Raw genomic sequence first — 56,307 nt, forward strand, 5'->3', positions numbered from 1 at the left:
GGGTGGGTCAATTTTCCATCAGCGCCAACACTGGAGGCACAGCTCGGCACAAATCACACGTTGCGCAACGTACTGCGCAGCATCACTCAGCGAGTCCGGGACCAAATCCCAGGATTTCCGCTGGCACGAATAGCCATTGCCGTCAGGCGTGCAGCAAACCCGATCAATCCTGACGTCTACACGGCTGAGCGAATTCAACGCAGCAGCCAACTGATTCACGCCCTGCAGCAGGGTCTGAAACTGGATATCGATGCGCTCAGCACGGATGAGCGCATTGGTCTGCTACTAATGAGTGCGGCCTACAACGGCGGATTGCTCGATGTGGCTCAGCTGAATGCCATGCTCAGTACGACGCCAGACAGCATCGAGTGGGTAGCGGGAATTCCCGAGATACGTCTGCCGCTATCGATCCGCGGCAATGCCGTCGCTGAATTTCGGCAGTGGTTCCCTGATCCGGCAACGCTGGCTCTGTTGATACGCTGCGTGGATGATGTTCAAAAAAGCACCGGCAAACTAAAGCGTAGAAATTGGCACATGCGCTGTGTCTGTGCATTCCTGAAGAAGGTTGAGGTACCTGAACAGTATCATCCAGAGAATCCCAGCGACCTGTTTGATTTTCTAAGGATGCAAATGCAGTTGCGGCTGCCGCAGGTGCTGGTGAATTTTGCATGCCGCAAGGGTTTTGTCTCGCAGTCACTGCGCCCCTCATCTTGGGGCAATATTCTCCGCCTAGATGATCTCGAGGACCCTGCGGGGACTTATGACGATGAATCTGTTTCGGATGTAACTGAGGATAACCCTGACCCACCCGCATGGCTGGAGGAACTGCGCGATCGGATCCGGGACAACCTGCCCATAGAGAGCCCTTTGCAAGCGGAGTCTCATGGAGAACTTCCCGGCCTAATCCAGAGTTGGCTTGCCTACATGCTGGGTGGCGCCTCCGCATACGGCCACAGTATTGGGCGAAGCACGATAAAGCGATATACCCAAGTACTAGGCGCAGCACTTTCCTCTCGGTTAGATGGCATAAGCATCTTCGAGCTCGAAATTGACGCGCTCGAACTTGTGTATGAATCCGCACTGGATGCTCAGGCCACAGATAGCAAACGGCGCACCCTGGCCAAGGCAGTCCAGGAGTTTCACACGTTTCTGCAGCGTCGTTACAACTACCCGACAATCAGCCCCTACTCAATCCTAGGCATCGGCAAAGGTGTGACCAGGGTAGATGCTCGCATTATCAGCGAGGAGCAGTACCAATTGGTTATGCAGGCGCTCGGCACATGCGGGCTTGAGCTGCGAACGCCACGTCTGGTGACGGCTGCGAGGCTTTTGTTGATCTTGGGGTTCCGGTTGGGATTGCGGCGTAACGAGGCTCTAAAGCTTCGCCTTCGTGATTTGCATCTGCCCGAATTTTCAGCAGCGGAGTGCGCGCATATACAAGCTCGGCAATCGCATATGCGCAGGCTATCTAAAGATGAACAGGCCAGAATAGAGCTGCCCGTTGACCTGCTCATTCGCCCCCATGCACAGCGTGGGTTGAAAACCCAGAATGCGGTTCGGAGTTTGCCGCTGCGTGAGCTGCTTGAGCCCGATGAGCTCACATTGCTGATCGACTGGTATCGAGAGCGGCAGCAGGAAGAAAGCCAAAATTCAACGTCGGAATTCCTGTTCTGCATCCCACAGCTGAGAACTCAGTGGGTCAGCGAGAGCTGCCTGTTCCCAGCTCTACATGACTGCATGCGAGCAGTCACGGGTTCCGAGTTCCTGCATTACCATCACCTGCGCCATTCCTGCGCCACGTGGTTTTTGCTCAAGTTGATGGGTGCGCAGAATGCGCTATCACCAGAGCTGATTTTCAAAGATCTGCCCCTTACCACTCGCTGGCTCAGAGATGACCTCAGGTTGCGTAAGGCGATGTTGCCTGTAGAGGGCCCCACCCGGCGAATCGTCCATATTGTCAGTGCCATCCTCGGGCACGGCAGCCCAAAAACCACACTGTTGCACTACGTCCATAGCCTGCCTCAGATCATGGCGATGATGTGGCAATGGAATCCCCAGAACTGGATATTCAACGCCGCAAACGTCGCCAAGATAGCCGAGGTAAGCCAACCCACCATGAGCACTGAGCCCCGTGAAGGCATTTCAGCTGAGTGCGGCGTGCTACTCGACATCATCGGTCGCATTAGACCCCTGAAGGAGCGTAAGCGTACTCGGAAGAAGGCGTGTCCAGGCCAGGCTCAACAGGTGGAGCAGAACTGGGCGATCGGACGAATTCAGGCAATCGAGTCGATGCTCGCCTATGCCTCATATGCCGAACAGACAGGTCGAGAGGTCAATCTCGACTGGGTCGAGTTTTCTGCTGAGGAGCGCGAAATGATGCTGGAGCGGGCACGCTATATCCGCGGCATGCATCAGCGTCCTGGAACAAACGACCCAAGGCCGAAACATAGGCTGCAACCAGCACTTCATACAGACGCCCCATCATGTCTGTCGCTGCTGCCCTCGCCTCCGAGACATGGCGGACGGGAGGCCGTGACCGAATACGCACAGCGCATGTATGAGCTGCTCGAAGGCCCTGACAGTGAACGCGCCCAACGCGTGATTGATGATTTTGTTGAGCGCTGCTGGAAGACGGAAACCACGCTGCGATTCCAGCGCGACCGTGACGAGGAACATGCTCAGGACTATCTGTGGTTTCTCAGTGTTATAGGTGTTCCGGCTCGGTCTATAGAGCTGATCGTCTACGACACCAACAAGCCGAAGACAACCAAGTCTTACTGGCGTCAACAACTCGGAAACACTCGCCGCCCGTTCATTCAGCACGCGCCTGAGAACAACGATGTAGCGAATCTACATTTGGGTATAAGGGCGAAGCTTGAGTTAAAGGATCAGGCTAAGGAGAACCATCACTCCGGCGCGGCCTTGCGCTACCTGATGTTGATGGCTTCCATTGACTGGCATTTCCGCGCCTGACCCAGTCCGGAGGGCTTTCAGCCCTCCGGATCATCCTGCAGTTCCAGCAAATCGCCCACCTGGCAGTTCAGGTACTGGCAGATTATTTCCAGGTCCTTGAGCTCCACCCTCTGTGCGGTCTCGTGATAGAGCCGTGTAAGGGTTCCGCGGTTGATCCCCGTGTCCCTGACCACTTCACTGATCTTCAGTTTCCGCTCGCCCAGTAAGCGAGACAAATGGCACTTGACCATCTAAATCCCCAAAAATGATCTACAGAAGATCATTTTGTCCTTGCAACGCTCAAAATGAGCGTTATATTGATCTGTAGGAGATCATTATGAGCTATCAGGAGCTCATAAGAATCCGCTGTCGTTCAATTTAGCAGAGAGGGCATTGCTATGTCTCACACCTATCTGACCACCGAGGAGCTGGCCACGCGTATGAAGTACGACGTGCGCACCATCCGTAACCGCCTGAAGGACTCGGTACTGCTCGAAGGCATCCATTACTTCCGCCCGTTTGGTGGTCGAAAGATCCTGTTCATTTGGGAGGCCATCGAAAAGGACATGCAGAAGCATTCCCGCACCTCCAGTTTGATACCTATGGCCGGCGGAGGCATTTGCCATGGGTAAGATTCGTGCCCGTGCCGACAACGAGAAGTTGTTCTTCGACTTCACTTATCTGGACAAACGCTGCCGTGAGCAAACCACGTTGCCTGATACGCCGGCCAATCGAAAAAAGCTGGAGAAAATCCTTGAGCGTATTGAGGCAGAAATCACGCTGGGAAGCTTCGACTATGCCACTTACTTTCCGCAAAGCAGCAAGGTTCAGGAGTTCGCAAGACTGCGGGCTGGCTGCGCGATATTGAAGACTCCACCATTTAGGGACTTCGCCGAACGCTGGTTCGACGAAAAGCGTGTGGAGTGGCGCGACACACATACAACGACGGTACGTCAGACCCTTGATAAATACCTGCTACCAACATTCGGCAGACAAGAAGTCAGCGCCATCACCAAGGCAGAAATCCTGTCCTTCCGCTCGGCACTCGGCAAAGTTCCCGGGCTGAAGGGGCAGGCTCTGTCAGCGACGCGAATCAACCACATCATGACGCCATTGCGCATGATCCTTAGTGAGGCGGCTGACCGGTTTGAGTTTACTTCACCGTACCTCAACATCAAATCGCTGAAGGTTCCCAAGACCGATGTGGAGCCGTTCACTCTGGATGAAGTGCTGCAGATTCTCGGTGCCGTGCGCGAGGACTTCCGCAACTACTACACGGTGCGCTTCTTCACCGGGATGCGCACGGGAGAAGTCGACGGCCTGCAGTGGAAATTCGTCGACTTTCAGAGGCGGCAAATCCTTATCCGCGAAACTTGGGTCGGTGGCCGGCTCGACTACACGAAGAATGACGGCTCGCAACGCGAAATCGACATGTCTGGCCCGGTGTACAAGGCCCTGCTCGATCAGCAGAAGAAGACGGGGAGTGGTCAGTTCGTCTTCTGTTCTCGGGAAGGTACGCCTTTTTCGTACCGCAACATCAACAACAGGGTTTGGTTTCCGCTGCTGCGTCATCTGGGGCTGCGCCAGCGACGCCCTTACCAGACCCGCCATACGGCTGCGACCCTTTGGCTGGCTGCAGGCGAAAACCCGGAGTGGATTGCCCGGCAGATGGGCCACACAACTACAGAGATGCTGTTCCGCGTCTACTCGCGCTACGTGCCTAACTTGACCCGACGTGACGGAAGCGCCTTCGACAATCTGATCCAAGCCAATTTGAAGGACTGAGGAGTACTCACATGAAATTGATCAACCGCAGCAACGTCACGTACCTGCATCCGGCGATGGAAGCTCGTGAACACCAGTACTTGAAGCATTTGGCTTCTGCCATGAGCCACTACCTCGAGAGCCCCAACGGCAATGAACTGGTCTGCATCCTTGGCTCCGGCTACGAGAAGAACAACCGCCAGGCGCTCGATACCTGGGTCGCCTATCACCGTAATGAGGTCTTCGAGAAACGGTTGGAGGGGCGCAGCCCGCTGGACTTCCTGATCGAAAAGCTGGAGAGCATGCTCAACAACTAAAGTAACGAAGGGGCCGAAAGGCCCCTTCTGCTTAGGTGCTTTCAGATGGGTTGGGAGTTGTGCCTGATTGTGGCTAATACTCAATCTCTGCGAAGTAACCGGCATGCCATCTCACCGTGCGGCACGCTTTGGGCACAGAATTGGCACAGCCTGAAAAGCCGCCGCTAGATGACACTGAGGGCAGTGCTCATCGCAGCCTGAGAGCTGGCATCAAGGGAATTTTGCTGGAGGGCGCCGATTCAGCAGCGGAAGCGGCGAAGCCTTAGAAAAAGGCCATTGAATCAAGAGGATATGGCGCACCTGGCGGGATTCGAACCCACGACCCTTGCCTTCGGAGGGCAATACTCTATCCAGCTGAGCTACAGGTGCGTATGTGTTGCGGCGAACTATTTGACCACTAGCCTGCACCCTTCTCAACTCGATGATCACTGCCTTCGGAGGGCAGTACTCTATCCAGCTGAGCTACGAGTGCGTTGCGGGGCGCAATCATACGCATCTCGGCGGTTAGCGTCTATTCTGCATGAGTGTGCATTATTCAGAACGGACTTTACACTTTTGGGCCGTCTGAACCTTAGTTTCAGAAGTTTTTGCCATTATTTTATGGATTTTGCTTGGTCGCCTATTGCCCTTTACCCCTGCCGATCCTAGGATTCGTTTGAGATTTCAAACGGCGTGTTCGGTCATTCTGAACCCTCGCGCGTTCAACGGCTCTGAATCCATTACCAGGCCCCGCACGGCTCCCTTTTCGGCCTTGCGGGCTCTGCCCGTGACTCCAACGACTTACGCCGACGCCCGGGCGCCGGAACTGAAGGAGACTGCCATGCAACTGAAAGACCCCCAGCTGCTGCGCCAACAGGCTTATATCGATGGCCAGTGGTTGGACGCCGACAGCGGTCAGACCATTGCCGTGAACAACCCGGCCACTGGCGAGATCATCGGCCATGTTCCGAAGATGGGCCGTGCTGAAACCCGCCGCGCCATAGAGGCCGCCGAGAAGGCGCTGCCGGCCTGGCGTGCGCTGACCGCCAAGGAGCGTGCGAACAAGCTGCGTCGCTGGTTCGAGCTGCTGATGGAAAACCAGGATGACCTGGGCCGCTTGATGACCCTGGAGCAGGGCAAGCCGCTGGCTGAAGCCAAGGGCGAGATCGCCTACGCCGCCTCCTTCATCGAATGGTTCGCCGAAGAAGCCAAGCGCGTATACGGTGACGTGATCCCCGGCCACCAGCCGGACAAGCGCCTGATCGTGATCAAGCAGCCGATCGGTGTCACCGCGGCCATCACCCCGTGGAACTTCCCCGCCGCGATGATCACCCGCAAGGCCGGTCCGGCGCTGGCCGCTGGTTGCACCATGGTGATCAAGCCAGCCTCGCAGACTCCGTTCTCCGCACTGGCCCTGGTCGAGCTGGCCGAGCGCGCCGGTATCCCGAAAGGTGTGCTCAGCGTGGTCACCGGCAGCGCTGGCGAAGTGGGTGGCGAGCTGACCAGCAACCCGATCGTGCGCAAGCTGTCCTTCACTGGCTCGACCGAAATCGGCCGCCAGCTGATGGCCGAATGCGCCCAGGACATCAAGAAGGTGTCGCTCGAGCTGGGCGGCAACGCGCCGTTCATCGTCTTCGATGACGCCGACCTGGATGCCGCCGTCGAAGGCGCACTGATCTCCAAGTACCGCAACAACGGCCAGACCTGCGTCTGCGCCAACCGTATCTACGTGCAGGACGCCGTCTACGATGCCTTCGCCGAGAAGCTGGTCGCGGCAGTGGGCAAGCTGAAGATCGGCAATGGTCTGGAAGATGGCACCACCACCGGTCCGCTGATCGACGAGAAGGCCGTGGCCAAGGTTCAGGAGCACATCGAGGACGCCGTGGGCAAAGGCGCCAAGCTGGCCCTGGGCGGCAAGCCGCACGCCCTGGGTGGCACCTTCTTCGAGCCGACCATTCTGCTCGACGTACCGAAAACCGCCGCCGTTGCTAAAGAAGAGACCTTCGGCCCGCTGGCGCCGCTGTTCCGCTTCAAGGACGAGGCCGAAGTGGTCGCCATGGCCAACGATACCGAGTTCGGCCTGGCTTCCTACTTCTATGCCCGCGACCTGGGCCGCGTGTTCCGCGTGGCCGAAGCGCTGGAGTACGGCATGGTGGGTATCAACACCGGCCTGATCTCCAACGAAGTCGCGCCGTTCGGCGGCGTGAAGGCGTCCGGCCTGGGCCGTGAAGGCTCCAAGTACGGGATCGAGGACTATCTCGAGATCAAGTACATGTGCCTCGGTGGAATCTGATTCGGAAATCCGCTGATTTCCAAGACGGGGCAAGGTGCGAAAGAGCGTGCGGCGCCCCGGTTGTAAGTCGTAACCCTATTGAGTCCCTTGCGGGCTCGGTTCAGTCGATCATCGCATGCTGGGCCGACCTCCCGCCGGGGATGACCATGAGGACACCATGAGCAAGACCAACGAATCCCTGCTGCAACGCCGTGCCGCCGCTGTTCCGCGCGGCGTCGGCCAGATCCATCCGATCGTCGCCGAGCGCGCCGAGAACGCCACCGTGTGGGACGTCGAAGGCCGCGAGTACATCGACTTCGCCGGCGGTATCGCCGTGCTGAACACCGGCCACCTGCATCCGAAGGTGATCGCTGCCGTTCAGGAGCAACTGACCAAGCTGACCCACACCTGCTTCCAGGTGCTGGCCTACGAGCCCTACATCGAGCTCTGTGAGGAGATCGCCAAGCGCGTACCGGGCGACTTCGCCAAGAAAACCCTGCTGGTCACCTCCGGCTCCGAAGCGGTCGAGAACGCGGTGAAGATCGCCCGCGCCGCCACCGGCCGTGCCGGCGTGATCGCCTTCACCGGCGCCTACCACGGCCGCACCATGATGACCCTGTCGCTGACCGGCAAGGTCGTGCCGTACTCCGCCGGCATGGGCCTGATGCCTGCTGGCGTGTACCGCGCCCAGGCGCCTTGCCCGCTGCATGGCGTGAGTGAGGACGAGTCCATCGCCAGCATCGAGCGCATCTTCAAGAACGACGCGCAGCCGCAGGACATCGCCGCGATCATCATCGAGCCGGTCCAGGGCGAGGGTGGTTTCTACGTCAACTCCCCAGCCTTCATGCAGCGCCTGCGTGCCCTGTGCGACCAGCACGGCATCCTGCTGATCGCTGACGAAGTGCAGACCGGCGCGGGCCGTACCGGCACCTTCTTCGCCACCGAACAACTGGGCGTGGTGCCCGACCTGACCACCTTCGCCAAGTCCGTTGGCGGCGGCTTCCCGATCTCCGGCGTGTGCGGCAAGGCCGAGATCATGGACAAGATCGCTCCCGGTGGTCTGGGCGGCACCTACGCCGGCAGTCCGATCGCCTGTGCTGCGGCCCTGGCCGTGCTCAAGGTGTTCGACGAAGAGAATCTGCTGGCGCGCTCCAACGCCGTGGGCGAGAAGCTCAAGGCGGGCCTCAAGACCATCGCGGAGAAGCACAAGGTGATCGGTGACGTGCGCGGCCTGGGTTCGATGGTCGCCATTGAGCTGTTCGAAGGCGGCGACCACAGCAAGCCGGCTGCCGAGCTGGTCGGCAAGATCGTCGCCCGTGCGCGCGACAAGGGCCTGATCCTGCTGTCGTGCGGTACCTACTACAACGTCATCCGTTTCCTGATGCCCGTCACCATCCCTGACGCGCAACTGGAAAAAGGCATCGCCATCGTTGCCGAGTGCTTCGACGAACTGGCCTGAGCTGTAAGTTGAGCACGCGCCTGCGTGCTCATCAAAAGACCCGCCTTGTGCGGGTCTTTTTTTGCCTTGGATTCTCTATCTGGTTGACGAGGTAAAGTGATCGTTTTACCTTGGCCTCGATGAATATAGATACCAAACTCATCTCAGCCGCCGAAAATCTGTTCGACTGTCATGGCTTCAGCGCAACCGGCATGGATCGACTGGCCCAGGCCGCAGGGATGTCCAGCCGGACGTTGTACAAACACGCCGGCAGCAAGAACGAGCTGATTGCCGCGGTGCTGATGACCCGTGGGCAGCGTTTCTTGCAGCGTCTTGAGGTCGACAGTGTCGAGGCGTTGTTCGATGCGTTGGCCGGCTGGATGAGCGAAGAGGGCGCGCGCGGTTGCCTGTTCCTGCGTGCTCAGGGCGAGCTCGGCAGCGCGGTATCGGAAGTCACCGAGGCGGTGCTCGCCTACAAGGTTCGATTCGCTGAGGCGGTTGCGCAGATTCTTACGCGTCAGCTCGGAGCGAACGCCAATGCCGAGCTGGTTGAGCAGGTCGTCATCCTCATCGAGGGGGCGACGGCTGCAGCCAGCTACCGTGGCCTGGATGCCGTCGCCAGCGCACGCAAGGCCGCGAGCCTACTGGTCGAGCGAGCGCGTACATGAGCCGCGGGCTCTATCTCGGCGGCGCCGGCTTCGGTTTGATCGCCGTGTGCTATGGCTTCGCCCGTTTCGCGTTCGGCCTGTTCCTGCCACAGATCGAGGCTGACCTCGTGTTGCCGGATGCCGTTGGCGGTCTGATCGCCGGTGGCTCCTTTCTCGGCTACTGCCTGGCCATTGTCCTTGCCGCGCAATTGACCGAGCGTATTGGCGCTCGTGCTGTTGCGGTGTGCGCGGCGCTGGTTGCCGCCTTGGGCATGCTGGGTATAGCGCTGGCACCCACGGCTGCTTGGCTGGCCGGTGCAGTGCTGTTGGCGGGGATGAGTACCGGCTTGGCTTCCCCTCCCATGGCCGCAGCGGTGGCGGCAGTGATAGAGCCGCGACGACAGGACGCCACCAATACGCTGATCAATGCCGGTACCAGTGCCGGGGTCATCCTCTGCGGCCCTGTGGCGCTGCTGCTCGGCGCTGAGTGGCGCCTGGCCTATGCCGTGTTCGCCTGCTCGGCCCTCGCTCTGGCGCTGTTTGCGTACTTCTGCGTACCTGCTACCGCGCGCTCGCGGGAGCCTGCCACCAGGGGCGGGCCGCGGTTCAGCATCACGCTGAAGCGCCTCGTCGTGGCTTCGTTACTGATGGGCGCGGCCAGCACGGCGCTGTGGTCGTTTGGCAGTCAGATCGTCGCGCAGCGCCTGAGTTGGGGGAGCGCGGGCTCTGGTTTGCTCTGGGTGGTGATCGGCGCTGCCGGCATCGCTGGCGCAGGTGCCGGCAGCCTGATCGCTCGGCTAGGCGTGGACTGGGCGAATCGCCTGTGTCTTGGCGCTCTGGCGGTCGCCATCGTCTTGGTCGGCATGGGCAACATGCCCGCCTCGGCACTGCTCGGCGGTGCGTTGTTTGGCGCGGCCTACATCACCCTGAGTGGCATCTATCTGGTCTGGGGTGTGTCGGCGCTTCCCGAGCGGCCTGCGACCGGGCTCACCATCGCCTTTCTCAGCATCGCCATCGGTCAGACGCTGGGGGCGCCGGTCTTCGGTTTGCTGATGAGCAGGCTGAGCATGGATCACGCCGTGTGCCTGTTCGCGCTGTTGGCACTGGCTGCCGGGGCGATGCGCTCGACCGTCGCCGAGACTGTGCGTTCGAGCCCCATCGGCTGCGCAGAAAAAGGCCCGCACTAGCGGGCCAAAGGGTGACAAGCAACAACAGGATTCGGTGCGGCGGGAACCTGCTGGGCAGATTCCAGTCGAGTGCTTACTTGGGTTCGAAAATCACGTAGACCTTGCGGCAGGCTTCGAGCACTTCCCAGGTGCCGGAAAAACCAGCGGGAATCACGAAGCGGTCGCCAGCGCGCACGGTCTTGGCGTTGCCGTCGGCATCACGCAGCACGGACACGCCCTGGAGAATCTCGCAGTACTCGTGCTCGGTGTAGTTCACTGTCCACTGACCGACTGCGCCTTCCCAGATACCGGTGCTGAACTGGCCGCACGGGCTGCTGTAGTGGTTGCGCACGCTTTGCTCGGGGTCGCCCTTGAGCACTTTTTCCGGCGCTGGGCGATAGTGTTCGGCGGCCGTGCCGGCCTGGGCGAAGTCGACGATCTGCTCGATGTTCATCTGGCTGTTCCGTGGTGTCGGTGGCGGCAACCGCGCGGCCAGCGGGGCTGTCGCGGGAAAGTCGTGGCAGCAGTCTATGTTTAAAAAAACGAACATGACAAGGGCTTTTGCCGGCCTATGTCAAAAATATTGAAAAGCCACAGCCCTCTGGTTTAGTGTGGCGAACAGGATTTGGCCAGCGATCTGGCCTTGCAGAATTATTGACAGCGCGCGCCATGATGCGCGTCGCTTCCACCCATTGAGAGGATGCCGGAATGACTAGCCTGACTCGTGCCGACTGGGAACAGCGTGCCAAGACCCTGACCATCGAAACCCGTGCGTTCGTCCATGGTGAGTACCGCGCTGCCGAGTCTGGCGCCACCTTCGAATGCATCAGCCCGGTCGACGGCCGCCTGCTCGGCCTGGTGGCCAGCTGTGACCAGGCCGACGCCGAAGTGGCGGTCAAGGATGCTCGCGCTACGTTCGAATCCGGTGTGTGGTCGCGCCTGGCCCCGGCCAAGCGTAAGAAGGTGATGATCCGTTTCGCCGAGCTGATCGAAGAGCATGGCCAGGAGCTGGCGCTGCTGGAAACCCTCGACATGGGCAAGCCGATCAGTGACTCGCTGAGCATCGACGTCGGCAGCGCCGCCAACGCCATCCGCTGGAGCGGCGAGGCCATCGACAAGATTTACGACGAAGTCGCCGCCACTGCCCACGATGAGCTGGGCCTGGTCACTCGCGAGCCGGTCGGCGTGGTCGCTGCCATCGTGCCGTGGAACTTCCCGCTGCTGATGACCTGCTGGAAGCTCGGCCCGGCGCTGGCTACCGGTAACTCGATCATCCTCAAACCATCCGAGAAGTCGCCGCTGACCGGCATCCGCATCGCCCAGCTGGCCATCGAGGCTGGTATTCCGGCTGGTGTGTTCAACGTGCTGCCGGGCTTCGGCCATACCGTGGGCAAGGCTTTGGCCCTGCACATGGACGTCGACACCCTGGTGTTCACCGGCTCGACCAAGATCGCCAAGCAACTGATGATCTACGCGGGCGAGTCGAACATGAAGCGCGTCTGGCTGGAGGCCGGTGGCAAGAGCCCGAACATCGTCTTCGCCGACGCGCCGGACCTGCAGGCCGCTGCCGAATCTGCCGCCAGCGCCATTGCCTTCAACCAGGGCGAAGTGTGCACCGCCGGTTCGCGCCTGCTGGTGGAAAATTCCATCAAGGACAAGTTCGTGCCCATGGTGGTCGAGGCGATCAAGGCCTGGAAACCGGGCAACCCGCTGGACCCGGCTACCAACGTCGGTGCGCTGGTCGATACCACGCAGATGAACAACGTGCTGAGCTACATCCAGGCCGGCCATGACGACGGTGCCAAACTGGTGGCCGGCGGCAAGCGGGTGATGGAAGAAACCGGCGGCACCTACGTCGAGCCGACCATCTTCGACGGCGTGAACAACGCCATGCGCATTGCCAAGGAAGAGATTTTCGGCCCGGTGCTGTCGGTGATTGGCTTCGATGACCAGGACGAGGCCATCGCCATCGCCAACGACACCATCTATGGCCTGGCTGCAGCGGTGTGGACCAGCAACCTGTCGCGTGCCCACCTGGTCGGCAAGGCGCTGCGCGCCGGCAGCGTGTGGATCAACCAGTACGACGGCGGCGACATGACTGCGCCGTTCGGTGGTTTCAAGCAGTCCGGTAACGGCCGTGACAAGTCACTGCACGCGTTCGACAAGTACACCGAGCTGAAGTCCACCTGGATCAAACTGTAACGATAGCGGGGCGATCTTCTGGTCGTCGGCCATACGGCGTTGCGTCCTCGCTTTCAATGCTCACGTACTGCAGTACGCTGCGCTTGAAAGCTCCGGGGCGCCTTGTTTGGCCTTAGCCCAGGAGATCCTGATCGAAGTTGGTTTCGGGCGAAGATCTGTTTTAAAACGCCCAACTTGCGGCCGGGCTCCCTGAAGAGGGGTCCGGCCGTTGTCTTTGCAGCCACTCGTTAACCAAGGAATTCACCAATGCGTTGGGGCACCTATTTCGCCGTTTGCTCGGCGGTCATCAGCATCGGCCTGGCGCTGGGCGTGACCATGCCGCTGGTTTCGCTGCGCCTGGAAAGCTGGGGCTACGACTCCTTCGCCATCGGCGTGATGGCGGCGACTCCGGCTGTCGGCGTGCTGCTCGGTGCCTTGCTGGCTGGGCGTCTGGCGGCGCGCTTCGGTACCACGGTGCTGATGCAGCTGTGCCTGCTGCTCGGCGCAGTGTCGGTGGCCGGGCTGGCGCTGGTGCAGAATTACGCAGTCTGGGTAGGTCTGCGTCTGTTCATCGGCGTGGCGCTGACCGTGGTGTTCATCCTCGGCGAAAGCTGGATCAACCAACTCGCCGTGGAGAAATGGCGCGGTCGTCTGGTGGCCTTGTACGGCACCGGCTACGCCCTCAGCCAGCTCAGCGGCCCGCTGCTGCTGACGGCGCTCGGTACCGCCACCGATGCCGGTTTCTGGACGGGCGTGTGCCTGCTGATCGGCGGTTCGCTGATTCTGCTCGGGCGCACCGGCGCACCCAAGGTGGATGCGCACAGCGCCTCCGGGCGCGGGCTGCTGGTGTTCTGCCGCAAGCTGCCGGCGATTGCCTGGGCGGTAATGCTGTTCGCCGCCTTCGAGGCGATGATGCTGACCCTGTTGCCGATCTACGGACTGCGCCAGGGCTTCACCCAGGAAGTGGCGCTGTTCATGGTCAGTGTGGTGGTGGTCGGCGATGCGGTGCTGCAGCTTCCCATCGGCTGGCTAGCCGACCGCATGTCACGGCAAATGCTGTTCCGCGCATGCGGCTGCGTACTATTGGTATCCAGCCTGGCCATTCCACCGTTGTTGCACACGCCGGTGATCTGGCCAGTGTTGGTGGCCTTTGGCGCCAGTGCCGGTGGCCTGTTCACCTTGTCGCTGATCATGATCGGCGAGCGTTATCGTGACGACGAACTAGTGCGTGCCAATGCTCACGTCGCCCAGTTGTGGGGGCTGGGCTGCCTGATCGGGCCGCTGACCACCGGGGCCGTCAGCCAGTGGCTAAGCGGCCATGCGCTGCCGCTGATGATGGCCACTGGTGCCTTCGTGTTCATCATCCTGGCGAGCAAGCGCGGGGCCTTCAGCGAGATGGAAACGGCGCGTTCCTGAATCCGCTCAGCGCCACTGCCCGAGGTCCTGCGTGTGCTGCAGGTCGGCTTCTTCGATCAACTCGGCGATGGTCGCGCCGATCTGCTTCACCGCCGCCTCGATCACGTCGCTCGGCGGCTCGGCGTAGTTCAGGCGGATGCAGTTACGGTACTTGCCGGCCGCCGAGAAGATGCTTCCAGGCGCGATCTGGATCTTGTGCGGCAACAGCGCGCGGTTGAGCTTCTGGCTGTCGAAGCCCTGCGGCATCTCCACCCAGAGCATGAAGCTGCCCTGCGGGCGGCTGACCCGAGTGCCGGCCGGGAAATAGCGGCTGACCCAATCCACCATCAGGTCGCGGCTGCGCAGGTACTGCGCGCGCATACGCCGTAGGTGCGGTTCGTAGTGCCCGTCCTTGAGGTATTCGGCAATGGCTAACTGGGGCAGCTGGGCGGTGCTGCCGGTGCCCAGGTACTTCATGTGCACCACCTGCTCCAGATAGCGCCCGGGAGCGATCCAGCCCACTCGCAGGCCCGGTGCCAGGGTCTTGGAGAAGGAGCTGCAGAACAGTACACGGCCGTCCTCGTCGAACGACTTGATGCTGCGCGGCCGTGGGTAGCTGTAGGCGAGGTCGGCGTAGACGTCGTCCTCGATGATGGCCACGTCGAAGCGCTGCGCCAGGGCGACCAGGGCGCGCTTGTTGGCGTCGGGCATGATGTAGCCGAGTGGATTGTTGCAGTTCGGCGTGAGCTGGATGGCCTTGATCGGCCACTGCTCCAGGGCCATTTCCAGGGCGTCGAGGTTGATCCCGGTGAGCGGGTCGGTGGGCAGTTCCAGCGCCTTCATGCCGAAGCCCTTTAGTGCCTGCATCACGCCGTGAAAGCTCGGCGAGTCGACCGCAACGATATCGCCGGGCTGGCAGATGGCGCGCACAGCCGCTGACAGTGCTTCGTGGCAACCAGTGGTGACCACCAGGTCTTCGGCCTCCAGCTGGCAACCGGAGTCGAGCATCAGCCGGGCGATCTGTTCGCGCAGGCGGATGTCGCCGCGAATGCCGCCATAGGTCAGTACATCCGGGTCCTGCCGACGCGCCTGGCGCGACAGGTTGCGCAGCAGCGGTTTCAGCGTCGGGCCGCTGATGTCCGGGCGGCCACGGCCCAGCTGCAGCATGTCGTGCTGCGGTGAGCTGCTGATCAGCTCCAGCACGTGATCCCACTGCGAAACTTCAACCGGCCTCTGCGCCGCGCGGCTGATCTGCGGCAGCGCGGGCATCTGCCGCCCCAGTGGTACGAAGTAGCCGGACTTCGGCCGTGGCGAGGCCAGACCCATGTCCTCCAGATGGCGGTAGGCCTGCTGCACCGTGCTGAGGCTGACGCCATGCTCCTGGCTGAGGCTGCGTACCGACGGCAGACGGTCGCCGGGGCGGTACAGCCCCTGCTCGATGCGGGTGCCGAGCAATTCGGCCAGATTCAGATAGAGCGTCATGACAGTCGTCCGGTTGGTGCAGGGTGTATGAACTGAGACCAGTACAGATCAGCGCGAAAATTCCCATTCAGGGGAAAATGCGTGAAATCTGTATGGAGTTAATAAGAGTTTTTTGAATCTGTCATGACTTTTCTTATGGCGGCATTCTGATCCCCCATGACAGAAGACAACGGGAGAGAGCCATGACTGGGTTCAGCAATACAGATTTCGTCGCAGTGGGTGAGACCGTGCGGGTCGCTATGCACAAGAGCGAGGTTCGCCACTTTGGCCGCAATTGGCCGGCCTTCTGGCGGCGTCTGAGCACCCGCCGCATGCTGCTCAAACTCAATGACCAGCAACTGCGCGATATTGGCCTTACCCGCGGCCAGGCCGAGCGCGAGGCGAACCTGCCGTTCTGGAAGCTGTAGCCCGGATGCAGTCCGGGTCTACAACTTTGCGGACTATGGGTAGGAGCGGCTTCAGCCGCGATTGTTGTCTGCGCCTAGAGCAATTCTTTCAGCCTGTGCCAGGCCATCCCCAGTGCCAGCAATGGCGAGCGCAGGTGCTTACCACCGGGGAAGGTCATGTGCGGCACCTTGTCGAACAGGTCGAAGCCACGGCTTGCCTGACCGGCGATGGCCTCGCCGAGCAGTTTGCCAGCCAGGTGCGTGGCGTTGACGCCGTGGCCGGCGTAGGCCTGGGCATGGAACACGTTGAGCTGATCCTTGAGTCGGCCGATCTGCGGCAGGCGGTTGGCGCCGATGCCGATCATCCCGCCCCATTGGTAGTCGATGCGCACGTCTGCCAGTTGGGGGAATACCTTGAGCATCTTCGGCTTCATGTAGCCGGCGATATCCGCCGGATCGCGCCCCGAATAGTGGCAGGCACCGCCGAACAGCAGGCGGCGATCAGCAGAGAGGCGGTAGTAATCCACGGTCACACGCTGGTCGCAGAGCGCCATGTTCTGCGGGATCAGTTGCCGCGCCTGCTCTTCGGAGAGTTGTTCGGTGGCGATGATGTAGCTGCCGGCCGGTAACACCTTGCCACCCAGTTGCGGGTTGAGGCCATTGAGGTAGGCGTTGCAGGCCAGTACCAGATATTGGGCGCGCACCTGGCCACCTGCGGTGTGCACGCGCACCTCATTGCCGTAGTCGATGCGTGTCACCGGCGAGTCTTCGAACAGCTGCGCACCGAGCGATTGGGCGGCAGCGGCTTCGCCAAGGGCCAGGTTGAGCGGGTGCAGGTGGCCCGAGCCCATGTCGATCATGGCACCATGATAGTTGTCGGAGCCGACCACCTCATGGATGCGCTCCTTCGGCAGTAGGCGCAGTTCATGGCGATAGCCGATGCTTTCCAGCTCGGCCTTGTCTTCGGCGAAGCCTTCGTAATGCGCCGGTTTGTTGGCCAGGTCGCAATAACCCCAGGTCAGATCGCAATCGATCTGAAACTGCTCGACCCGGTTGCGCACGATCTCTACCGCCTCCAGCCCCATCAGCTTGAACTGACGCACGCCTTCCTTGCCGACCACCGATTCGAACTGTTCGACATCATGGCCGACGCCACGAATCAGCTGCCCGCCGTTGCGCCCGCTGGCACCCCAGCCGATCTTGCGCGCTTCCAGCAGCGCCACCGACAGACCTTTCTGAGCAAGTTCGATAGCGGTATTCAGGCCGCTGAAACCGCCACCGACGATGCACACGTCCACCTGCAGCTCACCGCCCAGGGGCGGGTAGGCCTGCTGGCGATTGACGCTGGCGGCGTAGTAGGAGGCGGCGTGCTGAGGGCTGTGGACGGGCTGTTGAACGCGGGCGTTCATGTGCGGAATCCTGATTGTGTTGTGTGGAAAATTCAACGCAGCATAAGCGCGTGATCCGTCCGACGCCAAGTGTCAGTCGGAAAAACAGGTGGGACAGCAGGATGTGGCGTGCTCCGCTCGCGGATCGGCGTATAGCCAATGCGTCTTTGAGGGGACTGGCCGTCAGCCTGCGGGCAGGCGCCAGCATGGCGCGGTAAACTGTCGCCTTCGTTGCCAGGCGCCCGCGTATGAGCTGCACAGACCGCAAGATCGACCACCTGCGTCGACAGATTCCGCGCTTCGACTGTGTGCCCGGTTGCCATGATTGTTGTGGGCCGGTCACGGCTTCGTCAGAGGAACTGGCGCGTTTGCCGGTCAAAAGCGATGCCGAACATGATGCGGCGCTGGCCGAGTACAACTGCGTGCACCTGGGACCGAACGGTTGCGAGGTGTACGACCAGCGCCCGCTGATTTGCCGCCTGTTCGGCACGACACCGCGTCTGCCTTGCCCGCATGGTCGCGGGCCGGAGCAGCCGATCGAGCCGGCGGTGGAGCGCCAGGTGCACCGGCTGATCGCCACCACTCGCCAGCGACTCGTCTAGGCTGATGGCTCCCACGCTCTGCGTGGTAGCCCCTGCGGTGGCGCTCCGCGCCACGATTTGTCGTGAGCAGCAGGCTGGCGCAAAACGTCCGGCAGGGTGTGGGAACGATCAACCATCCCGTAGGAGCGAGCTCTGCTCGCGAACCATGCCACGTAAAAGCTTCGCGAGCAGAGCTCGCTCCTACAGATTCACTCCGGCACCGGCAGTGCCAGGCTTTCCTTCACCTCTTCCATGACGATATAGCTCTTCGACTCGCGCACGTGCGGCAGTTTGAGCAGGATGTCGCCGAGCAGCTTGCGGTAGCTGGCCATCTCGTTGATGCGCGCTTTCACCAGATAGTCGAAGTCGCCGGACACCAGGTGGCACTCCAGCACGTGCGGCAACTTGAGCACGGCGCGGCGGAACTCCTCGAAGGTGTCGCCGGACTTGTAGTCCAGGCTGATTTCGACGAACACCAGCAGGTTGGCCTTGAGGTGCTGCGGATTGAGGCGGGCGTGGTAGCCCATGATGATGCCTTCGCGCTCCAGGCGGCGTACGCGCTCGGTACAGGGCGTGGTCGACAGCCCCACGCGTTCGCCCAGTTCGGTGAAGCTGATGCGCCCATCCTCTTGCAGGATACGGAGGATGTTGCGGTCGATCTTGTCCAGTTCACGACGACTCTGATGCTGGGTTCTCATGGGGAATCCGCCTCTGTAAAACGGCTTTTTGCCAAGAATTCTCGCCAAATATAGCTGTGTATATGGTGAAAAGCACTGCGCGGCTCTTCCTATACTGCGCCCATCGACAACAATGGCCTGTAACGCACGCGCCCTGGGCGCGGCGGGGAGAAAAACATGCGTGTTCTGGTTCTCGGCAGCGGTGTGATTGGTACCGCCAGTGCTTACTACCTCGCCCGTCAGGGCTTCGAGGTGGTGGTGGTCGACCGTCAGAACGGCCCGGCGCTGGAAACCAGCTTCGCCAACGCCGGCCAGGTTTCTCCGGGCTACGCTTCGCCCTGGGCAGCGCCGGGCGTGCCGCTGAAGGCCATCAAGTGGCTGCTGCAGAAACACGCTCCGCTCGCGATCAAGGCCACCGGTGACGTTGACCAGTACCTGTGGATGGCGCAAATGCTGCGCAACTGCACCGCCAGCCGTTATGCGATCAACAAGGAGCGCATGGTGCGCCTGTCCGAGTACAGCCGCGACTGCCTCGACGAGTTGCGCGCCGAGACCGGCATCGCCTACGAAGGCCGCCAGCTCGGCACCACCCAACTGTTTCGCACCCAGGCCCAGGTCGATGCTGCCGCCAAGGATATCGCCGTGCTGGAAGCCTCGGGCGTGCCGTTCGAGTTGCTCGACCGCGACGGCATCGCCCGCGTCGAGCCGGCCCTGGCTGGCGTCAAGCACAAGCTGGCCGGTGCCCTGCGCCTGCCCAATGACCAGACCGGCGACTGCCAGATGTTCACCACCAAGCTGGCGGACATGGCCAAGGCGCTCGGCGTCGAGTTCCGTTTCGGCCAGAACATCCAGCGCCTGGACGCCGTCGGTGATCGCATCAATGGCGTGTGGATCGACGGCAAGCTGGAAACCGCCGACCGCTACGTACTCGCTCTCGGCAGCTACAGCCCGCAACTGCTCAAGCCGCTGGGCATTCGTGCTCCGGTATACCCGCTCAAGGGCTACTCGCTGACCGTGCCGATCACCAACCCGGACATGGCACCGAGCTCGACCATTCTCGACGAGACCTACAAGGTTGCGATCACCCGCTTCGATGGCCGCATCCGCGTCGGTGGTATGGCCGAGATCGCCGGTTTCGACCTGTCGCTCAATCCGCGTCGTCGCGAAACCCTGGAGATGATCACCTCCGACCTCTACCCGGAAGGCGGCGATCTGCAACGCGCCGACTTCTGGACCGGCCTGCGTCCGGCCACGCCTGATGGCACGCCGATCGTGGGGGGTACCACCTTCCGCAACCTGTTCCTCAACACCGGTCACGGCACCCTGGGCTGGACCATGGCCTGCGGTTCCGGTCGTTTGCTCGCCGACCTGATGGCCAACAAGCGTCCGCAGATCAGCGCCGATGGCCTGGATATCTCGCGTTATTCGCGCAAGGCGCGTGAAGTCCAGAGCGCACCGCAGCCGCTGCGCACCTGATAGCCTTCGCGCTTTCGCAATCCAAGGAGCTTTACCCCTATGTCGATCCAGCGCCTGCATGTGGCCAAACGCTACAGCGAAGTGGTGATCCACAACGGCACGATCTACCTCGCCGGCCAGTTGGCTGATGACTTCGACGGTGACATCCGTGAGCAGACCCGGCAGACCCTGACCAACATCGACAAGATGCTGGCCGAGGGCGGCAGCGACAAGAGCAAGATCCTGTCGCTGACCATCTTCATCAAGGACATGGCCGACTATGACGGCCTCAACGCCGAGTACGACGCCTGGGTGGCCGATGGCCATGCGCCTGCTCGTGCCTGCGTCGAGGCGAAGATGTACAAGCCCGAAGTGCTGGTGGAAATGTGTGTGGTGGCTGCTGTCTGAGGCGGCCACAGCTTTTTGTTGCCTGCCTTCCATGGCGGCAACCCTCCGGGCCGTCGCAAGCGACGTCAAAAAATTCTCCCGGAATTTTTTTGTGTTGGCTTTTCACCCGGCTCCCCCGCCGGGTTTTTTTTGAATGGCGATTTGTCGGCATGACCCGGATGTCACCGGGCTACGAAAAATCGTCGCCTCAGCGAATGATTGAGAGAAACGAACCATGCGCCCCGCCCGTGCCCTGATCGACCTCGACGCCCTGCGTCATAACTACCGTCTGGCCCGCGAAATGAGCGGCGCTCGTGCTTTGGCCGTGGTCAAGGCCGATGCCTATGGGCACGGAGCGGTGCGTTGCGCGCAGGCACTCGAAGCCGACGCCGATGGTTTTGCCGTGGCCTGCATCGAAGAAGCGCTGGTGTTACGCGAGGCCGGCATCAGGGCGCCGATCCTGCTGCTCGAAGGCTTCTTCGAGGCCGACGAACTGGCGCTGATCGACCAGCATGACCTGTGGTGCGTCGCCCATGCGCAGTGGCAGATCGAGGCTATCGAGCAGGCCCAACTGAGCAAGCCGCTGACCGTCTGGCTCAAGCTGGACAGCGGCATGCATCGCGTCGGCCTGCATCCGGCCGAGTACCAGGTCGCCTATCGGCGTCTGCTGGCTAGCGGCAAGGTCAGCAAGATCGTGCTGATGAGCCACTTCGCTCGCGCCGACGAGCCCGAGTGCGAGCGCACGAGTGAGCAACTGGCGGTGTTCCAGCAGGCGCGCGAAGGTCTGAGCGCCGAGGTCAGCTTGCGCAATTCGCCGGCCGTGCTTGGCTGGCCTCAGGTACCCAGCGACTGGGTGCGCCCCGGCATCATGCTCTACGGCGCCACGCCGTTCGAGCAGGCACAGGAGCAGGCCGCGCGTCTGCGCCCGGTGATGACCCTGGAATCGAAGGTGATCAGCGTGCGTGAGCTGCCGGCTGGTGAGCCGGTAGGGTATGGCGCGCGTTTTGTGTCCGAGCGGCCGACCCGCGTCGGTGTCGTCGCCATGGGCTATGCCGACGGTTATCCGCGTCACGCGCCGACCGGTATGCCAGTGGTTGTGGACGGTCAGCTGACCCGCCTGATCGGTCGGGTGTCGATGGACATGCTCACTGTCGACCTGACCGATCTGCCGCAAGCCGGTCTCGGCAGCCGTGTCGAGTTGTGGGGCAAGCAGGTGTTGGCCAGTGACGTGGCCATGGCAGCGGGTAGCATCCCCTACCAGATTTTCTGCAACCTGCGACGGGTGCCGCTGCTCTATCTCGGCAACTGAGCCCGGATCGGAAGGCCACTTGCGCTGTACACTCCACGGCGCGCCAATTGCTTACTCGAACGGCTCTATCTCGAGGCTTTTCGAAAGAGCATGTGAGCCGTGTAGGCGAAGGGTGAACGCAAGTGTTGTAAATTCCGAACGCTATGCCATGATACGGACACTTTTCCGTCTCATATCCCAAGGGGGATTCCAGCATTGGACGTCGGCGTTCGACTGCAATCGATTCGTAAGCTCAAAGGCCTATCCCAGCGTGAACTCGCCAAGCGGGCGGGCGTCACCAACAGCACCATTTCCATGATCGAGAAGAACAGCGTGAGCCCCTCGATCAGCTCGCTGAAAAAGGTGCTCGGCGGCATTCCCATGTCGCTGGTGGAGTTCTTCTCCCTCGACATGGAGCAGGAGAACCAGGTTCAGGTGGTCTACCGGGCCTCCGAGCTGACCGATATCTGCAGTGGCGCCATCACCATGAAGCTGATCGGCAAGGCTCATCCGAGCCGCGCCATTTCCTTCCTCGACGAAACCTACCCGGCTGGCGCCGATACCGGTGACGAAATGTACGCCCATGAGGGCGAGGAAGCCGGCATGCTGGTCGAAGGCAAACTGGAACTGACCGTGGGCAACGAGGTGTTCATCCTCGAGCCGGGTGACAGCTACTACTTCGAGAGCAGCAAGCCGCACCGCTTCCGCAACCCGTTCGATGTGCCGGCGCGCTTGATCAGTGCCACGACGCCAGCGAACTTCTGATCAATAACCCTGCGACAATATGGGTTGTTTCGGTGGGCCGCGCTTGCCGTTATACTGACGCCCGCTCGCGAAACCGTGGCCGCGGGCGTGACTAGCCACGAAGAGGGTGTACCGTGAATCTGATGAAGAAAATGCTGGCAGTACCGGCTGCCGTATTGGCCCTGTGGGCAGTGACTGCTCAGGCCACGACCGATGAAGCTATCGCCGAGCGCCTCAAGCCTGTAGGCGACGTGTGCATCATGGGCGAAGAGTGCAAAGGCGTCGAAACCGTCGCTGCATCCGCCGGTGGTGGTGCACGTACCGCTGATGACATTATCGCCAAGCACTGCAATGCCTGCCACGCCACCGGCGTTCTGGGCGCACCGAAGATCGGTGACACCGCTGCCTGGAAAGATCGCGCCGATCACCAGGGCGGCCTCGACGGCATCCTCGCCGCTGCCATCTCCGGTATCAACGCCATGCCGCCGAAAGGCACCTGCGCTGATTGCTCGGATGACGAACTGCGCGAAGCGATCAAGAAGATGTCCGGTCTGTAATACCCGCCGCTTCCCTGAAAAAACCGCCCTCTGGGCGGTTTTTTCGTTTCTGGCGGTGGCATGCAACCATGCTGGTGGCTCAGTAGTCCAAGCAGCATTCGTCATGGATGTCGCGAGGAGCGCCAGATGCCGCACACCTGTACCCTCGAACAAGCCGTCGACCACGTGCTGAGCGAGATCGACGGGCCGATTCATCTGGGCCTGCCCCTTGGTCTGGGTAAACCCAATCGCTGGGTAAACGCGCTCTATGAACGCGTGCGCAATCTGCCCGAGCGTCAGCTGACCATCTACACCGCGCTGTGCCTGGCGCGCCCGCGTGCCGGCCAGGACTTGCAGCGACGCTTTCTCGAACCCTTCGTTGACCGGGTCTACGGCGATTATCCCGAGCTGGACTTTCTCGCCGATCTGCACGCCGGCAACCTGCCGGCCAACGTGCGTGTCGAGCAATTCTTCTTTCAGCCCGGCAGTCTGCTCGAATGCGAGCCAGCGCAGCAGGACTACATCAGCAGCAATTACAGCCATGTCGCCCGTGACCTCAATGCCAAGGGCCTGAATTTGGTCGCCCAGCTGGTGGCCGTTGACCCAGCGCACCCTGAGCATTTCAGCCTGAGCTGCAACCCGGATATCACTCTGGATCTACTGCCGCTGCTGGATAAGCGCCGTGAGGCTGGCGAAACTGTGCTCAGCGTCGCCCAGATCCACAGTGACCTGCCCTACATGGCCGGCGATGCCCAGGTGTCGCGCGATACCTTCGATATCCATATCGGCGAGGACGAGCGCACCACGCTGTTCTCCACGCCGAACATGCCCGTGACCTTGCAGGATCATTGCATCGGCCTGTTCGCCAGCACCCTGGTGCGTGACGGCGGCACCCTGCAGATCGGCATCGGCGCGATGGGTGATGCCCTGGCGTCGGCACTGATGGCCAGGCAGGCCGACAATGCTCGCTACCGCGCGCTGCTACGGGCGCTCCGTGCTGATGATTGGGCGGATGAGATTGCCGCCTGTGGCGGTCTCGAACCGCTCGCTCACGGGCTGTATGGCTGCAGTGAAATGTTCGTCAACGGCTTGCTGGCATTGGCCGAGGCCGGCCTGCTACGGCGCCGGGTTTACCCGGATCTGCGCCTGCAGCGTCTGGCCTGTAATGGTGCGCTGGATGAGCAGGGGCGGCCACACAGCGTTCAGGCGCTGGTCGACGCAGGGCTGCTAGCGACGTTGCAGCCGAGCGATCTGGCCTGGCTGCGCGAAAGCGGCCTGCTGCGCGGTGATGTGCGACTGGAGGCGGGCGAGCTGCAGTTGCTTGACGGTAGTCGCGTCGCCGCGGACCTCAGTGATCCCCAGACGCAGGCTCGCCTGCAGTCCTGTCTCGGCTGCGCGCAGGGCGGCGTGGTGCTGCATGGCGGTTTCTTTCTCGGCCCGGAAAGCTTCTACCGACGTTTGCGCGAGCTGGATGGTGCTGAACGGCAGCGCTTTGCCATGACCGGCATTCGCTATATCAACGAGCTGTACGGCGAAGAGGAGCTCAAGCGTCTGCAGCGCCGTGACGCACGCTTCATCAATACGGCTTTCACCATGACCCTGCTCGGCGCGGGGGTGGCTGATCAACTGGAAGACGGCCGCGTACTCAGCGGCGTAGGCGGCCAGTACAACTTCGTCGCCCAGGCCCATGCGCTGGAGGACGCGCGCTCGATCCTGCTGCTGCGCAGCTGGCGCGAGTCGGGCGGCGAGGTGAATTCGAACATCGTCTGGGAGTATGGCCACGCCACCATCCCGCGGCACCTGCGCGACATCGTGGTAACCGAGTACGGCATCGCCGATCTGCGCGGCAAGACCGACGCCCAGGTGATCGAGGCGCTGCTCAAGGTCAGCGATTCGCGCTTTCAGAGCGAACTGATCGAGCAGGCGCAGCAGGCCGGCAAGCTGCCGGCGGATTTCCGGCTCGATGAGCGCTTCTGCAACAACCTGCCCGAGCGGCTGGAGGCTCTGCGTGCAGAACATTCGCAGCTGTTCGCCGAATACCCGCTAGGCAGCGATTTCAGCGCGGTGGAGCAGGACCTGGTGCGGGCGCTGAGCTGGCTCAAGAGCAAGCTGCGTCTGACCGAAGTACTGGCGCTGGGCAAGGCCACGCTCGATGCGCCAGAGCCAGGCGCCTATCCCGAACACTTGCGACGCATGAGTCTGGAAGCGCCCGACGGGGTGCGTGAAGCCCTCTATCAGCGCTTGCTGCTGGCGGGCTTGCAGGCCACTGCCGGGGCCTGACGCGCGCGAGGGCGCGCACAGTTTTTAGTCGAGGAAGCGCACCTGGCCGTTCTCCAGCGCGGCAACACGGGCCAGCGACTCGACGCGGTAGCCTTCGCTCTCCAGCAGGTTGCGGCCGTCCTGGAAGGACTTCTCGATGACGATGCCAATACCGGCAATCTGCGCACCGGCTTGCTGGATCAGGTCGATCAGCGCCTTGGCGGCGTGGCCGTTGGCGAGGAAGTCGTCGATTACCAGCACCTTGTCGGCAGCCGTCAGGTGACGCGCGGAAATGGCGATGGTGCTTTCGGTCTGCTTGGTGAAGGAGAACACCTTGGAGATCAGCAGGTCGTCCTTGAGCGTCAGCGACTGAAACTTGCGCGCGAAGATCACCGGAATGCCCAGCTCCAGGCCAGCCATCACCGCCGGGGCGATACCGGAGGCCTCGATGGTGACGATCTTGGTGATGCCCTGGCCGGCGAAACGCTGGGCGAACTCGTGGCCGATCTCCTGCATCAGGCGCGGATCGATCTGGTGGTTGAGAAAAGCGTCCACCTTGAGTACATGCTCGGACAGCACGATGCCTTCGCTGCGAATCTTCTGTTTCAACGACTCCACGGTCGATCCTCTGGTTGAGCAGAAAAGCTGCGGATTTTCGCTCAAAATGACCTGCAATGTGTAGTGAAACCGCAGCCTGCCCGACAGTCGTGGTCAATTGACCGGTTAGACAGGTTGTTAGCCAGTGTCTGGAGCCCGGGTGCAATCCGCGGGCTGCTCCGTTCAGGCGCTCTTGGTCAGGCGGCGCAGGATGTCCTTGGGAATGCCGCGCGTGTCCAGCGGCAGCTTGTCCGGCGCGGGCTCCAGTCCCAGTTCGTAGAGCCAGTTGAGCGTGTACTCGCGCAGTTGCTTGAGTTCGTAGGCCTGCCACTGCTGACGAATCGTCGGAAAGGATTCGATCTCGTAGTCGAATGCGCGCAGTGGTTTGCGGCCGGTCAACGCGGCGCTGAGCAGTGGGTGGGCGTGCAGATCGTCGAGGGTGAACAGAAAGGACTCGCGCATGGCCACGCGCTGGGGAATGTCGAGGTTGGGTATCTGGGTGTAGCGATCCGGATTCAGTTCTACGTGCTGACGCTGCTCGCTGTGCTGATCTTCCGGCGACAGGCTCAGGACACTACCGCTTTCCAGGTCCAGCCAGTTCTCCTGCTGTTCGCGGCCGTTGATCAACTGAGTCAGCGTGTCGAGGTCGAGAGTGAATGTGCGCATGGTGCCAACCCCCTGTGTCTGAGCGGTATCTTCTTTCTGACTGGCAAAAATGACGAGGGTGCCAGCCCACCGAATAAACCGACCATACACCAGTCAGCCATGGCCTCAGCGCTTGAGCATCGCCCGCATATTGGCCAGGGCGTCGTTGCCGCGTGCGGCCTTGACCTCCACGGGCGCCTCCTCCAGCCCTTCCCACACCAGGTCTTCCGGCGGTAGCTCGTCGAGGAAGCGGCTCGGCGAGCAGTCGATCACCTCGCCGTACTGCTTGCGCTTGGCGGCGAAGGTCAGCGCCAGGTTGCGTTTGGCGCGGGTGATGCCGACGTAAGCCAGGCGCCGCTCTTCCTCGATAGTGTCGGCCTCGATGCTGGAGCGGTGCGGGAGTATCTCTTCCTCGAAACCGATGATGTACACCGAGGGAAACTCCAGGCCCTTGGAAGCGTGCATGGTCATCATCTGCACGCCCTCGGCGCCTTCTTCCTCTTCCTGCTGGCGCTCGAGCATGTCGCGCAGCACCAGCTTGCCGATGGCGTCTTCGATGGACATGTCGCCATCTTCGTCGCGCTCCAGGGTGCTCTTCAGTGCGTCGACGAGGAACCAGACGTTGCCCATGCGCGCGTCGGCCACCTTGTCGCTGGAGGCGTTCTGCCGCAGCCAGTTCTCGTAGTCGATATCCATGACCATGCTGCGGATGGCGGCGATCGGGTCGTTCTGCGCGCACTCCTGGCGCACCCGATCCATCCATTTGGTAAAGCGCTGCAGGCGTTCGGTGAAGCGCGCATCGAGATGCTCGCCGAGACCCATCTCACCGGCTGCGGCGTACATGCTGATCTTGCGCTCGTTGGCGTAGTTGCCGAGCTTTTCCAGGGTGGCGGAGCCGATCTCGCGGCGCGGCACGTTGATCACCCGCAGGAAGGCATTGTCGTCGTCCGGGTTGACCAGCAGGCGGAAGTAACTCATCAGGTCCTTCACTTCCTGACGGGCGAAGAAGCTGGTGCCGCCGGAGAGGCGATAGGGAATCTGATGGTGCTGCAGTTTCAGCTCCATCAGCTTGGCCTGGTAGTTGCCGCGATAGAGGATGGCGAAATCGCTATACGGGCGTTGGGTGCGCAGGTGCTCGGTGAGGATCTCCAGTGCCACGCGCTCGCACTCGGCGTCTTCGTTGCGGGTGCGGATCACGCGGATCTCGTCGCCCATGCCCATCTCCGACCACAGCTGCTTCTCGAAGGCGTGGGGGTTGTTGGCGATCAGGGTGTTGGCGCATTTGAGGATGCGGCTGGTGGAGCGGTAGTTCTGCTCCAGCATCACCACTTTCAGTGAGGGATAGTCCTCTTTGAGCAGCATCAGGTTTTCCGGGCGTGCGCCGCGCCAGGCGTAGATCGATTGGTCGTCGTCGCCAACTACGGTGATCTGGTTGCGCATGCCCACCAGCAGCTTCACCAGCAGGTATTGGCTGGAGTTGGTGTCCTGATATTCGTCGACCAGCAGGTAGCGGATGCGGTTCTGCCACTTTTCCAGGATGTCGGCGTGCTCCTGAAAGAGTTTGACTGGCAGCAGGATCAGGTCGTTGAAATCGACCGCGTTGTACGCCTTGAGCGTGCGCTGGTAGTGCAGGTAGACGATGGCGGCGGTCTGTTCCTTGGGATTACGCGCCTTGGCCAAGGCTTCATCGGGCAGGATCAGGTCGTTCTTCCAGCTGTCGATGAGGTTTTTCACCTCGTCGGCACCGTCGTCGCCGGAATACTCCTTCTGCATGATGTCGCTGAGCAGCGCCTTGATGTCACCGTCGTCGAAAATCGAGAAGCCGGGCTTGTAGCCCAGGCGTGCGTATTCCTTGCGGATGATGTTCATGCCCAGGTTGTGGAAGGTGGACACGGTCAGGCCGCGCGCCTCGCTGCCCTTGAGCAGGGTACCGACGCGTTCCTTCATCTCGCGCGCGGCCTTGTTGGTGAAGGTCATGGCGACGATGTGCTGGGCGCGGATGCCGCAGTTCTGCACCAGGTGGGCAATCTTGCGCGTGATCACGCTGGTCTTGCCGGAACCGGCACCGGCGAGCACCAGAAGTGGGCCGCCGACGTAGTTCACGGCCTCTTGTTGCCGGGGGTTCAGTCGGGACATGGGATCGTTCGCAGAAAAATGGCCGCGCATTTTAACAGGCCTGATGACTTCTGCCGCGACCGTCCGGAACTGTGGCCTAGCGCACGAAATTGCATAGCCACGCACTTGGTTAACCACTTTATTCCAGTACTCTGGTTCCACTTGTAGGTTTACTGGCTATACCTCAGGATCTGCACTACCTTTCGCACGGATGTGATTGATTAGACGCCGATTACGGCGCGTTCAGGCGACGCGATTCGCCATCATTCTTGTGGTCATTGGGGAGGTTGCTTGTCCACGCTCGTCGAACCCTTGCGGTTGGTCCTGCTGGCGGAAACGCCGGACTGGGCCGAATTGTTGCGCGAGCAGTTGAGCGCCCTGGGCAGCCCATCCCCGCTGATTACCGCGCCGTCATGGGAGGCGGCCAGCAACCTGTTCGATGATCACGCCAGCGGTCTGCTGTTGAGTACCCCGGATCGCCTTCCCGAGCCGCATCAGTGCCCCTTGCCCATCGTCTTGCTACTCGACGAAGAGCCAGTCGAAGAGCCGACCGGTGTCAGCGATTGGTTGGTGCGCGGCAGCCTCAGTCTCGATGTGTTGCGTCGCTGCCTGCGCTACGCGCGTGAACAGGGCAATCTCAAGCACACCCTGCAACGCCTGGCCGAACAGGACCCCTTGACCGGTATCGCCAATCGCCAGGGTTTCCAGACCCTGCTCGCCGCGCGCCTGGCCGAGTGTGGTGGCCGTGGTCTTGTACTCGGTCATCTCGATCTGGATAACTTCCGCCACGCCAACGATGCCCTCGGCTACCAGGCTGGGGATCGCCTGATCCTGCAGGTGGTGGCGCGGCTCAAGAGTCTGCTGCAGCCCTGCGATCAGATTGCGCGTCTGGGTAGCGACGAATTCGCTCTGTTGCTCGATGCACGCCGCGATCCGCAGCGCGTGGAGCGCCTCGCCGAGCGTGTCACCGAGGTATTGGGTGAGCCTTACTGGGTAGACGGCGAGAGTCTGTTGATCGGCTGTAGTCTGGGGCTCGCTCACGCCCAGCCTGGAGAGGGCGCCGACCCGCTGCTGTGGCATGCGCATATCGCCATGCAGCAGGCCAAGAATCAGCAAGGCTGCGTGTTTCATGTCTATGACGAACGCCGCAACCGCAGCGCACGCAGTCAGGCCGATCTGGAAGGTGAGCTGCGCCGCGCGCTGCGCCGCGACGAACTGGAGCTGCATTACCAGCCGCGCCTGTGCCTGAAGAGCGGGCGCATCGTCGGCCTGGAGGCGCTGGTGCGCTGGCAGCACAGCGAGCGTGGGCTGCTCTCGCCCAACGAATTCGTGCCGCTGGCCGAAGAAACCGGGCTGATCGTACCGCTCGGTTACTGGGTTATCTCCCGTGCCCTGCGCGACATGCAGTGGCTGCGTGGACGCGGCCTGCCGGCGCTGCACATGGCGGTCAACCTGTCATTCCGCCAGTTTCAGGACAGCCAGTTGCTGCCGACCCTCAGCCGTTTGATCGAAGAACGTGGGGTCGATGCGCAGTGGCTGGAGTTCGAGCTGACCGAAACCGCAGTGATGCGCCGCAGCGACCAGGTGCAGCAGACCATGCTGGCGCTGGGACGGTTCGGCGTGCGTTTCTCGCTGGACGACTTCGGCACCGGGTTTTCCTCCTTCGTCCACCTCAACAGCCTGCCCATCACCCTGCTGAAGATCGACAGGAGCTTCGTCGGCGGCATGGGCGAGCGTGCCGAGAACCGCCAACTGGTGCGGGCGATGATCAACCTGGCGCACAACCTCAATCTCGAGGTGGTGGCCGAAGGGGTGGAAAACATCGAACAGCTCGACATGTTGCGCCAGTTTGGCTGCGATCAGGTGCAGGGTTACCTGATCAGTAAGGCGATACCTCTGGCGGAGCTGGCACGTTTTCTGGTGTTTGGCTTGCGCCAGCCGCTGCTGAGCGGTGCTCCGCCTTCGGCTTGAGGCGCCGCAGTTCCTTAGCCCGGATGCAATCCGAGGCGCGCGTGTAGCCGGATTACGGCAGGCAGGCCTCGCTCGCCAGTGCACTCGGCCGCTGTAGGCGCGCCGTCTTCCACTGGAAGCCCAGCACCAGCCCGCTCGCCGTGACTGCCAGGCCGGCAGCCAGGCCCCACCAGACGCCCTCTGCACCCCAGCCGAGGGCGAAGGCGAACAGCCAGACCAGCGGTGCGCCCACGCACCAGTAACCCGTCAGACCGATAAGCAGAGTGGTGCGGCCGTCGTTCAGCCCGCGGATCGCGCCCATGGCGATGCTCTGCAAGCCATCGAACAACTCGAACCAGGCGGCAATCGCCAATAGGCTGACCGCGAGGGTGACGATATCGGCGAAAGCCGGGTCGTGACGGTCGAGGAACAGACCGATGATCCACTCTGGCAGCAGCCAGAACAGCAGGGCGAACAGCAGCATCAGGGCGGCGCCCACGGCCATGCCGAGATGCCCCGCCAGCCGTGACAGGTGCAGACGATCGGCGCCGTAGTGCAGGCCGACGCGGAAGGTCACGGCATAGGACAACCCTTGCGGCACGATGAACGCCAGCGCCACCGTTTGCATGGCGATCTGATGCGCCGCCAGCTGCACGCTGCCCAGCGCGCCCATGCATAGCGTGGCAAAGGTGAACAGCCCCTGTTCGGCGGCGTAGGTGCCGCCGATAGGCAGGCCCAGGCGCAGCAAGGCGCGCATTTCCGCTCGCTGTGGGCGACCCATGCCGCGCCGCAGCTGGTAGCGGTGATAGGTTGGCGAGAGCAGGATGTACAGCGCCAATGCCAGCGCCATGGCGCTGCTGACCAGCGCTGTGGTCATGCCGATGCCGCTCAGGCCCAGGCTGGGCAGGCCGAACCAACCCTTGATCAGCGCGTAGTTGATGACGAAATTGGCGGCGGTACCGGCGATGCTGATGGCCATGACCGGGCCGGGATGGCCAATGGCACTGGTGAAGCCGCGCAGCGCCATGAAACACAGGTAGCCGGGCAGTGCCAGCGACAACGGGCGCAGGAATGCCATGGCCTGGCTGGCTGCGTCAGGGTCCTGGCCAAGATGCGGCAGCAGCGGGCCCAGGCCATTGAGGCACAACGCGCTGACAGCGCCCAGCAGCATGGCCAGCCACAGACCGTTGCGGATCAGGCGCGTAATGCCGGACGGGTCGCCCGCGCCATGGCGAATGGCAATCAGGCTGCCCACCGCTGCGATCACCCCGGTGCAGAAAATCGAGAAAATGAAATAGCAGGTGGCGCCCAGCGCGCCACCGGCCAGTTGCTGCGGGCCGAGCATGGCCATCATCAGCGTGTCGGTGAAAATCATCAGCGCGTGGGCCAGTTGGGCGGAGATCAGCGGGCCGGCCAGGCGCAGCAGCGCGCCCAACTCGTGGCCAAGGGAATTCTTCATGATGAGTAAAACTTCGGCAGGGTAAGCATCCCCAGACTGTCGGAGGATGAGCAATGACAGCTATTCTCTGGTTTGTAGCGAATGCCCACAAAAGGAAAATAGCCATGCCTGGCATGATCAAAACTCATGGTTCAATACGGTGACGCGTCGTCTTCCACCGCTTTACGCCCTGCGCGCCTTCGAGGCCGCCGCACGGCATGCCTCCTTTACCCGTGCTGCTGAAGAACTGGCTATCACCCAGAGCGCGGTAAGCCGGCACATCCGCACGCTGGAGGAGTACTTCGCTTGTCGTCTGTTCGAGCGTCGTGGCCGCAGCCTGCACCTGACCGATCCCGCCCGTGCTCTGTTGCCGGGGCTGAGCGACGGCTTCGATGCACTGGAGCGCGCCAGCGCTGCGCTGCGTGCCGATGATGAGGTGCTGCGTCTGAAGGCGCCGTCGACCCTGACCATGCGCTGGCTATTGGCGCGCCTGTCGCACTTTCGCCTGGCCAATCCGGACAGCGAGGTGCAGCTCACCAGCGCCTGGATGGATGTGGATAAGGTCGACTTCCGCCACGAGCCATTCGACTGTGCGGTGCTGTTGTCCGATGGCCAGTTCCCGGATGAGTGGGAAAGCGTGTTGTTGTTCGAGGAGTGGCTGATTCCGGTGTGCGCTGCCGGTGATTCTGACTCAGGCCCCTGGTCGCTGGCGCGGCTGCAGGCGGCGGAGCAGCTGCACCCGACGCCGGATCGCCGCGATTGGCGGCGCTGGTTGCAGGCCACGGGGCTGGATGAGCAGGTGCCGCTGAAGACCGGTCAGCTGTTCGACATGCTCGAACTGGGCATCGTTGCCGCCGCACGCGGCTATGGCGTGTCCATCGGTGATCTGCTGATGGTGGCCGAGGACGTGGGCGCAGGCCGTCTCGGGTTGCCCTGGCCAACGGCAGTATTCAGTGGCGATAGCTACTATCTGGTATGGCCGCGGGGGCATCGTGCGCAGGCGCGTTTGCAGCGGCTGCGCGACTACCTGTTGGCCGAAGTAGCGGCCATGCAACTTCCTACAGTGGAGAGAGTGCTTTAGCCGCCGATACAGGTTTTTGAGAGCAAATGATTGCCATTCGGCAGAACGCTGATTGACCAACCATACTGCTCAGGTATCCTGCCGCGCCCTGGCTCGAGGTCGTATGACCACTCGGGTCAGTCAATCCCTGTTCCGTTCGGCCTGCCACTACTGAGTCGGGCCTTGAGAGGCCTGAATGACCCCTCCTCGTTCCCGTATCGCTCTGCAACTGGCCGCCATCCTGGCACTGGTGCTAGTGCTGCTGATCAGCTTCAGCACTCTGTTCGCCTTGCGCTCGCTCAACGAAGCCAACCTGGCTACCCGCGAGAAGCATCTGGGTAGCGAAGCTGGCCTGCTGGCCGACCAGCTCGAGACCTTCCATGGCAGTCTGCGCGACAGCACGCAGCGCCTGGCCGGCCTCTTCGAGCAGCGCTTTAGCAGCGGTTTGCAGGTGCGCAGCGACGAGCGTGTCGCGGTTGGTAGCCTGCAGACCCCCGCCCTCTATCTGAGTGCGACCCGGCTGAACAACGACTTCAGTGAGGTCGACGACTTTACCCGCATGACCGCTGGCGTTGCCACGGTGTTCGTGCGCGACGGTGAAGAGTTCGTGCGCATCACCACCTCGCTGACCAAGCAAGACGGTACTCGTGCGCTGGGCACCGTGCTGGACCACCAGCATCCGGCTTATCAGAAACTCCTGGCAGGCCAGGGTTATGTCGGCCGTGCGCTGCTGTTCGACCGCTTCTACATGACCCAGTACACCCCGGTGCGCGATACCGGTGGGCGGGTGATCGCGGTGCTGTTCGTTGGCTTCGACTACACCGACGCGCAGAACCTGCAGATGCGCAACCTTTCCGATTTCCGCATCGGCAGCACCGGTTCGCTGGCGCTGCTCGACGAGCAGGGCAAGTGGCTGGTGGCTCCGGCCGGTGCCGCCACTATGAGCAGCCTGCCTGCGGCGCTTACCGAGTTGATCGCCAGCCCCGGCAAGGGCGGTTTCTGGAGTGATGGTCATGACGAGTTCTACAGCGTGGCCATGCCGTTTGCCGGCGGCCCCTGGACGGTGCTGGCGAGCATGCCGCGCGAGGAAATCCAGGCGGTCACCTGGCGCGTCGGCACCCAGCTGGCTATCGGCAGTGCGCTGACCCTGTTGCTGGCGGTGATCGCCGTGGTCTGGTTGCTGCGACGCAAGCTGCGGCCGCTGGGCGATCTGGTGCAACAGGCGCAGGCGCTCGGTGCTGGTGATCTCGGCGCGCGCATGGCGCAGTCCAGTGATGATGAGATTGGTGAGCTGGCGCGCAGCTTCAACCGCATGGGCGAGGCGCTGGCGAACATGGTCGCGGGCATTCGCAGTGCGGCTCAGGATGTCAGTGCGCGCTCGCAGTCTATGTCGGCGCTGTCGCGCGATGCCTACCAGGGGATTGATCAGCAGTCGGGCGAGATCAGCAGCATGGCCGGCGCGGTGGAGGAGTTCAGCGCCACTTCGCAGAACATCGCCGACAATATGCGCAGTACCGAGCGTATGGCCAGTGCCAACGCCCAACAGACCCGTATCGGTCGTACCTCGATGGATCAGGCCTCCGAGGCACTGGTGCAGATTGCCGAGGCGCTGGAGCAGACCTCCACAGTGATCAATGGTCTTGGCCAGCGCTCGCAGGAAATTGGCGGCATCGTCAGCGTGATCACCGCAATTGCCGACCAGACCAACCTGCTGGCGCTCAACGCCGCCATCGAGGCTGCACGTGCCGGCGAGCAGGGTCGTGGTTTTGCCGTGGTCGCCGACGAGGTGCGCAACCTGGCCGGGCGTACCCGCGAGGCGACCAACGAGATTTCCACCATGATTGGCAGCATCCAGAGCGAGACCAGCAGCGCCATCGCCACCATGGAGCAGGGCCGGCAACTGATGCAGGACGGTCTTGAGCGCAACGCCAAGGTGGCTTCAGCGCTGGCACAGATCAGCGAGCAGAGCGAGGCGGCGGGCGAGCAGTTCGCCGCCATCACCACCGCCACCAGCGAACAGAGCAGCACCGCGACCGTGCTTAGCTCCAACCTGCAGAGCATCGCCCAGGCCAACGGCGAGCAGCGTGAAGTGGTAGCCAACCTGGCCGATACCGCGCGCGAGCTGGATCGCCTGGCCGCTCAGCTGCGTCAGGAGGTCGAGCGCTTTCGCTGAGTCATCCCGCTGCCGGGCGGTACTGCAGCGCTTCCGCCAGGTGGGCGCGGCTGATCTGCTGCTCGCTCGCCAGGTCGGCCAGAGTGCGCGCGACCTTGAGTACACGATGGGCCGCGCGCAGGGACAGACCGAGGCGTTCGCAGGCGCTTTCCAGCCACTGGCGATCCGCGTCGCTCAATGCGCAGTGTTGGCGCAGACCGGGTAGGTCGAGGAAGGCGTTGGCCACGCCCTGGCGTTGCAATTGTCGTTCGCGTGCCTGCGCCACCTTGGCTGCTGCCTGCGCAGTGCTTTCGCCATCCTGCGGCGGGGCATTCAGGGCTGTGGTTTCGCGGGCGACCGTCAGGTGCAGGTCGATGCGATCAAGGAGCGGGCCCGACAACTTGGCGCGGTAGCGCTGGATCTGCTCCGGGGTACAGCGACAGCGATTGCTTGGGTCGCCGAGGTAGCCGCAAGGGCAGGGGTTCATGGCGGCAACGAGCTGAAAACGAGCGGGAAAGCGCACCTTGTCGCGGGCTCGGGCAATGACGATGTGGCCGCTTTCCAATGGTAGGGGGTTATGTCACACATTTTGTGATCGTTCTGTCGGTCAGTGATTGAAGCGTTGTAGGAACCGTCGAAGCTCACCCTCTGGGTTGACCCCTTTAAGGGATACCAGCATGAATACACCAACTAAACGAGCTTCGGATGCAGCCAATTCTCGCTCATCAATAACGTTCACTACATTAGGGAGTGCATGCTCGAACCACTCATTAACAATTTTCATGGGGTCTTCTTTCATTGAGCCTGCATCAAGCTCCTTCTTTTCGCTTTGACTAAGAACTCCAAACTCGGCTGCAAGATGGAAGGTTTGGAGAATCAACGCTCTTGCCATTCCAAGTGTTTCGGGCATCTGACTAGATGAATAAACAGAGTGCCAAGCGGGGAATGGAAGTCGAGATAACTGGTTGAAGCTATCTGTTTTCCTTTTGACAATGAAGAGAAAAATGAGAATGCCGGCAATTGCTGCCCCGATTAAGTATTCCATCTTAAAAGCTCCTGAGGTGAAAATAAATTGTATCTTATAGATGGTTGTGGTTCAAATAGCAAAGGTCGATTTTTGTGCTTGAACTTGTTCAAGCATAAAAATTGAGCAGTTATTAAAAATCAAAAGAGAAATTCGTCGTAAACTCAAATTGTAATTTTTTGAGAGATTTTGATGAGGTCTCATAAATTTTATAGTCCGACGCTATTCTTAACAAAAAATCAAAATATTTTTATGGGATTATATAATTTTTTTGATAATCCGTTTTTTTGAAGCACGAAATTATGGCTTAAATACGGTAAAAAACAGTGTCAATAGCAAATCAAAAATATATTTACCGTCCAACCTTAATTGCGATTATGGTCCGACCCTAATCGACATTTATGGAAATTCTCTTAGTTGTGTTTTGCAACTAACTCGCGAAAAAAATCATCGAAAAATTCAAAAAAAACGCTCTCAGTTTAATTTCAACTCCAGACGTATGGGTAGGGTCAAGTCAAAAAATGAAAATTTCCGAACCCTGCCTCTTGTTTGAAAAAAACCAATAAGCATAAAAAGGCTCACGGGAACATGCCTTTAAAGCGTTTTCTTATCTCGTTGGTGTTTTACTATCATCTAAGAAAGACACACTCATAAATGACCGTTTTTTGAGGTTGGAGAAAATAATAGGTTTGAGTGTGATAGGTAAGTGTGTTGTGGATAGGTGTATGCGGGCATGACACGGGTATGTGTACGTGTGTGCCCATACGTGTGCGTGTCTTGAAAACCCTAAGGGGTTTTCGCTTTTATCTTTTCCAGCCTTGCCCTTCGCTTTTATTCTTACCAGAATAAAGCTCGGGCAAAGCTGGTCTTCCTGACTTTATGATTTAAAATCAGTATCGCTCTACCTGAACTTTTTAGCTCGGGGTCTAAATATGTAATACTCATTTTAGACTTTGAACACTTAATGGCTGTATTAGCACCACACTGAAACCCTGTTCAACATATATTGCTATATGGCTGGCGGGTTGAGAAATTTTCAGTATCCCCGTTTTACTTCTCTTCGCTTGAACAACGAAACAATCACTGTATTTCCTACATTGTCCAAGGCGTGAATACTGAAATTTATTATTATGATTTGAGATTTTTGCGGCAGGTTGACTTGAATAAGTTAATTTGTATGTTATAACTTTAATTGCAAGTTGAAACTGCTGCTATCAGTATCAACACCGAACCCTGAATACTAACCGTATTCGGGGTTCACTTATTCTTAGTTATACCATTTGAATATTGAAAGTCAAATCCGTGGCCTAATATGTGTTTCGCGTGGGTTGAAGTTTAAAGCAGTGCGACAAACTAAATGCCACGGCTTTGCTTTTGCTTTCGCTTTTATGCTTCTGTCTCAACGACCAGTTGCCTGCGGAGCACCCACACACTCGCAGAGTGTTTTAGTGGGCTAAAACACGCTTTTGCTTTTTGCCTTTGCTTGTGAAAACAGACGCTTTGCAAGCGTGAGAATTTTAAAGCACTTAGAAGATGATGATGCTTTAAAGCACCACTTGAAATAATATTATTGTGTGTTAAAACATAAGTGACGAACAATTAAATTGCTTATGAATAACTACGTTTCTTTTAATGCCAAGTACTACAAAAACAGTCAATCCGAAGGTGAAATAGGACACGTTCAGCGTGTCTTTGCTGAGAATAAAAACTCAATTAAAGAGTTGCAGAAAAATAATTTTGATTGTGGATATTCAATTATAGATAAATACAAAGATATCTATGCACAAGCAGAGCAGCACAAAGGAAAGAAGCTACAAAAGAACGCTAACACTTTTATCGATGGTGTTTTGGCATTCTCCCGCGATCAATTTGAATTGTTAATGGAAAACCCGCAATACAAGCGTGTTGTATCCAATCACATCGATGATTTTATGGAGCAGGTTAAGGTTCAAACTGGCCTAGAGCCTGTTGGTTGGGCATTTCACGCGGATGAAGGTTATAAAGACCCAGAAACGGGGGAGTTGAAGATCAATTACCACGCTCAGTTGATTTTCTTTAATCACGATTTTAAGACCGGGAAAGCCCCGTTGCGTGAGCTCCAGCAGCGTGGATCTGAATCTGCTTGGTCAAAGCTTCAGGATCTGGCTGGTCAGGTTTTCCAGCCGTTGGGATTTGTGCGTGGCATATCCAAGGATATGACGCATCAAAAGCACGCTGAAAAAGACGATTTTATTGCTCAAAAGCAAGCCGAGATCGAACGCCTTCAGGCTGAGTTAGAGAATGAAAAAAACCACCAGAATCGAGCCTTACAGAGCAATATAGAGCTATTGGAGGCGGCAGCTATTGCCACAGATGAAATTTTGAAAGATGTGAACGGTGCTATCGATCTGATTAATAGAATGGAAAGTAAAAGAGAGGCTGAAAAAGAGTTAAGAGAGCAAATATTGATCAATATCAGAGGTGCAACTGAGATTTACAATAAAACACCATCATTACAAGCAGCGGCAAAAGCTTTTTCCGAGCAGTTTCCTAATTTTACCAAGGGGCTTAAAAAGACCTATCAAAAGCTGCTTGATTTTTTTAATATAGACACTGATGGAGATCCTGTGTATATGCTTAAAGATGCACAAGAAAATATAGCAAAAGTAGAGCAGCAAAATACCGAGGTAAAAAGAAGGCTGTTAAAACTCAAATAAGGCCGATTTCCGGCCTTAATTTTGTCAATTGAAATATTTGTTGAGGTTTTTGATTCCGAACTCACTCAATGGGTTATGCAAATTAAATCGCTTGGCAATTTTATCAATCATCATTCCCTGATAGTTTATCTTGCAATAGAGGGTTCGGGTTTCCTTTTCAAAGTTGAACCTGAATACAATGTCATTTGCAATGAAAAATTGATTTATTTTCAATCTACCTTCTTCAGTGCTGTAAAGTTCAATAATGTCTTTTTCTGAGTAGATATTGATTGAAGTCTTACGAGTGTTAATTTCTGCGTGAAGCTTAGAAAGCTCGCCTTCAATATCATTGATTTTTAATTCTGTGCTGCTAACGACTGCTAAAAACTCTTGGGGTATTACTCCATTAGTAAAGCCCGCAAATGACTTTAGTAGATTGTCTTTGTAGCTTTTCTGTTCAAGCAATGTATTTCGAAGCTCAACAAGCTTTTTGTTGTCTGATACTTGACGTTTTTTATTCGATAACAAGCTGATTAGCAACTCACGGAAGCTTTCGATTTTTTCTTCGATTTCAATATCATGTTGAGTTGCGAATGAATAGCGAACTCCATTTTTAATGTAGTGCTCGCGGTCTTGTTTCTCTTCTTCAAGTTCCAAGGCTTGCCAAGGATGAACGTCGAAATCTTCTTCTGTCGTTGCCTGATAGATTAATTCTAAAAATAGACCATACGCTAAATCAAAACGAAATCTCGGTTGGTTGCAATTCGTCTTTAGCTCTTTTCTGGTGAAACAATGGAAATATCCATAGCAAACACCTTTGGGGTTTGTTTGCTTTTCAAAGAGCATGGAAGCATTACAGCAGTCACATTTGATTGAGTGTCTAAAAATGTTCAAGCTGCCGACTGTTTGATTGCCGTAATGTTTTCTATGTGCTCGCAATTTCATTGCTTCAAGAGCTTCATTGAATAGCTCATATGAAACAATCTGCGGATAATATCCTTCGATAAAACGTTCGAAAACCTTGCTTTTATTTTCGTCCCTGCGTTGAGCCATATAAGAGCCAAGAACATACTTTGTTTGGAATAGCAAGTGGATGTTCTTGTTGGTCCATTTTCTTTTAGAGTAGGCGTTGATTTTTCTGATAGTTAAAGATACACCGACATATTTTAGACTTTCAAAAATATCTCTAATTTCTTGGGCTTCGCCTTCAACTATTTCAAAGCGGTTTTCTTCTTTGTTGTATGAAATGCCATATGGTGGGTTATGACCATTAAATATAGCTTTTTCATCATCTGCTAATTTTTTGGCTCTATTCCATGCAGATTTACGACGAACTGATTTTGTTTTGCTTTCTTCATGAGCACGTTTTGCAATGACACTCAATAGGATATCTTGTTGGAGATCATCAATTCGATTCGTCTCGTTAGGTTTTTCATATCGCTGACCATCAATGGTAGTGATTAGAATTACACCTTTTTCAAGGATGCCATTCACAAGCTCTTTTGCTTGTAGCAGACGCTGACGACTTAATCGGTCGATACTCTCAACAAAAATATAATCACCCGGTTTGATATGAACGTCAGTTATCATATCAATAAGGTCTTTGAGTTTTCCCTTCTTTTTGTTGCTCCCATCATGAGCCGATACGCCCGTATCTGAAAAGATGTTCTCTGGCAGTAGCTCAACATCATGATGCTTGGTGATGGCCTGTATTGAAGCCATTTGACGGTCTACTGAGTCCTTCCCTGCTTCACCCTGAGCTTTGGATGAGTAACGGATGTAAGCGTATGCGGTAGGCATTCCGGGCGTCCTGCGATGATTCTGGAAGTGTGAGAATACCATCCACTGCTCTCCAGCGGTTCGCGCAGCACTTCCAGCACTTTCCTGTCGAACTCCGGCAGCTCATCTAGGAACAGGATTCCCATATGGGCCAAGGTTATTTCGCCAGGCTGCGGGCGACTGCCGCCACCCACCAATGCCGGGCCGGAGGCGCTGTGGTGCGGGGTGCGAAAGGGTCTCTGCGGCCAATGCTGCAGCGGCGTATGGCTGGCTACCGAATGGATCGCGGCGACCTGCAGCGCCTCGTTCTCGTCCAGCGCAGGTAGCAGGCCTGGCAGGCGGCTGGCCAGCAGGGTTTTGCCTGTGCCGGGTGGGCCGCTGAGCAGCAGGTTGTGTGAGCCGGCGGCCGCCACCAGCAATGCCCGTTTGGCGGCCAACTGGCCCTGCACTTCGGCCAGATCCGGATAGGGCAGGCTCTGCCTGAGCAGGCCCTGGGCTGCGTAAGGTTCGAGAGGGGCGCTGCCGTTCAGGTGTGCGGCGATCTGCAGCAAGTGCTCGACGGCGATTACCTTCAGCCCCGAGGCCAGGCTGGCCTCTTCGGCATTGGCCTGTGGCACCAAGAGGGTGCGTCCGGCTGCGCGTGCGGCCAGGGCGGCCGGCAATACGCCTTGTACAGTACGCACTGCGCCGGACAGCGCCAGCTCGCCCAGACATTCGTATTCATCCAGCGATTGAGCCGGTACCTGACCGCTGGCCGCGAGAATACCCAGAGCGATGGCGAGGTCGAAGCGACCACCGTCTTTTGGCAAATCTGCAGGCGCAAGATTCAAGGTGATGCGTTTGCTGGGAAACTCGAAGGCAGCATTGAGGATGGCGCTGCGTACGCGATCCTTGCTCTCTTTGACTGCGGTTTCCGGCAGACCCACCAGGGTCAGAGAGGGCAGGCCGTTGGCCAGGTGCGCCTCGACGGTGACGGGCGGTGCTTCTACACCGACCTGAGCACGGCTGTGAACGATGGCCAGGGACATGATCGCTCCTTGATCAAGTGGGGTGCAGTACCTGTAGAAGCGGCTGCGGTCGCGAAGCCTGTCGCGGCTAAAGCCACTCCTACAACATAACCTCAGTCTACGGCGGTGAGCTTGGCTTCCAGTTCCGCGACCTTGGCTTCCAACGCTTCGAGGCGAGCGCGGGTGCGGGCGAGAACCACCATCTGGCTGTCGAACTCTTCCCGGCTGACCAGATCGAGCTTGCTGAAGCCGCTCTGCAGCAGGGCCTTGAACTGCGCTTCCAGTTCGGCGCGCGGCAGTGGGCTGTCGCCACTGAACAAGCGCGAAGCGTGGCTACTGAGGGTGTCGAGCAAAGCTTTGGGTGGGAGCATGGGCAGGTTCCAGATACAGACGGCGGCAGTGTAGCACGCAGCCGCAGGCGCGGCGGTCGAGCGCGGGTTGCACGATTTTTGAGCATTGCGGAATGTGCCGATGCACTGGATTGGTGCGATGCATTCGGTGCGAATGACCGCTCATCCCTGCTCGAAGCGGGTAAAGGCCTGAAAGATGGCGCTTTTACGTGAGCTGGCAAGCTTTCTGCTTAGACCCCATCGACGCATGCACCGATGCAGTTCCGGTGCGGCAGGCGAAGCGGGGGAGTGTTTCGTCGGGAGCGGTTGGTGGGTATCGGCCACGCCAGGCTGGAGCGGTCGGTGCATTACAAAAGCCAGACACTGCGCTTAGACTTGAGCCGGGTTCGCAATTCCTGGGGCAAGTCCACCTTAAACGGGAGAAAGTTTCATGAAGCTAGTCACTGCCATCATCAAGCCGTTCAAGCTCGACGACGTGCGCGAGTCGCTGTCTGAGATCGGCGTGCAGGGCATTACCGTCACCGAGGTCAAGGGCTTCGGCCGTCAGAAAGGCCATACCGAGTTGTATCGCGGTGCCGAGTACGTGGTCGACTTCCTGCCCAAGGTGAAGATCGACGTGGCCATCGCTGACGATCAGCTGGATCGCGTGATCGAGGCCATCACCAAGGCTGCCAACACCGGCAAGATCGGCGACGGCAAAATTTTCGTAGTCAACCTGGAACAGGCGATTCGTATCCGTACCGGCGAAACCGATACCGACGCGATTTAACAAGCCTCCGAACCCCACGCCCCAGGAGTAAACCCATGACTCTGCGAACTTTCGCAGGGCTAGGAGCCCTTTTGTCCTCGAATTATGGCCTTGCGCTGTTTTCGAGGGCGAATGCCGGAGCTGGCGATACCCTCGCCGCTCTGCTGTGCCAGACCCTCTTCAGGTCTCGCGCTTGGCCTAGTGATGGGAATGCCTGGTCGCCTCACGGCGCAGGGGTTCCGGTGATCCAGAACGAGCGTGGCAACGACCTGTAAAGCATGCGGAACGCGTCCGGCGCCAACCTGGACGTTTCAACCGAACAGCGCACAACAAAAGCGCCGGCAAGAGGTGAAAAATGGATAACACAGCATTGACTGCATTGCAGTACGGCTTCGATACCTTCTACTTTCTGATCTGTGGTGCCCTGGTAATGTGGATGGCAGCTGGCTTTGCCATGCTCGAATCCGGCCTGGTGCGTGCCAAGAACACCACCGAGATCCTGACCAAGAACGTGGCGCTTTATGCCACCGCCAGCGTGATGTACCTGCTGGTCGGTTACTACATCATGTACTCCAGCCCGGAAGGCGGCATCTTCCCTAGCCTGGGTTTCCTGATCGGTGACGAGAACACCGCCGAGGCCGTTCTGGCTGGTGGCGAGGATGCACCCTACTACTCGGCCCGTTCGGACTTCTTCTTCCAGATCGTGTTTGCCGCGACCTGCATGTCGATCGTTTCCGGCGCTGTCGCTGAACGCATGAAGCTGTGGGCCTTCCTGGCCTTCGCCGTGGTCATGACTGGCTTCATCTACCCGATCCAGGGTTTCTGGAAGTGGGGCGGTGGTTTCCTGGATGCAGCCGGTTACCTCGACTACGCCGGCTCCGGTATCGTGCACATGGCCGGTGCTTCGGCCGCTCTGGCGGGTGTGATCCTGCTCGGCGCTCGTAAGGGTAAATACGGTCCGAACGGTCAGGTCAACGCGATTCCGGGTGCTAACCTGCCGCTGGCTACCCTCGGTACCTTCATCCTGTGGATGGGCTGGTTCGGTTTCAACGGCGGCTCGCAGCTGAAGATGAGCACCATCGAAGACGCCAACGCCGTCGCTCAGGTGTTCACCAACACCAACATGGCTGCTGCCGGTGGTCTGATCGTTGCGCTGATCATTGCCCGTATCCTGTTCGGCAAGGCTGACCTGACCATGGCCCTGAACGGTGCCCTGGCTGGCCTGGTCGCCATCACCGCGGAGCCGCTAACTCCGAGTGCTCTGCAGGCCACCCTGATCGGTGGTGTAGGTGGTGCGCTGGTGGTCTTCTCGATCCTGGGTCTGGATAAAGTGAAGATCGACGACCCGGTCGGTGCCATTTCCGTACACGGTGTGGTTGGCATCTGGGGCATCCTGGCTGTCTGCCTGACCAACGACGAAGCTTCGCTGGGTGCTCAGCTGCTGGGTATCGTCAGCATCTTCGCCTGGGTCTTCATCGCCAGCCTGATCGTGTGGAGCATCATCAAGGCGGTGATCGGTCTGCGCGTCAGCGAAGAAGAGGAATACGAGGGTGTGGACATCGCCGAATGCGGCATGGAAGCCTACCCGGAGTTCACCGGCAAGAAATAAGCTTCGCTGGGAATGACAGGGGCGCCTTCGGGCGCCCTTTGTTTTTTCTGACAGCACGCTAGAATGCGCGCGCTGGAGCCATCGAGAGTGAGAGCGGCATGTGGCAGCAACGCATCATCAGCCTGCGTCCGCGCGAGCGCGGTTTTCATCTGGTGACCGAAGAAGTGCTGGCAGCATTGCCGGAACTGGCGCAGGTGCGTGTTGGTCTGTTGCATCTGTGGCTGCAGCACACCTCGGCATCGCTGACGGTCAACGAGAACGCCGATCCTGCGGTACGCCGCGATTTCGAGCGTTTCTTCAACCGTCTGGTGCCGCAGGGTGAGACGGGCTACGAGCACGATTACGAAGGGCCGGATGATCTGCCGGCGCACTTCAAGGGCAGTTTGCTGGGCTTTCAGCTACAGCTGCCGATACAGCAGGGACGGCTGGCGCTTGGGACCTGGCAAGGGATCTACCTCGGTGAGCATCGCGATCATGGCGGTGCTCGGCGGATGGTGGCGACCTTGCATGGCGAGGCTATTTGAATTTTTTCCGGTCGAGCGGTGCACATCGCGCGACTGGGCTATAACTAACCTGCTTTTCGCAAGTCATGAGGTTGAACATGAGCGACGAAGACCTGGAACAAGACGATCTGGACGGGGCTGACGAGGACGATGGCGAGGGCCTGGCTGCTGCCGATGATGGTGACAGTGGCGACGATGACGGCGGCGAAGTCGTAGCCAGCGGCAAGAAGAGCAAGGCCAAAGCCGTTGAAGTCGATGAGATGCCCAGCATCGAAGCCAAGCAGAAGGAGCGAGATGCCCTGGCCAAGGCCATGGAAGAGTTTCTCTCCCAGGGCGGCAAGGTGCAGGAGGTGGAGCCCAACGTGGTCGCCGACCCACCCAAGAAGCCCGACAGCAAATACGGCAGCCGTCCCATCTGAGGACGGCGTGCTGCAAGAACCCGCCCCTCGTGGCGGGTTTTTTGTGCCTGTCATCCCGGGTTTCCCTTTTGGGCCGCCGCTGCGCGACGTCAGGGATGGTGCGGTGGCACCGATCTTGTCGTGTATCAGGCGGTGCGCGCAGCGCACCCTACGGGGTTTAGCGCGTCCAGTTGGAAAGTAGCGCGGGCAACTCGGCCAGGCTGCTGATTTGCGCGTCTGGTGTGGTCTCGCCTTCCCAGGCTCGGCCTTGCGGGTTGAACCAGATCGCGCGCATGCCGGCCGCCTGAGCGCCGGCAATGTCATCGCTGGGATGATCACCAATATGCACGGCGCGTTCGGCCGCTACGCCACCTGCGCGGCTGAGCGCTTCGCGGAAGGGTTTCGGGTCGGGTTTGCCGATGCCCAGTTCTTCGGCGCACAGGGCGAACTGGAAGTAATCCGACAGGCCCAGGCGGCGCACATCGGCATTGCCATTGGTGATCACGCCGAGCATGAAACGTTCGGCCAAGGACTCCAGTGTCGGGTGTACCTCGGTGAACAGTTGCACCTGATGGCGGGCGCTGAGAAACACCTGAAATCCCGCCTCGGCCAGCCCCTGCGCCTCGCTCAGCGGGTAGCCGGCGTCTTCCAGGGCGTGAAACAGAATGCGCCGGCGCAGTTCGCTGAGGCGATGCTTGAGCATCGGCTCGGCTTCCAGCAGACGGCTGCGCACGGCCCATAGATGCTCGACCGGCACCGCGCCAAGGCGTGGTGCATGCAGTGCCAGCCAATTGCGCAGGGCGGCTTCGGCATCCTGCATCACCGGGGTGACGTCCCACAGGGTGTCGTCGAGGTCGAAGGTGATCAGTTCAATGCTCATTCGGAACCGCCTTTGCGCTTGGCGCGTGGATGGGCCTGGTCATAGACGCTGGCCAGGTGCTGGAAGTCCAGGTGGGTGTAGATCTGCGTGGTGGCGATATCGGCGTGGCCGAGCAGCTCCTGCACAGCGCGCAGATCCTGCGAGGACTCCAGCATATGACTGGCGAAGCTGTGCCGCAGCATATGCGGATGCAGGTGCTGGCCCAGCTCACGCACACCGGCCTGGCGCACCCGCAGTTGCACTGCGCGTGGCCCGAGGCGGCGGCCCTGCTGGCTGATGAAGACCGCGCCGTCGCCGGGGTTGGCCAGCTTGCGCAACGGCAGCCAATGTTCCAGCGCCTGACGCGCCAGGCTGCCGACCGGCAGTTCGCGCACCTTGTTGCCCTTGCCGCGTACGCGCACCAGGCCGGCAGGCAGGTCGAGGCCGTCAAGGTCGAGCCCGACCAGCTCGGACAGGCGCAAACCGGAGGAATAGAACAGCTCGAGCATGGCCTGGTCGCGGCGGGCGATGAAGTCGTCCTCGACTGCGCCGTCGAGCAGTTGCGCGCTGCGGTCGGCGTCCAGGGTGCGGGGCAGGCGGCGCTCGCGTTTTGGCGGGCTGAGGCCGGTGGCTGGATCGTGACGACACAGGCCTTCACGCAGCAGGTACTGATAGAGGCCGCGGGTGGCCGAGAGCAGGCGCGCCAGGCTACGGCTGGACAAACCCTGTTGATGCAGGCGGGCGATCAGGCGGCGCAGGTTGCGTGTGTCCAGCCCGGCCCAGTCGCTCAGGCCTTCGGCTTCGCAGAATGTCCGCACCTTGTTGAGGTCGCGCCGATAGCCGTCGAGGGTATGCGCCGACACCTGGCGCTCGCGGCGCAGGTGTTCGATGTACGCGTCGAGGTGAGCTTCAAGTGTCACGTGCCGGCTTCCGAACGGGCCAATGGTGGATGAGCTTCGTCATCCACCCTACACGACCTAGCAGGCCGTTGAAAAACTACCTACGTTGCCATTGCTGCGTTAAAAACAGCCTCAAAATGCTCATTTACAACACGTAAACTGCGCTTTTTCGGCAGTTTTTGCCTTGCACTGGCTGCCTCGCCTACGTTTTTCAACGGCCTGCTAGCGTACCGAACGCAGCGGTGTGGAGAAACCGGGCACGACACGTGCCAGTACTTCGGCGATATAGCCGAGGAACAAGGTGCCGAGCGAGCTTTTGTAGTGCTGTGGGTCGGCGCTGCCGATGGCCAGCACGCCATGCAGGCCCTGGTGGGTGAGGCTGACCACGGCGGCCGAGCCAACCTGCGCTGCGTCTTCCTTGCCGAAGAGAAACTCCAGCTCGTGCGGGCGCAATACGCCGCAGATGGTCTTGCCGCCGCTGAGCAGGCCGCCGACCTGTTGATGCGCTTCGGCCGAGCTGACCGAGCGACCGACCGGCAGCTTGTTATCGCTGAACAGGATCAGGCCGACGAAGGGCACCTGGAACTCGTGGCGCAGGCTGTCTTCGACCACGCCGACCACTTCTTCCAGGCTGCCGGCATCGAGCAGGTCGAGTACCAGGCGCCGCGTCTTGTCGAACAGGCGATCATTGTCGCGCGCCACGTCCATCAGTTGGCCGAGACGATGGCGCATCTCGATGTTGCGCTCACGCAGCAGCTTGACCTGGCGTTCGACCAGCGACACGGCATTGCCGGGCTGGTGCGGGATGCGCAGTTCGGGGATCAGTTCTTCATGGTCGATGAAGAACTCCGGGTGCAGGCGCAGATAGGCGGCGACCGTTTCCGAGTCTAGCGGTTTGGGCGAATCCTGCTGGTCGGTCATAGGCGAACCTGTCCTTCGTATACGCGGGCAGCGGGCCCGGTCATCATAACCGGCTGACCTTCGCCTGCCCATTCGATGGACAGTTTGCCGCCCGGCAGTTCCAGTTGCACGGGCGAATCCATCCAGCCCTGGCGAATCGCCGCGACCGCAGCGGCGCAGGCGCCGGTACCGCAGGCCAGGGTTTCCCCGGCGCCGCGCTCCCATACGCGCAGGCGTGCATGCTTGCGGTCGAGCACCTGCAGGAAGCCGACATTGACCCGCTGCGGGAAGCGCGGATGGTGTTCCAGCTTCGGCCCGAGCGTGTGCACCGGTGCGCTGTCGACATTGTCGACGCGTAAAACTGCATGCGGGTTGCCCATCGACAGCGCGGCGAGCTCGACGCTCTGGCCCTCGACGTCGACGCGATAGGTCAGAGCAGCCTGCTCTGCCTGGAACGGCACCTGTTCCGGCTGCAAGCGCGGTGCGCCCATGTTGACGCAGACCTGGCCGTCGTTCTGTACGCGCAGTTCGATGATGCCGCTTTTGGTCTCGACGCGAATGACCTTCTTGGTGGTCAGGCGCTTGTCCAGCACGAAGCGGGCGAAGCAGCGCGCGCCGTTGCCGCACTGCTCCACTTCCGAGCCGTCGGAGTTGAAGATGCGGTAGCGGAAGTCGACGTCCGGGTGGCTCGGCGGTTCGACGATCAGCAGTTGGTCGAAGCCGACACCGACGTGGCGGTCGCCCCATTGCTTGGCATGTTTGGGCTGCACGTGGGCATGCTGACTGATCAGGTCGAGGACCATGAAGTCATTGCCCAGGCCGTGCATCTTGGTAAAGCGCAATAGCATGACGTCGCCCTCAGGCCGGCAGCAGGCTTTCGCCGGCATAGAGCTCTTGGACGGTCTCGCGACGACGCACTTCGTAAGCCTGCTCACCATCCACCAGCACCTCGGCGGCGCGGCCGCGGGTGTTGTAGTTGGAGCTCATGACGAAGCCATAGGCACCCGCCGAGCGCACGGCCAGCAGGTCACCTTCGGCCAGCGCCAGCTGACGATCCTTGGCCAGGAAATCACCGGTCTCGCAGATCGGCCCGACCAGGTCGTAGTTGCGCGTCTCGCCGTCACGCGGCTGCACCGGCGACACGTCCATCCATGCCTGATACAGGGCGGGGCGGATTAGGTCGTTCATCGCCGCATCGACGATGGCGAAGTCCTTGTGTTCGGTGTGCTTGAGGTATTCCACCTGAGTCAGCAGCACGCCGGCGTTGGCGACGATGAAGCGGCCCGGCTCGAATACCAGCGACAGGTCGCGGCCCGCCAGGCGCTTGCGCACGGCGGCGATGTAATCGCCCGCCAGCGGCGGTTGTTCGTCGCGGTACTGCACACCGAGGCCGCCGCCCAGATCCAGGTGCTTGATGGTGATACCGCGCGCGGCCAGCTTGTCGACCAGCAGCAGCAGGCGATCCAGGGCGTCGAGGAAGGGCTCGAGGGTGGTCAGCTGCGAGCCGATATGGCAGTCGACGCCGATCACTTCCAGGTTCGGCAGTTCGGCGGCGCGGGCGTAGACCGCCTCGGCCTGCTCGATGTCGATGCCAAACTTGTTTTCCTTGAGGCCGGTGGAAATGTACGGGTGGGTGCCGGCATCCACGTCCGGGTTGACCCGCAGCGAGACGGGCGCCTTGACGCCCAGTTCGGCAGCGACCTTCTGCAGGCGCTCCAGCTCGACGACGGACTCGACGTTGAAGCAGTGCACGCCGACTTCCAGCGCGCGGCGCATGTCGTCGCGGCTCTTGCCGACGCCGGAGAAAACGATGCGGCTCGGTTCGCCACCGGCGGCCAGTACGCGCTCCAGCTCACCGCTGGAGACGATGTCGAAGCCGGCGCCGAGACGCGCCAGCACGTTCAATACGCCAATGTTGGAGTTGGCCTTGACCGCGAAGCAGACCAGGTGTGGCATGCCGGCCAGGGCATCGGCATAGGCGCGGTACTGCCCCTCGATATGGGAGCGCGAGTAGACGTAGGTGGGCGTGCCGAAGCGCTGGGCCAGCGCAGACAAGGCAACGCCTTCCGCGAACAGCTCACCGTCGCGGTAGTTGAAGGCTTCCATGGGGCAGCTCCTGTCAGAGTTCGAAACGGTCTCGGCTGTTGCCGGCGTTGTCGTCGCCCGGCAGGTACAGCGGGCCTTTCTGACCGCAGCCAGCCAGCAGGCAAACGGCGGCGAGGAGCGCGAGGGTCAGTCGCTTCATGGGACAGTCCTTGAAAATAAGCGTGAATTGCGCCGGAGTATACCGACCCCCTGCCACCTTGCCTATGTGCCCGGCGCCCGCCTGGCGGGGCGCCGGCTCGATTCGCGTGCGTACGCCGAAGGCATTCGTGCCGGCTTGGGTTAGCATGCGGCGAGTAACGAGGAGCCCCGATGGACAATCCCGCGATTCTGGTCGGCTCGGTCTCGGTCGCCTACCTGCAAGGCCTGATCGAACACCTGCAGCGTCAGGGGGTAGCGCCCGACGCCTTGCTCGCCCATGCCCAGTTGAGTCCGGAGGCCCTGAGCCAACGCGACCAACGCATCGCCGCCAGTGCCTATCTGACATTGCTGGGCGAGGGCGTGCGCCTGACCGGCGATCAGTGCCTGGGCCTGCACCTGGGGGAAGCGGTACGGCCGGGCTACTACGGCGTGCTCGGTTACCTGATCATGAGCTGCGCGACCCTCGCTGATGCGCTGCACCGCCAGGCGCGCTATGCCTCGTTGGTCGGTAATCTGGGGCTGGTCGTGCTCGATGACGAGCCCGCCCGGCCTGGCAGCGAGCCGCTGATCGCGCACAGCTGGCAGCCGTTGCTGGCCCAGCAGCAGCGGCAACTGAGTGAAGAAACCCTGGCCGGCTGGGTCAGTTTCGGGCGCTGGATCAGTGGCCTGGATATCTCGCCGACCGAAGTGCGCTTCCAGCATCCGGCGCCAGCGGATACGTCGGAGCACGCGCGTATCTTTCGCTGCCCGGTGCTGTTCGATCAGCCCGACAATGCCCTGATCTTTCCCAAGCGTTTGCTCGCGGCACCGCTGAACCAGGCCGACGCGCAGGTGCGTGGCATGCTCGATGCCTATGCTGATCGGCTGTTGGCCGAACTCAATCAGGGCAACAGCGTGCTCGATCGCGCGCGCCTGGAACTGGCCCGGCAGTTACCGGAGCAGGGGCCGGACCTGGAAGCCATCGCCGCCGCCCTGGCGTTGAGCCCAAGGACCTTGCAGCGACGTTTGCGTGAGGGTGGGCTGTCGTTCAGTCAACTGGTCGACGAGACACGTCAGCAGCTGGTGCTGCATTACCTGCGTGACCCGGCACTGGAGCTGGCGGAAATCGCCTTTCTGGTCGGTTTCAGTGAGTCCGGTTCTCTGGCACGTGCATTTCGTCGCTGGACGGGAACGAGTCCGGGCGAGTACCGTCGCCACCTTTGCGTCTAGGCCGCTACTCTGGCCGCGCGATTTCGCCTACTTTTTCTGCAGTTGCTGCATCTTGTGAGGACACCCCGATGAGCCTGAGCGAAGCCCGCTTTCACGACCTGGTCGATGCCACCCAGCAAGCGGTGGAGGACATTTTCGACGACAGTGGTCTGGACGTCGATCTGGAGAACAGCGCCGGTGTGCTGACGGTACGCTTCGACAATGGCAGCCAGCTGATCTTCAGCCGTCAGGAGCCGATTCGTCAGCTCTGGCTGGCGGCGCGCTCCGGTGGTTTCCACTTCGATTACGACGAGGCCGATGGCCGCTGGATCTGCGATACCAGTGACGAGCAGCTGGGTGAAATGCTGGTACGCATCACCCTCGAGCAGTCGGGCACCGAGCTGGAGTTCGATGAGCTCTGAGCCCAACGTGGCGTCGCCGTGCCGACGTCAGTGTTGCCTTGATGAGCATGAACAGTGCCTCGGTTGCGGTCGTACCCTGCAGGAAATTCTCGACTGGGGCGCGGCCGATAACGCGCGGCGCCGCTTGATCTGCCAGGCGGCCGAGCAGCGGTTGCGCGAACGCCAGCAGAGGCGCTGACCACGCAGTCTTGTTTATTTGTCCGGCTGTGTTAGGGTCGACAGACATTCAGCTGAACCCCGCCTTCGGGCGGGGTTTTGCTTTTTTATGGTTTACGCAAGGAGTCCGCCCGGCATCATGAACAGTACACCGACCATCACCATTACCCGCCTCGATCTGCAGCGTCTGGAGCGCCTGCTCGACAGCCTGGACGAGTTCGGCCCTGGCGCCCAGGCGCTGCAGGCTGAGCTGGATCGTGCCGACGTGGTGGGGCACGACGAGGTGCCGGCCGGTGTGGTGACCATGAATTCGCGCGTGCATTGTCGCGAGGAGAGCAGCGGCAAGGACTATCACCTGACCCTGGTCTACCCGCAGGATGCTGGTGGCGAAGGCAAGGTCAGCATCCTCGCGCCAGTTGGCAGCGCCTTGCTCGGCCTGTCCGTCGGCCAGCACATCGACTGGCCCGCGCCGGGCGGCAAGCAGCTCAAATTGACTCTGCTGGAAGTCGAATACCAGCCGGAAGCAGCGGGCGAATACGACCGCTGACGTCTTTTCCCCGGCTGGACTAGAGTGAGGTTTCCGCCAATGGCAAGGAGGCCTCGCCATGCCGAGTCTGCCGCTGTATTTCCCACCGACCTACCAACTGTCGCGTGCCTTGCTCTGCGCCGAGCTGCTGATGGCTGCCTACGACCAGTACGAGCAATGGCTGGCGCAGCAGCGCCCGCGCACACCCGAGCACTTTCATTGGCAACAGCCTGAACTGGAGGGCTGGCAGCTTTCCGCGCCGATCTGGAGCGTGCTCAGCGAGTGGCATGTGTTCAATGAGTCCGAGCCCTTTGGCTTCGCCGCGCGGGATCCGCAGGGCGATTGCTACCTGGTGTTTCGCGGTACCGAGTCGGTGCAGGACTGGCTCGATGACCTCGACCTGGATCAGTGCGACTACCCGTGGCAGGCCGGTGCCGGCCTGGTACACGATGGCTTTCTGAAACTCTATACCTCGTTGCGTGACCAGGCCATGGGAGCACTGGACGGCTTGCAGCCGCAGGCGCGGCTCTGGGCTTGTGGTCACAGCCTGGGCAGCACCCTGAGTACGCTGGCGGTGCCGGACCTGCTGCAGCGCTGGCCTGCATTGCTGCTGCAGCATTACAACTTTGCCAGTCCGCGCCTGGCGTCCCCGGCATTCGCCAGCTACTACAACGGGCTGGCCGTACCGACTTACCGGTTGGTCAACGACAGCGACCTGGTGCCCGAGGTGCCACCGGCAGACAGTGATCGTTGGTTCTATCAGCACGTGGGCTTGCCGGTGACCTTCACCGCCAGCTACGGCGGTGTCGCCGCCAACCACAGCATGGGCGACTGCTACCTCTATGCACTGAACAATCCGGATGCGCCGATGAAGGGCTAGACCTGCTGCAGCGCCGTATTGAGGGCATCTTCCAGTCCGCTCTTGTAGTGCAGGTAATGCACCGTTTGCGCCTGTTGCCCGGCTAGCACGGCGGAGAGGTCGAGGTCGGTGATGTAGCAGGGGTAGCGCTCGCCGCCGGCACGCTGGGCAAGGATGTGCTGCGCCACGGCGCGATACAGCTCGCGGCCGTACTCCAGCTCGGAGAACTCGCGATGGTTGCAGTACAGCGTGACATGGCGTTGGCGACCGTCGCCTGGCTCGACGATGGCCTGCACGTCGTAGAACGGATGGCTGACCTGCGACTCGGGCACCGCTCTGCGCTCGAGGTGCTGAGCGCGTAGTGGCCCCGCCGGCAGCAGTTGGTAGTAGATAATTTCCAATGGTGGCTGATTGTCGGCGCCATCGAGCGGCAACATGGCATTGCGCCGATACAGCAGTGATTGCAGGAAACGGTGGATCGGCGTCAGCAGGCTCTGCTCATCGCGAAATGGCAGGCGCCGGCGCCAGAGTGCATTGCGTTCATCGAGCAGGGTCAGTTCCGCTTCGCCGCTGGTTTCGTGCAGGCGGTAGAACACCTGGATGCACTGTGGGCGGCCCATGGGCAGGATCAGCGCGAGGTCGTCGCCATCGAGGGCATGGCGGTCCAGATGCAGAGGGCTGTAGAGCTCCTGCTCGGCGCCAAGGTGCTCCAGCAGTGCTGGCAGATCGCCCAGAGCGGCGTGGCTGACCTGGCCAGGTGTCAGCTGCAACACGTGATAATGCTGGCGTATCTGCACCAGATAGCGTGACTGGCGACCTTCGGCATAGGTGTTGAGCAGGTCGCGCAGCAGCTCGTCGACGCGTTCGGCAATCGGCTGGGCTCGATTACGGCAGTAGCAGCGCACCTGCACCTTGGGCGGTGGTTCGCCGATCGGCAAGCTGTTGAGCAGGTCGCGCAGGCAGTCGAGCAGCGCGTCCTGGCCGTCATGGCGGCTGACCTGCAGTTCGTTCCAGCTGTTGAGCACCACCTGATCGAGGGTCAGCACCAGGTTCTCGCGTACGCCGGAATAGCCCAGTGCATCGGTACGCCCGGTGGTCATGTGCACGTTCATCTGGCTGTGCTGTTTGAGCGGGTCGACCCCGACATTGACCAGCAGCAGCACTTGGCTGGGGACGCTGGCGCGCAGCAGAGCTGCCTCTTCGACGCTGGGCTGCGGCAAGGGGAAGCTTTGCTGCAGGCTGGCGATCAGGTTGGACAGTTCGAAGTCGGTCAGGTCGCTGCTACCTGGGTGCAGCGAAAGGCGCGTGCTGCTGTCGATCACGCCGTTGCGATGGCACCAGGCAAGCAGTTCTATCAATTCGCGCGCGCGTTTTAGAGGGGCGAAGTCGCTCCACTCCTGGGCGCCCAGGCTGCCGTTGAACAGCGCCCACTGGTATTCGTTGGGCGCTTCGGGGCTGGGGTGTTGCACCAGGGTCAGGGTATCTTCGGCCAGATCCGGGGCGATGCCAGGGTTGATGAACTCCACCTTGCCCGCCTTGCGTTCGAAGGCAGCGTACAGGCGCCGGCCCAGTACGTTGAGGTCACGGGTGTTCAGCGAGCTGCCAGCCTCGGCGCTGCGGGCGAATTGCGAGAGAAAGCGGTAGCTGTACGTTAGCTCGTTGACCAGCACGCGGCGCTCGGCTGCGACCTGGCGCACCTTCCACTGGCTGCGACTGTCGAGCACGCTGAGCTGGCGGCTCTGCCAGCCCCATTCCGCAGTCAGGCGCTCCAGCAGCAGGCGCTGCCAGCTTTTGGCGCGGCCGCGTGTTGGCGGGCGACTGACCTTCTTGTTGACCTTCAGGTACAGGCAGCGGCGAATCAGCTCCAGTCTTTCCTGATCGCCGCGCGCGCTCAGATATTCCTCCAGGCGACGGTAGACGACGATGTAGGGATCGAGCTCGTCGAGGTCCAGGCGGCCTTCGAACACTGCCCGCTTGAAGCGCAGTGCCAGGCATTCGACCTTGGGATGCTCGCTGGCGTAGACCTCGGTGAGCAACAGTTTGAGCACCGACTTGTAGGGCGACTCGATACCCTTGTACAGCTGCCACATGCCGGCGCCGATGAACTCTTCTGGCGGAATGTGCGCCAGGTTGCCGAGGTCGAGTACATCCTCGGCACGTACGAAGCGCTTGCTCAGCAGGGTGCGGCAGTAGTCGTGGTAGCGCGTTTCCTCGTAGACCGGCACTAGCCACCAGAGTGGCGTACGACCGCCGAGCCAGATGGCGGTGCGGTAGAACTCGTCGAGCAGCAGATAATGCTGGGTGGTGCCGCAGTCGTCGGAGGTCAGTTGCGCCTCACGTGCGCCCTGGGTGAAGCGCTGCGGGTCGACCAGAAAGACGTGCACCTCGGCGCCCTGGGTGGCGGCCCAGCTTTCCAGTTGATCGCACTTCTTGCGCAGGTCCTGTAGCTCCTGCGCCGTGAGGTTGGGCGAATGGCACAGCCACAGGTCCATATCGCTCTGCTCGGCCTGTGCCACGGTGCCCAGGCTGCCCATCAGGAACAGGCCATGCAGCGGCGCTGCGCCTTGACCACGACGGGGTTTGTAGACGAAGGAGCGGGTCAGTCGCTGGACTTCAGCGAGGCTGGCATCATCCGGTTCGAAACCGCTTAGGCCTGCCGGTGTACTGGCCGAAACATAGCCAGGCAGCAGCGGGTGATTGACGTGCAGCAGCAGCGGCAACAGCTTGAGGACCAGTTGCTGGCGTGTGGACAGCGCCTCCATGGCCCGCTGCAGGCGACCCTGATTGATCTGCAGAAAGCGCGCGCGCAGTTGCGTCAGCACCTTGCGGTCGATGCCGTCATCGATATCGGGGCGTATTTCCAGCGTGCGCGTCATGCTCGAACTCTACTGCAGATGCGGCAAGCCTATC

The 56,307-nt window shown here is 60.4% G+C and carries 51 protein-coding genes, 1 tRNA gene and 3 pseudogenes; 33 read left to right on the plus strand and 22 right to left on the minus strand.

Annotation, left to right across the window (positions count from 1 at the left end; genetic code table 11):
- The first annotated feature begins 30 nt into the window (after positions 1–30).
- Positions 31–2,973 carry a hypothetical protein gene (locus CXP40_RS18975; protein ID WP_256579504.1) on the plus strand — a complete coding sequence of 981 codons (2,943 nt, stop codon included), beginning with the start codon at positions 31–33 and terminating at the stop codon, positions 2,971–2,973.
- 17 nt (positions 2,974–2,990) lie between these two features.
- Here the strand turns inward: CXP40_RS18975 and CXP40_RS18980 are convergent, their stop codons facing one another.
- The gene (locus CXP40_RS18980; protein ID WP_106735025.1) at positions 2,991–3,203 is read right to left on the minus strand and encodes a helix-turn-helix transcriptional regulator; all 213 of its coding nucleotides are present in this window, start codon (positions 3,201–3,203) and stop codon (positions 2,991–2,993) included.
- Between the two features lie 147 nt (positions 3,204–3,350).
- On the opposite strand from CXP40_RS18980, the gene CXP40_RS18985 reads away from it, so the two are divergent.
- From CXP40_RS18985 to CXP40_RS18995, 3 genes are read left to right on the plus strand one after another with little or no spacing between them, the layout of a single operon-like run.
- Positions 3,351–3,584 carry a hypothetical protein gene (locus CXP40_RS18985; protein ID WP_003282466.1) on the plus strand — a complete coding sequence of 78 codons (234 nt, stop codon included), beginning with the start codon at positions 3,351–3,353 and terminating at the stop codon, positions 3,582–3,584.
- Entirely contained in the window at positions 3,577–4,737 is a 1,161-nt protein-coding gene (locus CXP40_RS18990) for an Arm DNA-binding domain-containing protein (RefSeq protein WP_003282465.1), read from the plus strand. Before CXP40_RS18985 ends, CXP40_RS18990 begins: the two co-directional genes overlap by 8 nt.
- Before the next feature lie 11 nt (positions 4,738–4,748).
- Positions 4,749–5,033, plus strand: a complete 285-nt coding sequence (locus tag CXP40_RS18995) for a hypothetical protein (RefSeq protein ID WP_003282464.1) — start codon at positions 4,749–4,751, stop codon at positions 5,031–5,033.
- A 292-nt stretch (positions 5,034–5,325) separates the two neighbouring features.
- On the opposite strand, the gene CXP40_RS19000 is transcribed toward CXP40_RS18995, so the two are convergent.
- Positions 5,326–5,402: transfer RNA gene (locus CXP40_RS19000), tRNA-Arg, on the minus strand.
- A 451-nt stretch (positions 5,403–5,853) separates the two neighbouring features.
- Between CXP40_RS19000 and gabD the strand changes: the two genes are divergently transcribed.
- From gabD to CXP40_RS19025, 4 genes are all read left to right on the plus strand, one after another.
- Positions 5,854–7,305: an NADP-dependent succinate-semialdehyde dehydrogenase gene (gene gabD / locus CXP40_RS19010; protein ID WP_106735026.1), complete on the plus strand. Its 1,452-nt coding sequence runs from the start codon at positions 5,854–5,856 to the stop codon at positions 7,303–7,305.
- A 157-nt stretch (positions 7,306–7,462) separates the two neighbouring features.
- Positions 7,463–8,743: a 4-aminobutyrate--2-oxoglutarate transaminase gene (gene gabT / locus CXP40_RS19015; RefSeq protein WP_106735027.1), complete on the plus strand. Its 1,281-nt coding sequence runs from the start codon at positions 7,463–7,465 to the stop codon at positions 8,741–8,743.
- Between the two features lie 119 nt (positions 8,744–8,862).
- Positions 8,863–9,390: a TetR/AcrR family transcriptional regulator gene (locus CXP40_RS19020; protein WP_106735028.1), complete on the plus strand. Its 528-nt coding sequence runs from the start codon at positions 8,863–8,865 to the stop codon at positions 9,388–9,390.
- Entirely contained in the window at positions 9,387–10,556 is a 1,170-nt protein-coding gene (locus CXP40_RS19025; protein WP_106735029.1) for an MFS transporter, read from the plus strand. Before CXP40_RS19020 ends, CXP40_RS19025 begins: the two co-directional genes overlap by 4 nt.
- A gap of 73 nt (positions 10,557–10,629) precedes the next feature.
- Here the strand turns inward: CXP40_RS19025 and CXP40_RS19030 are convergent, their stop codons facing one another.
- A complete protein-coding gene (locus CXP40_RS19030) occupies positions 10,630–10,989 on the minus strand; it encodes a cupin domain-containing protein (RefSeq protein WP_106735030.1) in 360 nt (119 codons plus the stop codon).
- Here CXP40_RS19030 and CXP40_RS23715 point away from each other — a divergent pair.
- From CXP40_RS23715 to CXP40_RS19040, 3 genes are all read left to right on the plus strand, one after another.
- The gene (locus tag CXP40_RS23715) at positions 10,982–11,122 is read left to right on the plus strand and encodes a hypothetical protein (protein ID WP_157831696.1); all 141 of its coding nucleotides are present in this window, start codon (positions 10,982–10,984) and stop codon (positions 11,120–11,122) included. The two genes, CXP40_RS19030 and CXP40_RS23715, sit on opposite strands and share 8 nt — an antisense overlap.
- A gap of 121 nt (positions 11,123–11,243) precedes the next feature.
- Positions 11,244–12,737 carry an aldehyde dehydrogenase gene (locus CXP40_RS19035; protein ID WP_106735031.1) on the plus strand — a complete coding sequence of 498 codons (1,494 nt, stop codon included), beginning with the start codon at positions 11,244–11,246 and terminating at the stop codon, positions 12,735–12,737.
- A gap of 246 nt (positions 12,738–12,983) precedes the next feature.
- Positions 12,984–14,132, plus strand: a complete 1,149-nt coding sequence (locus CXP40_RS19040) for an MFS transporter (protein WP_106735032.1) — start codon at positions 12,984–12,986, stop codon at positions 14,130–14,132.
- 6 nt (positions 14,133–14,138) lie between these two features.
- Here the strand turns inward: CXP40_RS19040 and CXP40_RS19045 are convergent, their stop codons facing one another.
- Entirely contained in the window at positions 14,139–15,593 is a 1,455-nt protein-coding gene (locus tag CXP40_RS19045; RefSeq protein WP_106735033.1) for a PLP-dependent aminotransferase family protein, read from the minus strand.
- 182 nt (positions 15,594–15,775) lie between these two features.
- Here CXP40_RS19045 and CXP40_RS19050 point away from each other — a divergent pair, with 182 nt between their 5' ends.
- Positions 15,776–16,000, plus strand: coding sequence for a DUF1127 domain-containing protein (locus CXP40_RS19050; RefSeq protein WP_106735034.1), 225 nt, complete (start codon positions 15,776–15,778; stop codon positions 15,998–16,000).
- A 74-nt stretch (positions 16,001–16,074) separates the two neighbouring features.
- Here the strand turns inward: CXP40_RS19050 and CXP40_RS19055 are convergent, their stop codons facing one another.
- Positions 16,075–17,388 (minus strand): FAD-binding oxidoreductase, encoded by a 1,314-nt coding sequence (locus CXP40_RS19055; protein WP_106735035.1) that lies wholly within the window; start codon positions 17,386–17,388, stop codon positions 16,075–16,077.
- A gap of 227 nt (positions 17,389–17,615) precedes the next feature.
- Here CXP40_RS19055 and CXP40_RS19060 point away from each other — a divergent pair, with 227 nt between their 5' ends.
- A complete protein-coding gene (locus CXP40_RS19060; RefSeq protein WP_013713450.1) occupies positions 17,616–17,969 on the plus strand; it encodes a YkgJ family cysteine cluster protein in 354 nt (117 codons plus the stop codon).
- Positions 17,970–18,157: 188 nt separating this feature from the next.
- Here CXP40_RS19060 and dadR read toward each other — a convergent pair whose 3' ends face one another.
- Positions 18,158–18,646 (minus strand): transcriptional regulator DadR, encoded by a 489-nt coding sequence (dadR, locus tag CXP40_RS19065; protein WP_013713454.1) that lies wholly within the window; start codon positions 18,644–18,646, stop codon positions 18,158–18,160.
- A 156-nt stretch (positions 18,647–18,802) separates the two neighbouring features.
- On the opposite strand from dadR, the gene dadA reads away from it, so the two are divergent.
- The 6 genes from dadA (at position 18,803) to CXP40_RS19095 (ending at position 25,315) form a co-directional block, all read left to right on the plus strand.
- Complete coding sequence (gene dadA / locus CXP40_RS19070; protein ID WP_106735036.1) at positions 18,803–20,101, plus strand: D-amino acid dehydrogenase; 1,299 nt, start codon at positions 18,803–18,805, stop codon at positions 20,099–20,101.
- A 39-nt stretch (positions 20,102–20,140) separates the two neighbouring features.
- Positions 20,141–20,488, plus strand: a complete 348-nt coding sequence (locus tag CXP40_RS19075) for a RidA family protein (protein WP_036999868.1) — start codon at positions 20,141–20,143, stop codon at positions 20,486–20,488.
- A gap of 214 nt (positions 20,489–20,702) precedes the next feature.
- Complete coding sequence (alr, locus tag CXP40_RS19080; RefSeq protein WP_106735037.1) at positions 20,703–21,776, plus strand: alanine racemase; 1,074 nt, start codon at positions 20,703–20,705, stop codon at positions 21,774–21,776.
- Between the two features lie 195 nt (positions 21,777–21,971).
- Positions 21,972–22,520: a cupin domain-containing protein gene (locus CXP40_RS19085; RefSeq protein ID WP_099524758.1), complete on the plus strand. Its 549-nt coding sequence runs from the start codon at positions 21,972–21,974 to the stop codon at positions 22,518–22,520.
- A gap of 113 nt (positions 22,521–22,633) precedes the next feature.
- Positions 22,634–23,056, plus strand: a complete 423-nt coding sequence (locus CXP40_RS19090) for a cytochrome c5 family protein (protein WP_106735038.1) — start codon at positions 22,634–22,636, stop codon at positions 23,054–23,056.
- A 126-nt stretch (positions 23,057–23,182) separates the two neighbouring features.
- Positions 23,183–25,315, plus strand: a complete 2,133-nt coding sequence (locus CXP40_RS19095; RefSeq protein ID WP_106735039.1) for an acetyl-CoA hydrolase/transferase C-terminal domain-containing protein — start codon at positions 23,183–23,185, stop codon at positions 25,313–25,315.
- A gap of 24 nt (positions 25,316–25,339) precedes the next feature.
- Here the strand turns inward: CXP40_RS19095 and CXP40_RS19100 are convergent, their stop codons facing one another.
- The 3 genes from CXP40_RS19100 to rep all read right to left on the minus strand — a co-directional run bounded on the left by CXP40_RS19100 (position 25,340) and on the right by rep (position 28,672).
- On the minus strand, positions 25,340–25,912 hold the full coding sequence (locus CXP40_RS19100; RefSeq protein WP_099524753.1) for a xanthine phosphoribosyltransferase: 573 nt from the start codon (positions 25,910–25,912) through the stop codon (positions 25,340–25,342).
- Between the two features lie 162 nt (positions 25,913–26,074).
- On the minus strand, positions 26,075–26,557 hold the full coding sequence (locus CXP40_RS19105; protein ID WP_106735040.1) for a UPF0158 family protein: 483 nt from the start codon (positions 26,555–26,557) through the stop codon (positions 26,075–26,077).
- 105 nt (positions 26,558–26,662) lie between these two features.
- Entirely contained in the window at positions 26,663–28,672 is a 2,010-nt protein-coding gene (gene rep / locus CXP40_RS19110) for a DNA helicase Rep (protein ID WP_106735041.1), read from the minus strand.
- A 270-nt stretch (positions 28,673–28,942) separates the two neighbouring features.
- Here rep and CXP40_RS19115 point away from each other — a divergent pair, with 270 nt between their 5' ends.
- Positions 28,943–30,622: a bifunctional diguanylate cyclase/phosphodiesterase gene (locus CXP40_RS19115; protein WP_106735042.1), complete on the plus strand. Its 1,680-nt coding sequence runs from the start codon at positions 28,943–28,945 to the stop codon at positions 30,620–30,622.
- A 52-nt stretch (positions 30,623–30,674) separates the two neighbouring features.
- Here the strand turns inward: CXP40_RS19115 and CXP40_RS19120 are convergent, their stop codons facing one another.
- Positions 30,675–32,060, minus strand: coding sequence for a NorM family multidrug efflux MATE transporter (locus CXP40_RS19120; protein ID WP_106735043.1), 1,386 nt, complete (start codon positions 32,058–32,060; stop codon positions 30,675–30,677).
- Between the two features lie 139 nt (positions 32,061–32,199).
- Between CXP40_RS19120 and CXP40_RS19125 the strand changes: the two genes are divergently transcribed.
- The 3 genes and pseudogenes from CXP40_RS19125 to CXP40_RS24285 all read left to right on the plus strand — a co-directional run bounded on the left by CXP40_RS19125 (position 32,200) and on the right by CXP40_RS24285 (position 35,272).
- Positions 32,200–33,120, plus strand: coding sequence for a LysR substrate-binding domain-containing protein (locus CXP40_RS19125; RefSeq protein WP_106735114.1), 921 nt, complete (start codon positions 32,200–32,202; stop codon positions 33,118–33,120).
- Positions 33,121–33,295: 175 nt separating this feature from the next.
- A pseudogene (locus CXP40_RS24280) lies at positions 33,296–34,414 on the plus strand (Cache 3/Cache 2 fusion domain-containing protein); the annotation flags it as partial.
- A 135-nt stretch (positions 34,415–34,549) separates the two neighbouring features.
- Positions 34,550–35,272: a methyl-accepting chemotaxis protein gene (locus tag CXP40_RS24285; RefSeq protein WP_371916973.1), complete on the plus strand. Its 723-nt coding sequence runs from the start codon at positions 34,550–34,552 to the stop codon at positions 35,270–35,272.
- A 1-nt stretch (position 35,273) separates the two neighbouring features.
- Here the strand turns inward: CXP40_RS24285 and CXP40_RS19135 are convergent.
- A pseudogene (locus CXP40_RS19135) lies at positions 35,274–35,819 on the minus strand (ATP-binding protein); the annotation flags it as partial.
- Positions 35,820–35,858: 39 nt separating this feature from the next.
- Positions 35,859–36,296 carry a hypothetical protein gene (locus CXP40_RS19140; protein ID WP_106735045.1) on the minus strand — a complete coding sequence of 146 codons (438 nt, stop codon included), beginning with the start codon at positions 36,294–36,296 and terminating at the stop codon, positions 35,859–35,861.
- A gap of 1,589 nt (positions 36,297–37,885) precedes the next feature.
- On the opposite strand from CXP40_RS19140, the gene CXP40_RS19145 reads away from it, so the two are divergent.
- On the plus strand, positions 37,886–38,971 hold the full coding sequence (locus tag CXP40_RS19145) for a hypothetical protein (RefSeq protein ID WP_106735046.1): 1,086 nt from the start codon (positions 37,886–37,888) through the stop codon (positions 38,969–38,971).
- Positions 38,972–38,995: 24 nt separating this feature from the next.
- Here the strand turns inward: CXP40_RS19145 and CXP40_RS19150 are convergent, their stop codons facing one another.
- The 3 genes and pseudogenes from CXP40_RS19150 to CXP40_RS19160 all read right to left on the minus strand — a co-directional run bounded on the left by CXP40_RS19150 (position 38,996) and on the right by CXP40_RS19160 (position 42,107).
- Positions 38,996–40,750 (minus strand): recombinase family protein, encoded by a 1,755-nt coding sequence (locus CXP40_RS19150; protein ID WP_177429696.1) that lies wholly within the window; start codon positions 40,748–40,750, stop codon positions 38,996–38,998.
- A gap of 47 nt (positions 40,751–40,797) precedes the next feature.
- Positions 40,798–41,757: pseudogene (locus CXP40_RS19155) on the minus strand (YifB family Mg chelatase-like AAA ATPase); the annotation flags it as partial.
- 92 nt (positions 41,758–41,849) lie between these two features.
- Positions 41,850–42,107 carry an accessory factor UbiK family protein gene (locus CXP40_RS19160; RefSeq protein WP_106735048.1) on the minus strand — a complete coding sequence of 86 codons (258 nt, stop codon included), beginning with the start codon at positions 42,105–42,107 and terminating at the stop codon, positions 41,850–41,852.
- 409 nt (positions 42,108–42,516) lie between these two features.
- Between CXP40_RS19160 and glnK the strand changes: the two genes are divergently transcribed.
- The 4 genes from glnK to sutA all read left to right on the plus strand — a co-directional run bounded on the left by glnK (position 42,517) and on the right by sutA (position 45,365).
- Entirely contained in the window at positions 42,517–42,855 is a 339-nt protein-coding gene (gene glnK / locus CXP40_RS19165; RefSeq protein WP_003096476.1) for a P-II family nitrogen regulator, read from the plus strand.
- A gap of 334 nt (positions 42,856–43,189) precedes the next feature.
- Positions 43,190–44,443 (plus strand): ammonium transporter, encoded by a 1,254-nt coding sequence (locus CXP40_RS19175; RefSeq protein ID WP_106735050.1) that lies wholly within the window; start codon positions 43,190–43,192, stop codon positions 44,441–44,443.
- Between the two features lie 98 nt (positions 44,444–44,541).
- Entirely contained in the window at positions 44,542–44,967 is a 426-nt protein-coding gene (locus CXP40_RS19180; protein ID WP_099524731.1) for a secondary thiamine-phosphate synthase enzyme YjbQ, read from the plus strand.
- 77 nt (positions 44,968–45,044) lie between these two features.
- Complete coding sequence (gene sutA / locus CXP40_RS19185) at positions 45,045–45,365, plus strand: transcriptional regulator SutA (protein ID WP_106735051.1); 321 nt, start codon at positions 45,045–45,047, stop codon at positions 45,363–45,365.
- 157 nt (positions 45,366–45,522) lie between these two features.
- On the opposite strand, the gene CXP40_RS19190 is transcribed toward sutA, so the two are convergent.
- The 6 genes from CXP40_RS19190 to CXP40_RS19215 all read right to left on the minus strand — a co-directional run bounded on the left by CXP40_RS19190 (position 45,523) and on the right by CXP40_RS19215 (position 50,247).
- Positions 45,523–46,224, minus strand: a complete 702-nt coding sequence (locus tag CXP40_RS19190; RefSeq protein WP_106735052.1) for an HAD family hydrolase — start codon at positions 46,222–46,224, stop codon at positions 45,523–45,525.
- Entirely contained in the window at positions 46,221–47,123 is a 903-nt protein-coding gene (xerC, locus tag CXP40_RS19195) for a tyrosine recombinase XerC (protein ID WP_106735053.1), read from the minus strand. The genes CXP40_RS19190 and xerC overlap by 4 nt, the downstream gene beginning before the upstream one ends.
- Positions 47,124–47,324: 201 nt before the next feature.
- Entirely contained in the window at positions 47,325–48,023 is a 699-nt protein-coding gene (locus CXP40_RS19200; protein WP_099524726.1) for a DUF484 family protein, read from the minus strand.
- On the minus strand, positions 48,020–48,850 hold the full coding sequence (gene dapF, locus CXP40_RS19205) for a diaminopimelate epimerase (protein ID WP_099525163.1): 831 nt from the start codon (positions 48,848–48,850) through the stop codon (positions 48,020–48,022). Before dapF ends, CXP40_RS19200 begins: the two co-directional genes overlap by 4 nt.
- 10 nt (positions 48,851–48,860) lie before the next feature.
- Positions 48,861–50,108, minus strand: a complete 1,248-nt coding sequence (gene lysA, locus CXP40_RS19210) for a diaminopimelate decarboxylase (RefSeq protein WP_106735054.1) — start codon at positions 50,106–50,108, stop codon at positions 48,861–48,863.
- 13 nt (positions 50,109–50,121) lie between these two features.
- Positions 50,122–50,247: a lipoprotein gene (locus CXP40_RS19215; RefSeq protein WP_017361215.1), complete on the minus strand. Its 126-nt coding sequence runs from the start codon at positions 50,245–50,247 to the stop codon at positions 50,122–50,124.
- A gap of 170 nt (positions 50,248–50,417) precedes the next feature.
- Here CXP40_RS19215 and CXP40_RS19220 point away from each other — a divergent pair, with 170 nt between their 5' ends.
- The 5 genes from CXP40_RS19220 (at position 50,418) to CXP40_RS19240 (ending at position 53,418) form a co-directional block, all read left to right on the plus strand.
- Entirely contained in the window at positions 50,418–51,455 is a 1,038-nt protein-coding gene (locus CXP40_RS19220; protein WP_106735055.1) for an AraC family transcriptional regulator, read from the plus strand.
- Positions 51,456–51,523: 68 nt separating this feature from the next.
- Positions 51,524–51,856, plus strand: a complete 333-nt coding sequence (cyaY, locus tag CXP40_RS19225) for an iron donor protein CyaY (protein ID WP_036999825.1) — start codon at positions 51,524–51,526, stop codon at positions 51,854–51,856.
- Entirely contained in the window at positions 51,846–52,034 is a 189-nt protein-coding gene (locus CXP40_RS19230; RefSeq protein ID WP_099524720.1) for a DUF1289 domain-containing protein, read from the plus strand. The genes cyaY and CXP40_RS19230 overlap by 11 nt, the downstream gene beginning before the upstream one ends.
- Positions 52,035–52,151: 117 nt before the next feature.
- Positions 52,152–52,559 (plus strand): nucleoside diphosphate kinase regulator, encoded by a 408-nt coding sequence (gene rnk / locus CXP40_RS19235; protein ID WP_099524718.1) that lies wholly within the window; start codon positions 52,152–52,154, stop codon positions 52,557–52,559.
- A 58-nt stretch (positions 52,560–52,617) separates the two neighbouring features.
- On the plus strand, positions 52,618–53,418 hold the full coding sequence (locus CXP40_RS19240; RefSeq protein ID WP_106735056.1) for a lipase family protein: 801 nt from the start codon (positions 52,618–52,620) through the stop codon (positions 53,416–53,418).
- Here CXP40_RS19240 and CXP40_RS19245 read toward each other — a convergent pair.
- The gene (locus CXP40_RS19245) at positions 53,415–56,273 is read right to left on the minus strand and encodes a class I adenylate cyclase (RefSeq protein WP_106735057.1); all 2,859 of its coding nucleotides are present in this window, start codon (positions 56,271–56,273) and stop codon (positions 53,415–53,417) included. The two genes, CXP40_RS19240 and CXP40_RS19245, sit on opposite strands and share 4 nt — an antisense overlap.
- Positions 56,274–56,307: the final 34 nt, after the last annotated feature.

The organism is Pseudomonas sp. YY-1 (genome assembly GCF_002843095.1).
In the GTDB taxonomy this organism is placed as follows: domain Bacteria; phylum Pseudomonadota; class Gammaproteobacteria; order Pseudomonadales; family Pseudomonadaceae; genus Aquipseudomonas; species Aquipseudomonas sediminis_A.

Coding starts and splice junctions, on each gene's coding strand:
- CXP40_RS19160 (WP_106735048.1), bottom strand. CDS start 42,107: ATGCTCCCACCCAAAGCTTTGCTCGACACCCTCAGTAGCCACGCTTCG.
- dadA (WP_106735036.1), top strand. CDS start 18,803: ATGCGTGTTCTGGTTCTCGGCAGCGGTGTGATTGGTACCGCCAGTGCT.
- rnk (WP_099524718.1), top strand. CDS start 52,152: ATGAACAGTACACCGACCATCACCATTACCCGCCTCGATCTGCAGCGT.
- rep (WP_106735041.1), bottom strand. CDS start 28,672: ATGTCCCGACTGAACCCCCGGCAACAAGAGGCCGTGAACTACGTCGGC.
- CXP40_RS19060 (WP_013713450.1), top strand. CDS start 17,616: ATGAGCTGCACAGACCGCAAGATCGACCACCTGCGTCGACAGATTCCG.
- CXP40_RS19105 (WP_106735040.1), bottom strand. CDS start 26,557: ATGCGCACATTCACTCTCGACCTCGACACGCTGACTCAGTTGATCAAC.
- dapF (WP_099525163.1), bottom strand. CDS start 48,850: ATGCTATTGCGCTTTACCAAGATGCACGGCCTGGGCAATGACTTCATG.
- CXP40_RS19120 (WP_106735043.1), bottom strand. CDS start 32,060: ATGAAGAATTCCCTTGGCCACGAGTTGGGCGCGCTGCTGCGCCTGGCC.
- CXP40_RS19220 (WP_106735055.1), top strand. CDS start 50,418: ATGGACAATCCCGCGATTCTGGTCGGCTCGGTCTCGGTCGCCTACCTG.
- CXP40_RS19150 (WP_177429696.1), bottom strand. CDS start 40,750: ATGCCTACCGCATACGCTTACATCCGTTACTCATCCAAAGCTCAGGGT.
- CXP40_RS19055 (WP_106735035.1), bottom strand. CDS start 17,388: ATGAACGCCCGCGTTCAACAGCCCGTCCACAGCCCTCAGCACGCCGCC.
- CXP40_RS19215 (WP_017361215.1), bottom strand. CDS start 50,247: ATGAAGCGACTGACCCTCGCGCTCCTCGCCGCCGTTTGCCTGCTGGCT.
- CXP40_RS19075 (WP_036999868.1), top strand. CDS start 20,141: ATGTCGATCCAGCGCCTGCATGTGGCCAAACGCTACAGCGAAGTGGTG.
- glnK (WP_003096476.1), top strand. CDS start 42,517: ATGAAGCTAGTCACTGCCATCATCAAGCCGTTCAAGCTCGACGACGTG.
- CXP40_RS19050 (WP_106735034.1), top strand. CDS start 15,776: ATGACTGGGTTCAGCAATACAGATTTCGTCGCAGTGGGTGAGACCGTG.
- gabT (WP_106735027.1), top strand. CDS start 7,463: ATGAGCAAGACCAACGAATCCCTGCTGCAACGCCGTGCCGCCGCTGTT.
- CXP40_RS18990 (WP_003282465.1), top strand. CDS start 3,577: ATGGGTAAGATTCGTGCCCGTGCCGACAACGAGAAGTTGTTCTTCGAC.
- gabD (WP_106735026.1), top strand. CDS start 5,854: ATGCAACTGAAAGACCCCCAGCTGCTGCGCCAACAGGCTTATATCGAT.
- CXP40_RS19230 (WP_099524720.1), top strand. CDS start 51,846: ATGAGCTCTGAGCCCAACGTGGCGTCGCCGTGCCGACGTCAGTGTTGC.
- CXP40_RS19025 (WP_106735029.1), top strand. CDS start 9,387: ATGAGCCGCGGGCTCTATCTCGGCGGCGCCGGCTTCGGTTTGATCGCC.
- CXP40_RS19245 (WP_106735057.1), bottom strand. CDS start 56,273: ATGACGCGCACGCTGGAAATACGCCCCGATATCGATGACGGCATCGAC.
- CXP40_RS18995 (WP_003282464.1), top strand. CDS start 4,749: ATGAAATTGATCAACCGCAGCAACGTCACGTACCTGCATCCGGCGATG.
- CXP40_RS19175 (WP_106735050.1), top strand. CDS start 43,190: ATGGATAACACAGCATTGACTGCATTGCAGTACGGCTTCGATACCTTC.
- alr (WP_106735037.1), top strand. CDS start 20,703: ATGCGCCCCGCCCGTGCCCTGATCGACCTCGACGCCCTGCGTCATAAC.
- CXP40_RS19180 (WP_099524731.1), top strand. CDS start 44,542: ATGTGGCAGCAACGCATCATCAGCCTGCGTCCGCGCGAGCGCGGTTTT.
- CXP40_RS19035 (WP_106735031.1), top strand. CDS start 11,244: ATGACTAGCCTGACTCGTGCCGACTGGGAACAGCGTGCCAAGACCCTG.
- CXP40_RS19030 (WP_106735030.1), bottom strand. CDS start 10,989: ATGAACATCGAGCAGATCGTCGACTTCGCCCAGGCCGGCACGGCCGCC.
- CXP40_RS19240 (WP_106735056.1), top strand. CDS start 52,618: ATGCCGAGTCTGCCGCTGTATTTCCCACCGACCTACCAACTGTCGCGT.
- dadR (WP_013713454.1), bottom strand. CDS start 18,646: ATGAGAACCCAGCATCAGAGTCGTCGTGAACTGGACAAGATCGACCGC.
- CXP40_RS19190 (WP_106735052.1), bottom strand. CDS start 46,224: ATGAGCATTGAACTGATCACCTTCGACCTCGACGACACCCTGTGGGAC.
- lysA (WP_106735054.1), bottom strand. CDS start 50,108: ATGGAAGCCTTCAACTACCGCGACGGTGAGCTGTTCGCGGAAGGCGTT.
- CXP40_RS19145 (WP_106735046.1), top strand. CDS start 37,886: ATGAATAACTACGTTTCTTTTAATGCCAAGTACTACAAAAACAGTCAA.
- CXP40_RS19040 (WP_106735032.1), top strand. CDS start 12,984: ATGCGTTGGGGCACCTATTTCGCCGTTTGCTCGGCGGTCATCAGCATC.
- CXP40_RS19140 (WP_106735045.1), bottom strand. CDS start 36,296: ATGGAATACTTAATCGGGGCAGCAATTGCCGGCATTCTCATTTTTCTC.
- CXP40_RS23715 (WP_157831696.1), top strand. CDS start 10,982: ATGTTCATCTGGCTGTTCCGTGGTGTCGGTGGCGGCAACCGCGCGGCC.
- CXP40_RS19200 (WP_099524726.1), bottom strand. CDS start 48,023: ATGACCGACCAGCAGGATTCGCCCAAACCGCTAGACTCGGAAACGGTC.
- sutA (WP_106735051.1), top strand. CDS start 45,045: ATGAGCGACGAAGACCTGGAACAAGACGATCTGGACGGGGCTGACGAG.
- CXP40_RS19045 (WP_106735033.1), bottom strand. CDS start 15,593: ATGACGCTCTATCTGAATCTGGCCGAATTGCTCGGCACCCGCATCGAG.
- cyaY (WP_036999825.1), top strand. CDS start 51,524: ATGAGCCTGAGCGAAGCCCGCTTTCACGACCTGGTCGATGCCACCCAG.
- CXP40_RS19095 (WP_106735039.1), top strand. CDS start 23,183: ATGCCGCACACCTGTACCCTCGAACAAGCCGTCGACCACGTGCTGAGC.
- CXP40_RS24285 (WP_371916973.1), top strand. CDS start 34,550: ATGGCCGGCGCGGTGGAGGAGTTCAGCGCCACTTCGCAGAACATCGCC.
- CXP40_RS18980 (WP_106735025.1), bottom strand. CDS start 3,203: ATGGTCAAGTGCCATTTGTCTCGCTTACTGGGCGAGCGGAAACTGAAG.
- CXP40_RS19020 (WP_106735028.1), top strand. CDS start 8,863: ATGAATATAGATACCAAACTCATCTCAGCCGCCGAAAATCTGTTCGAC.
- CXP40_RS18985 (WP_003282466.1), top strand. CDS start 3,351: ATGTCTCACACCTATCTGACCACCGAGGAGCTGGCCACGCGTATGAAG.